This window comes from Lysinibacillus sp. FW301-JW8 (assembly GCF_058788755.1).
Genome location: NZ_JBYTBB010000032.1, coordinates 1 through 56,501 on the forward strand (window position 1 = coordinate 1; position 56,501 = coordinate 56,501).

General features: G+C 37.1%; 57 protein-coding genes, 3 tRNA genes and 1 rRNA gene. 5 read left to right on the forward strand and 56 right to left on the reverse strand.

Going from position 1 to position 56,501, the window contains the following annotated elements; genetic code table 11:
* Positions 1–705: 705 nt before the first annotated feature.
* From lysS to AC3WOM_RS13960, 17 genes are all read right to left on the reverse strand, one after another.
* Complete coding sequence (gene lysS / locus AC3WOM_RS13880) at positions 706–2,199, reverse strand: lysine--tRNA ligase (RefSeq protein WP_427545224.1); 1,494 nt, start codon at positions 2,197–2,199, stop codon at positions 706–708.
* A gap of 185 nt (positions 2,200–2,384) precedes the next feature.
* On the reverse strand, positions 2,385–3,425 hold the full coding sequence (dusB, locus tag AC3WOM_RS13885; protein ID WP_492447294.1) for a tRNA dihydrouridine synthase DusB: 1,041 nt from the start codon (positions 3,423–3,425) through the stop codon (positions 2,385–2,387).
* 108 nt (positions 3,426–3,533) lie between these two features.
* Positions 3,534–4,028: a 2-amino-4-hydroxy-6-hydroxymethyldihydropteridine diphosphokinase gene (gene folK / locus AC3WOM_RS13890; RefSeq protein ID WP_492447295.1), complete on the reverse strand. Its 495-nt coding sequence runs from the start codon at positions 4,026–4,028 to the stop codon at positions 3,534–3,536.
* A complete protein-coding gene (gene folB / locus AC3WOM_RS13895; RefSeq protein WP_427545230.1) occupies positions 4,028–4,393 on the reverse strand; it encodes a dihydroneopterin aldolase in 366 nt (121 codons plus the stop codon). Before folB ends, folK begins: the two co-directional genes overlap by 1 nt.
* Entirely contained in the window at positions 4,393–5,247 is an 855-nt protein-coding gene (gene folP / locus AC3WOM_RS13900; protein ID WP_427545232.1) for a dihydropteroate synthase, read from the reverse strand. The genes folB and folP overlap by 1 nt, the downstream gene beginning before the upstream one ends.
* A gap of 13 nt (positions 5,248–5,260) precedes the next feature.
* Positions 5,261–6,100 (reverse strand): aminodeoxychorismate lyase, encoded by an 840-nt coding sequence (pabC, locus tag AC3WOM_RS13905; protein WP_427545234.1) that lies wholly within the window; start codon positions 6,098–6,100, stop codon positions 5,261–5,263.
* On the reverse strand, positions 6,101–6,682 hold the full coding sequence (gene pabA / locus AC3WOM_RS13910) for an aminodeoxychorismate/anthranilate synthase component II (RefSeq protein WP_427545236.1): 582 nt from the start codon (positions 6,680–6,682) through the stop codon (positions 6,101–6,103).
* Complete coding sequence (locus AC3WOM_RS13915; protein ID WP_427545238.1) at positions 6,679–8,088, reverse strand: anthranilate synthase component I family protein; 1,410 nt, start codon at positions 8,086–8,088, stop codon at positions 6,679–6,681. Before AC3WOM_RS13915 ends, pabA begins: the two co-directional genes overlap by 4 nt.
* A gap of 254 nt (positions 8,089–8,342) precedes the next feature.
* Positions 8,343–9,272: a cysteine synthase A gene (cysK, locus tag AC3WOM_RS13920; protein ID WP_492447296.1), complete on the reverse strand. Its 930-nt coding sequence runs from the start codon at positions 9,270–9,272 to the stop codon at positions 8,343–8,345.
* Positions 9,273–9,552: 280 nt separating this feature from the next.
* Complete coding sequence (locus AC3WOM_RS13925) at positions 9,553–10,524, reverse strand: peptidyl-prolyl cis-trans isomerase (protein WP_427545242.1); 972 nt, start codon at positions 10,522–10,524, stop codon at positions 9,553–9,555.
* Positions 10,508–11,389, reverse strand: coding sequence for an Hsp33 family molecular chaperone HslO (gene hslO, locus AC3WOM_RS13930; protein ID WP_427545244.1), 882 nt, complete (start codon positions 11,387–11,389; stop codon positions 10,508–10,510). The genes AC3WOM_RS13925 and hslO overlap by 17 nt, the downstream gene beginning before the upstream one ends.
* Before the next feature lie 21 nt (positions 11,390–11,410).
* Positions 11,411–12,178 carry a type III pantothenate kinase gene (locus AC3WOM_RS13935; RefSeq protein WP_427545246.1) on the reverse strand — a complete coding sequence of 256 codons (768 nt, stop codon included), beginning with the start codon at positions 12,176–12,178 and terminating at the stop codon, positions 11,411–11,413.
* Positions 12,179–12,370: 192 nt separating this feature from the next.
* The gene (locus tag AC3WOM_RS13940) at positions 12,371–13,204 is read right to left on the reverse strand and encodes an aldo/keto reductase (protein WP_492447297.1); all 834 of its coding nucleotides are present in this window, start codon (positions 13,202–13,204) and stop codon (positions 12,371–12,373) included.
* 239 nt (positions 13,205–13,443) lie between these two features.
* Positions 13,444–15,474: an ATP-dependent zinc metalloprotease FtsH gene (gene ftsH, locus AC3WOM_RS13945; protein WP_427545250.1), complete on the reverse strand. Its 2,031-nt coding sequence runs from the start codon at positions 15,472–15,474 to the stop codon at positions 13,444–13,446.
* Positions 15,475–15,757: 283 nt separating this feature from the next.
* The gene (gene hpt, locus AC3WOM_RS13950) at positions 15,758–16,300 is read right to left on the reverse strand and encodes a hypoxanthine phosphoribosyltransferase (RefSeq protein WP_283870272.1); all 543 of its coding nucleotides are present in this window, start codon (positions 16,298–16,300) and stop codon (positions 15,758–15,760) included.
* A gap of 65 nt (positions 16,301–16,365) precedes the next feature.
* Entirely contained in the window at positions 16,366–17,772 is a 1,407-nt protein-coding gene (tilS, locus tag AC3WOM_RS13955) for a tRNA lysidine(34) synthetase TilS (protein ID WP_427545252.1), read from the reverse strand.
* Positions 17,773–17,812: 40 nt separating this feature from the next.
* Positions 17,813–20,197, reverse strand: coding sequence for a SpoIIE family protein phosphatase (locus AC3WOM_RS13960; protein ID WP_427545254.1), 2,385 nt, complete (start codon positions 20,195–20,197; stop codon positions 17,813–17,815).
* 456 nt (positions 20,198–20,653) lie between these two features.
* On the opposite strand from AC3WOM_RS13960, the gene AC3WOM_RS13965 reads away from it, so the two are divergent.
* From AC3WOM_RS13965 to AC3WOM_RS13980, 4 genes are all read left to right on the forward strand, one after another.
* Positions 20,654–20,728: transfer RNA gene (locus AC3WOM_RS13965), tRNA-Gly, on the forward strand.
* 9 nt (positions 20,729–20,737) lie between these two features.
* Positions 20,738–20,814 (forward strand) — tRNA-Met (locus AC3WOM_RS13970).
* A 6-nt stretch (positions 20,815–20,820) separates the two neighbouring features.
* A tRNA-Glu gene (locus AC3WOM_RS13975) sits at positions 20,821–20,892 on the forward strand.
* 178 nt (positions 20,893–21,070) lie between these two features.
* Entirely contained in the window at positions 21,071–21,322 is a 252-nt protein-coding gene (locus AC3WOM_RS13980) for a hypothetical protein (protein WP_427545256.1), read from the forward strand.
* 215 nt (positions 21,323–21,537) lie between these two features.
* Here AC3WOM_RS13980 and AC3WOM_RS13985 read toward each other — a convergent pair whose 3' ends face one another.
* The 25 genes from AC3WOM_RS13985 to metG form a co-directional block, all read right to left on the reverse strand.
* Positions 21,538–21,966 carry a S1 domain-containing RNA-binding protein gene (locus tag AC3WOM_RS13985; RefSeq protein ID WP_219363866.1) on the reverse strand — a complete coding sequence of 143 codons (429 nt, stop codon included), beginning with the start codon at positions 21,964–21,966 and terminating at the stop codon, positions 21,538–21,540.
* 134 nt (positions 21,967–22,100) lie between these two features.
* Positions 22,101–22,505: an FtsB family cell division protein gene (locus AC3WOM_RS13990; RefSeq protein WP_427545258.1), complete on the reverse strand. Its 405-nt coding sequence runs from the start codon at positions 22,503–22,505 to the stop codon at positions 22,101–22,103.
* A gap of 17 nt (positions 22,506–22,522) precedes the next feature.
* On the reverse strand, positions 22,523–23,014 hold the full coding sequence (yabQ, locus tag AC3WOM_RS13995; protein WP_427545260.1) for a spore cortex biosynthesis protein YabQ: 492 nt from the start codon (positions 23,012–23,014) through the stop codon (positions 22,523–22,525).
* Positions 23,011–23,310 carry a sporulation protein YabP gene (yabP, locus tag AC3WOM_RS14000; protein ID WP_004229167.1) on the reverse strand — a complete coding sequence of 100 codons (300 nt, stop codon included), beginning with the start codon at positions 23,308–23,310 and terminating at the stop codon, positions 23,011–23,013. The genes yabQ and yabP overlap by 4 nt, the downstream gene beginning before the upstream one ends.
* A 141-nt stretch (positions 23,311–23,451) precedes the next feature.
* Positions 23,452–23,742, reverse strand: a complete 291-nt coding sequence (locus AC3WOM_RS14005) for an RNA-binding S4 domain-containing protein (RefSeq protein ID WP_492447298.1) — start codon at positions 23,740–23,742, stop codon at positions 23,452–23,454.
* A 3-nt stretch (positions 23,743–23,745) separates the two neighbouring features.
* A complete protein-coding gene (yabN, locus tag AC3WOM_RS14010; RefSeq protein WP_492447299.1) occupies positions 23,746–25,206 on the reverse strand; it encodes a bifunctional methyltransferase/pyrophosphohydrolase YabN in 1,461 nt (486 codons plus the stop codon).
* Positions 25,207–25,215: 9 nt separating this feature from the next.
* Positions 25,216–26,838 carry a putative polysaccharide biosynthesis protein gene (locus AC3WOM_RS14015; protein WP_492447300.1) on the reverse strand — a complete coding sequence of 541 codons (1,623 nt, stop codon included), beginning with the start codon at positions 26,836–26,838 and terminating at the stop codon, positions 25,216–25,218.
* Positions 26,839–26,995: 157 nt separating this feature from the next.
* Positions 26,996–27,532: a stage V sporulation protein T gene (spoVT, locus tag AC3WOM_RS14020; protein ID WP_427545268.1), complete on the reverse strand. Its 537-nt coding sequence runs from the start codon at positions 27,530–27,532 to the stop codon at positions 26,996–26,998.
* Positions 27,533–27,845: 313 nt separating this feature from the next.
* On the reverse strand, positions 27,846–31,358 hold the full coding sequence (mfd, locus tag AC3WOM_RS14025) for a transcription-repair coupling factor (RefSeq protein WP_492447301.1): 3,513 nt from the start codon (positions 31,356–31,358) through the stop codon (positions 27,846–27,848).
* A gap of 137 nt (positions 31,359–31,495) precedes the next feature.
* Entirely contained in the window at positions 31,496–31,723 is a 228-nt protein-coding gene (locus AC3WOM_RS14030) for an anti-sigma-F factor Fin (RefSeq protein WP_427545272.1), read from the reverse strand.
* Positions 31,724–31,935: 212 nt separating this feature from the next.
* A complete protein-coding gene (pth, locus tag AC3WOM_RS14035) occupies positions 31,936–32,496 on the reverse strand; it encodes an aminoacyl-tRNA hydrolase (protein ID WP_427545274.1) in 561 nt (186 codons plus the stop codon).
* 152 nt (positions 32,497–32,648) lie between these two features.
* On the reverse strand, positions 32,649–33,224 hold the full coding sequence (locus tag AC3WOM_RS14040; protein WP_492447302.1) for a 50S ribosomal protein L25/general stress protein Ctc: 576 nt from the start codon (positions 33,222–33,224) through the stop codon (positions 32,649–32,651).
* Positions 33,225–33,473: 249 nt separating this feature from the next.
* Positions 33,474–34,433, reverse strand: coding sequence for a ribose-phosphate diphosphokinase (locus AC3WOM_RS14045; protein WP_054772172.1), 960 nt, complete (start codon positions 34,431–34,433; stop codon positions 33,474–33,476).
* A 24-nt stretch (positions 34,434–34,457) separates the two neighbouring features.
* The gene (gene glmU / locus AC3WOM_RS14050; RefSeq protein ID WP_492447303.1) at positions 34,458–35,828 is read right to left on the reverse strand and encodes a bifunctional UDP-N-acetylglucosamine diphosphorylase/glucosamine-1-phosphate N-acetyltransferase GlmU; all 1,371 of its coding nucleotides are present in this window, start codon (positions 35,826–35,828) and stop codon (positions 34,458–34,460) included.
* A 326-nt stretch (positions 35,829–36,154) separates the two neighbouring features.
* Positions 36,155–36,457, reverse strand: a complete 303-nt coding sequence (gene spoVG, locus AC3WOM_RS14055; RefSeq protein ID WP_054772170.1) for a septation regulator SpoVG — start codon at positions 36,455–36,457, stop codon at positions 36,155–36,157.
* Positions 36,458–36,664: 207 nt separating this feature from the next.
* A complete protein-coding gene (locus AC3WOM_RS14060; RefSeq protein WP_492447304.1) occupies positions 36,665–37,039 on the reverse strand; it encodes a RidA family protein in 375 nt (124 codons plus the stop codon).
* Positions 37,036–37,869, reverse strand: coding sequence for a pur operon repressor (gene purR, locus AC3WOM_RS14065; RefSeq protein WP_004229190.1), 834 nt, complete (start codon positions 37,867–37,869; stop codon positions 37,036–37,038). Before purR ends, AC3WOM_RS14060 begins: the two co-directional genes overlap by 4 nt.
* A gap of 56 nt (positions 37,870–37,925) precedes the next feature.
* Positions 37,926–38,792, reverse strand: coding sequence for a 4-(cytidine 5'-diphospho)-2-C-methyl-D-erythritol kinase (gene ispE, locus AC3WOM_RS14070; RefSeq protein WP_492447305.1), 867 nt, complete (start codon positions 38,790–38,792; stop codon positions 37,926–37,928).
* A 284-nt stretch (positions 38,793–39,076) separates the two neighbouring features.
* Positions 39,077–39,259, reverse strand: a complete 183-nt coding sequence (locus AC3WOM_RS14075; RefSeq protein ID WP_054772167.1) for a small, acid-soluble spore protein, alpha/beta type — start codon at positions 39,257–39,259, stop codon at positions 39,077–39,079.
* Between the two features lie 113 nt (positions 39,260–39,372).
* Positions 39,373–39,633, reverse strand: coding sequence for a biofilm formation stimulator Veg (gene veg / locus AC3WOM_RS14080; RefSeq protein WP_283870258.1), 261 nt, complete (start codon positions 39,631–39,633; stop codon positions 39,373–39,375).
* A gap of 156 nt (positions 39,634–39,789) precedes the next feature.
* Entirely contained in the window at positions 39,790–40,671 is an 882-nt protein-coding gene (rsmA, locus tag AC3WOM_RS14085; RefSeq protein ID WP_427545290.1) for a 16S rRNA (adenine(1518)-N(6)/adenine(1519)-N(6))-dimethyltransferase RsmA, read from the reverse strand.
* Positions 40,664–41,230, reverse strand: a complete 567-nt coding sequence (rnmV, locus tag AC3WOM_RS14090) for a ribonuclease M5 (protein ID WP_492447306.1) — start codon at positions 41,228–41,230, stop codon at positions 40,664–40,666. Before rnmV ends, rsmA begins: the two co-directional genes overlap by 8 nt.
* Positions 41,231–41,474: 244 nt before the next feature.
* A complete protein-coding gene (locus AC3WOM_RS14095) occupies positions 41,475–42,686 on the reverse strand; it encodes a resuscitation-promoting factor (protein WP_492447307.1) in 1,212 nt (403 codons plus the stop codon).
* A gap of 135 nt (positions 42,687–42,821) precedes the next feature.
* On the reverse strand, positions 42,822–43,592 hold the full coding sequence (locus AC3WOM_RS14100) for a TatD family hydrolase (protein WP_492447308.1): 771 nt from the start codon (positions 43,590–43,592) through the stop codon (positions 42,822–42,824).
* A gap of 253 nt (positions 43,593–43,845) precedes the next feature.
* Positions 43,846–45,837, reverse strand: a complete 1,992-nt coding sequence (metG, locus tag AC3WOM_RS14105; RefSeq protein WP_492447309.1) for a methionine--tRNA ligase — start codon at positions 45,835–45,837, stop codon at positions 43,846–43,848.
* 335 nt (positions 45,838–46,172) lie between these two features.
* Here metG and abrB point away from each other — a divergent pair, with 335 nt between their 5' ends.
* The gene (gene abrB, locus AC3WOM_RS14110) at positions 46,173–46,451 is read left to right on the forward strand and encodes a transition state genes transcriptional regulator AbrB (protein WP_427545299.1); all 279 of its coding nucleotides are present in this window, start codon (positions 46,173–46,175) and stop codon (positions 46,449–46,451) included.
* A 231-nt stretch (positions 46,452–46,682) separates the two neighbouring features.
* On the opposite strand, the gene rsmI is transcribed toward abrB, so the two are convergent.
* From rsmI to rrf, 14 genes are all read right to left on the reverse strand, one after another.
* A complete protein-coding gene (rsmI, locus tag AC3WOM_RS14115) occupies positions 46,683–47,558 on the reverse strand; it encodes a 16S rRNA (cytidine(1402)-2'-O)-methyltransferase (protein ID WP_492447310.1) in 876 nt (291 codons plus the stop codon).
* Positions 47,555–47,818, reverse strand: coding sequence for a GIY-YIG nuclease family protein (locus AC3WOM_RS14120; RefSeq protein WP_427545303.1), 264 nt, complete (start codon positions 47,816–47,818; stop codon positions 47,555–47,557). Before AC3WOM_RS14120 ends, rsmI begins: the two co-directional genes overlap by 4 nt.
* Positions 47,802–48,551, reverse strand: coding sequence for a tRNA1(Val) (adenine(37)-N6)-methyltransferase (locus tag AC3WOM_RS14125; protein ID WP_492447311.1), 750 nt, complete (start codon positions 48,549–48,551; stop codon positions 47,802–47,804). The genes AC3WOM_RS14120 and AC3WOM_RS14125 overlap by 17 nt, the downstream gene beginning before the upstream one ends.
* A 65-nt stretch (positions 48,552–48,616) precedes the next feature.
* Positions 48,617–48,973, reverse strand: a complete 357-nt coding sequence (gene yabA / locus AC3WOM_RS14130) for a DNA replication initiation control protein YabA (RefSeq protein WP_427545307.1) — start codon at positions 48,971–48,973, stop codon at positions 48,617–48,619.
* 27 nt (positions 48,974–49,000) lie between these two features.
* A complete protein-coding gene (locus AC3WOM_RS14135; protein WP_427545309.1) occupies positions 49,001–49,816 on the reverse strand; it encodes a PSP1 domain-containing protein in 816 nt (271 codons plus the stop codon).
* Positions 49,809–50,813: a DNA polymerase III subunit delta' gene (gene holB, locus AC3WOM_RS14140; protein WP_492447312.1), complete on the reverse strand. Its 1,005-nt coding sequence runs from the start codon at positions 50,811–50,813 to the stop codon at positions 49,809–49,811. Before holB ends, AC3WOM_RS14135 begins: the two co-directional genes overlap by 8 nt.
* 170 nt (positions 50,814–50,983) lie before the next feature.
* Entirely contained in the window at positions 50,984–51,424 is a 441-nt protein-coding gene (locus AC3WOM_RS14145) for a YaaR family protein (RefSeq protein WP_283870247.1), read from the reverse strand.
* A gap of 65 nt (positions 51,425–51,489) precedes the next feature.
* Entirely contained in the window at positions 51,490–51,819 is a 330-nt protein-coding gene (gene darA / locus AC3WOM_RS14150) for a cyclic di-AMP receptor DarA (RefSeq protein WP_010857007.1), read from the reverse strand.
* Between the two features lie 150 nt (positions 51,820–51,969).
* Positions 51,970–52,599: a dTMP kinase gene (gene tmk, locus AC3WOM_RS14155; protein WP_492447313.1), complete on the reverse strand. Its 630-nt coding sequence runs from the start codon at positions 52,597–52,599 to the stop codon at positions 51,970–51,972.
* An 18-nt stretch (positions 52,600–52,617) separates the two neighbouring features.
* Positions 52,618–54,042 carry an aminotransferase class I/II-fold pyridoxal phosphate-dependent enzyme gene (locus AC3WOM_RS14160; RefSeq protein ID WP_492447314.1) on the reverse strand — a complete coding sequence of 475 codons (1,425 nt, stop codon included), beginning with the start codon at positions 54,040–54,042 and terminating at the stop codon, positions 52,618–52,620.
* Positions 54,043–54,149: 107 nt separating this feature from the next.
* Positions 54,150–54,686: an HXXEE domain-containing protein gene (locus AC3WOM_RS14165; protein ID WP_427545317.1), complete on the reverse strand. Its 537-nt coding sequence runs from the start codon at positions 54,684–54,686 to the stop codon at positions 54,150–54,152.
* A 60-nt stretch (positions 54,687–54,746) separates the two neighbouring features.
* Positions 54,747–55,319, reverse strand: coding sequence for a TetR/AcrR family transcriptional regulator (locus AC3WOM_RS14170; protein WP_492447315.1), 573 nt, complete (start codon positions 55,317–55,319; stop codon positions 54,747–54,749).
* A 296-nt stretch (positions 55,320–55,615) separates the two neighbouring features.
* On the reverse strand, positions 55,616–56,050 hold the full coding sequence (locus tag AC3WOM_RS14175) for an SRPBCC family protein (protein WP_492447316.1): 435 nt from the start codon (positions 56,048–56,050) through the stop codon (positions 55,616–55,618).
* Positions 56,051–56,425: 375 nt separating this feature from the next.
* Positions 56,426–56,501, reverse strand: a 5S ribosomal RNA gene (gene rrf / locus AC3WOM_RS14180); the annotation flags it as partial.

Here is a 56,501-nt window from a genome sequence, read left to right on the forward strand (position 1 = left end):
AAAAGAAATTTGATTAGCTCAAATTGTTTTGCTGGCATCAATTTTGATGTCCAAAATTTTTGTTTTGTTCACCAGCAGAAGCTAGCTACTAAAAACTTGATTGATTACGTTTTGCTTGTTCAGTTTTCAAGGTTCATTGTGATTGCATCAACAGCAACCATTGTATTATAACATCTTTCTTTTTGTTGTCAAGCACTAAATTATTTTAATTTAGTTGTTCAAGAGACAACTCTCAAAATATATCATAATTAAATTCTAATGTCAACATTTATTTGGAATTTGCATTCTCAATGTCAACTCTTGCGTCGTCTTAGCGACAAGTAATAATTTATCATGATTCAAACAACTATGCAAGCATTTTTGAAATATTAATTCATATTTTTAAAATCTTTGATTTTACGAGCTATTTTACGTATTTTCTAGAGAGATGAACTAATGTACGCTCGTGTTATACATGATTATTTGTTTAAATATACATTTCTTTTATATAAATCTCAACAAATAAAAATTAGAACTGGGCATATTTTAAATCAACTGTACATAAGGTTGAGCCTTATTTTTTAAAGTTCTGCATGATTATTTTAATCGGTTTAGAAACAAAAACAGGAGCCACGGTACTTATTAAACCCCTTGACTCCTGCTATTTATGCGTGTCCTTTCTAATGAAGTCTATCATTTTAAAGGATAACGCCTTCTTATATATAATTATTTTGTAATATGACGCATAGTTGGGAATAATAGTACATCCCGAATTGAAGGTGAGTTTGTAAGGAGCATGATTAAACGATCGATACCAATACCTAAACCACCTGTTGGAGGCATGCCAAATTCTAATGCTTCAATGAAGTCATTATCCATCTCATGCGCCTCATCATTTCCTGCTGCCTTTTCAGCCATTTGTGCCTCGAAGCGCTCTCGTTGATCGATTGGATCGTTTAGCTCTGTAAAGGCATTCGCATGCTCACGTCGCACGATAAAGAGCTCAAAACGGTCTGTAAAACGCTCGTCCTCTGGGTTTTTCTTCGCTAGAGGAGAAATTTCTACCGGATGACCATAAACAAATGTTGGTTGTACAAGAGTTTCTTCAACCTTTTGCTCAAAGAACTCATTAATAATATGACCTACTTCATGAGCTTCTTTAACCTCAACTCCATGCTCTTTAGCAAGTGCTTGAGCTTGTTCTACAGTCATTGGTTGCCAGAAATCCACACCTGTCATTTCTTTTACGGCATCTACCATATGAACTCGTTTCCAACCCACAGTAAGGTTAATTTCATCTTCCCCATATTGAACTGTCGTTGTACCAAGAACTTCTTGTGCAACATGAGCAATCAGGTTTTCTGTTAAAGACATTATATCCTTATAATCAGCGTATGCTTCATATAACTCTATCATCGTAAATTCGGGATTATGACGAGTTGAAATTCCTTCATTACGGAAAACACGGCCAATTTCATATACTTTTTCTAGCCCACCAACAATTAAACGTTTTAAATGCAATTCAATTGCAATACGCATATATAATTCCATATCAAGCGCATTGTGGTGTGTAATAAACGGACGAGCCGCAGCACCACCAGCAATTGTATGAAGCATTGGTGTTTCTACTTCCAAGTATCCAGCATTATCTAAGTAATTGCGAATTGAACGAATGATTTTAGAACGAGCAATAAACGTTTTTTTACTATCTTCATTTGTCATTAAATCTAAATAACGTTGACGATAACGTTGCTCCACATCCTGTAAGCCATGAAATTTCTCTGGCATAGGGCGTAGGGCTTTTGTTAGAAATGTAAACTCCTCAGCCTTTACTGAAAGCTCTCCAACTTGCGTGCGGAATACATTTCCTCGAACTCCAACAATATCTCCGAGGTCAGCTTGTTTAAATAATTCATATGCTTCTTCGCCAACATGGTCTTGACGAACGTAAATTTGAATTTGACCACTTAAATCTTGAATATGTGCAAAGCCAGCTTTGCCTTTACCCCGTTTAGTCATAATGCGACCTGCAATAATTACTTCTTGTAGATGTTCTTCTAGCTGCTCTTTTGTTTGATCTGCAAATTGCTCACGTACTTCCGTTGATAAATGTGTACGCTCAAAACGACTTCCAAATGGATCTTGGCCGTTCTCTTGGATAGCCGTCATTTTTTGGCGTCTCACCAAAAGCTGATCATTTAACTCTTCTATATTTGACACTTATTTCACTCCTTATTAAATTGTCCGCTTTTACGTCCATAATATTTCTATTGTACACAATTTTATTGCTGTAATCATCTGTTTCAGTTTTTTTTCGAGATCAGCAAAAATGATTAATGATTCTGAAAATTAAAGTCTACAACAAAAAAAGCGTCTCTTTTAAGCATCGAGACGCCTTCTGGTAATTACATAATTAATTCTTTTGCTACTGGTACAATTAACTTAGACTCACTTTCTTCATAGTCTTGCACAAGACCATTTAACAAGGCGCGGAACTCAGAAGCTGTTTCTGTTTGATTAATAGCATTACGAGCTTTCCCGTTCCCTCTTACACCTTTTAAATACCATGAGGCATGTTTACGCATCTCACGTACTGCCACAATCTCACCTTTTAATTGAATAAGGCGCTCGAAATGAAGTAAACACACATCCATTTTTTCACGAACACTTGGCTCTTCCTTTAACTCACCTGTTTCAAGGTATTGAACTGTACGATAAATCATCCAAGGGTTGCCTAGGGCAGCACGGCCAATCATCACAGCATCAACACCAGTTGTATCTAACATCCGTTTAGCATCTTGAGGTGTCTCAACATCACCGTTACCTAGTACAGGGATCTTTACATTTTCCTTTACTTGACGAATGATATCCCAATTCGCTTTTCCTTCATACATTTGCACACGAGTTCGTCCATGAACCGCTACTGCAGATGCACCTGCACGTTCTGCTGCCTGTGCATTCTCAACCGCAAAGATATGCTCGTCATCCCAGCCAATACGCATCTTTACGCTGACAGGTTTTTTTACAGCATCTACAACAGCCGCTACCATCTCATATATTTTATTTGGATCTAAAAGTAAACGAGCACCAGCTTCACATTTAATAATTTTATTAACCGGGCAACCCATATTAATATCAATAATATCTGCAGTTGTATTTACATCTACATACTTTGCAGCCTCTACTAATGTTGCCTTATCTCCACCAAAAATTTGTAGTGAAAGCGGATTTTCACGCTCATCTATATAAAGCATTCCTAAAGTTTTTTCGTTCTTATAGACGATCCCTTTATCACTAATCATTTCCGCATATACAAGCCCTGCTCCAAATTCTTTTACAGTTAGTCGGAAGGCAGAGTTACAAATTCCAGCCATTGGCGCTAATACGACACGGTTGTCCATAACAATATCGCCAATCTGAAACGGCTTCTCAGTTGCTTGATTCAATGTTGATTTCCTCCTTCGTTGGGTTTTATATATCCTACCTACAATGCGATGAAATGATTGATCATCCATACACACAATTGTTAATTTATGATTGCAACATAACTAACTCTACTTAGACTTCAGCCATAGGGTTACACCTTCGTCTGCACAATTTAACTGTTGGCATAGGTTATGTGCTCGTTGTAATTGTTCTCCAGCAGGTACAGGTGTAATTTCTACCAACGGAACTAACACGAAAGCTCGCTCATACATTCTTGGATGTGGAATAATCAAGCGCTCCGTTTCAATATTTTCTTGATTGTAAAGCAAAATGTCAAGGTCTATGATACGAGGGCCCCATCTAAATTCACGTACACGCCCAAGTTCTTGTTCAACTGATTGGCATATGTTCAACATTTCAGAAGAAGATAGGGCAGTTTTAATATGAACTACAATGTTTAAAAAATCAGCTTGATCAGTATAGCCAACAGCAGATGTTTCATAAACGGAGGAAATACGATCAACCTCAATCCCTTCGGTATCTTTTAAAAGTTCTACAGCGTGTTGGAGATTTTCTAAGCGCTCTCCCATATTCGTGCCGATAGATAAATAAACATCATTCATTAAAACTCACCCCTCGTTACTTCAACCGAAACTTCTTTATAGTAACCATGTATGGGTGGGTCTGGTTTAATAAGCTCTACACGAACACCCTTCACTTTATCTACGTATGTCTCTAATATACTATTTGCTATTTTCGTAACAAGTGCTTCAATTAGCTTTAAAGGCTCACCTTCAACAATATCACGGCAAAGCGCATAAACTTCAGCATAGTTTACCGTATAGTTTAGATCATCTGTTTCCCCAGCATCTGTCATATCTACCGCAAGTGAAACATTCGCCCGGAAGCGCTGACCAAGTGTTGTTTCTGCTGACAATACACCATGATAACCATAAAACTGCATATCCTTTAAATGAATATAGTCCATTACGCTTCCTCCTTATAAATGCGTTTACCAATTAATACATCAGTCATATGGGTAGCTCGTGCCATTTCCTGTACATCATGAACTCGAATAATATGACACCCCTTTTCTATGCCATAAACAACTGTTGCACTTGTACCTTCTATACGTTCCTCAACAGGCAACTGCAAAACATTACCAATCATTGATTTACGTGATGTTGCTAGCAAAACGGGATAGCCCATTTCCACTAAATCGTTTAAATGTTGCATCATTTTTATATTTTGCTCTGTAGTTTTAGCAAATCCAATGCCTGGATCTAAAATTATATGGCTATCAGGGACACCAGCATTATGAGCAATGGCAATACTATTCTCTAAATCCATTCTTGCTGTTGTCCAAAAGTCTGAACTATAATCTGTATTTTTACGATTATGCATTAGAATAATTGGAACATCTAACTCTGCAGCGACTTGAGCAATCTCAGGCTCAGCCTTTGCACCCCAAATATCATTAATTATATGTGCACCAGCTTCTATTGCAGCACGAGCTACATTAGCCTTATACGTATCAATCGATATAATGGCTGGCACTTCAGCCACTAGCGCATGAATCACTGGAACAATGCGGGCTATTTCATCTTCATCCGAAATACGTGTATAGCCTGGGCGAGTTGATTCTCCGCCAACATCAATGATTTTAGCTCCTTCAGCTACCATTTTTTTCGCTTGTGCAACAGCGGATTCTACGTTATTGTATTTGCCACCATCCGAAAAAGAGTCTGGTGTAACATTTAAAATGCCCATCACAAACGTTTCTTTTGTATAGTCTAAAGTAATACCATTAATCGTTAATGGTGTTATATATTTTTCTAGCATGATAACGCTCCTTCTATCCTTGCTCTACTTCTTTAATAAACGCTTCATGTATACTCGAATAAATAGGTCCTTCCTTGCCTAGCAACAGTTTGTTTGCTAGTTTACGAATTGGCACAAGTTCTTGAATTGAATTTGTAATAAAGCATTCAGAACTATTCTCAACATCATTCTTCGTAAAGAATCCTTCCTTTACTTCAATGCCTAGAGATAACGCTTGTCTGATTACCCATCCTCGTATAATACCTGGTAAAATGCCTGTGTCCAAGGAAGGCGTATATAGTATATCATTTTTTACCCAAAAAACATTTGATGTTACACCTTCAGCCACAAAGCCATCTCTTGTTAAAAATAAGCCTTCCTGTTGTGCTAAGGATGGCATTTCAAAGCGACCAAGAACATTATTCCCGTAATGATGTGACTTAACGCGGATTCCCTTTTCAGGGGTATTACGAGGCGTCTCCAGCCACTGCGCATTTTTTTCTGTACCCCTAGGTGTAGACGGTAATTCTTTACGAAAAACAATCACATTGGGTTGCTTGTATTCCATTGGCTGCAACCCAATACCATGCTCCCCAGCCGATACATTTAGACGGAAATAACCATCCTGTCCATTAGACTGTTTATTTAATTGCCGAACAGCCTCTAGTAATGTATCTGAAGAATATGTCAAATGAATATGATATTGTGAGAGTGCAGTATGTAACCTTTCCATATGCATGTCCCACTCAAATACTTTATCTCCATATGTCCGAAACGTTTCAAAAAAGCCTAAGCCATATAAAAATCCATGATCATATGGTGAAATACGTAAATCTTGAGCTTCTATATATTCTCCGTTCATCCAACAATACATTTACTTCGCTCCCTCTACATACAATTCTATAAATTGACGCAGAAGCTTTTTTCCTTGCTCTGTCATTATGGATTCTGGATGATACTGTACACCTTCAATAGGATAATCCTTGTGGCGAATGCCCATAATTTCACCTTCATCTGTCCAGGCAGTTACTTCAAAGCATTCTGGCAATGTTTCCTTTTCTACAATGAGAGAATGATAACGAGTAGCCTGAAACGGATTTGGCATGTCCTTATGCAGACCTATGTTAGCATGCAATACAGGTGAGACTTTTCCATGCATCAAACGTTCTGCTCGAATAACATTTCCTCCAAATATTTGCGCTATCGCCTGATGCCCTAGACAAACACCTAAAATCGGAATATTTCCCGCGAAATAGTTAATAATGTTCAAGCTTTCACCCGCTTCATTTGGGCTACACGGTCCAGGTGAAATAACGATCATATCAGGTGCAAGTTGCTCAATATCCTTCACTGTTAACGTGTCATTTCTTTTCACAACTAGCTCATGTCCAAATTCCCCAAAATATTGAACAAGATTATACGTAAAAGAATCATAGTTATCTATCATTAAAATCATTTTGCTCGCCCCTCTGCCATTGCCTTTGCCTGCCACATTGCCTTCGCTTTATTCAAAGACTCTTGATATTCTCGCTGTGGAACAGAATCAATGACAATTCCTGCTCCTGCTTGAATATGTGCTACACAATCTTTTACAAAGGCCGTACGAATAACAATATTGAATTCCATATCACCTGTATAGCCAAGCCAGCCAATTGAGCCTGTATAAAGCCCACGTCTTACAGGTTCTAATTCTTCAATTATTTCCATCGTACGAATTTTTGGGGCACCTGTAATTGTGCCGCCTGGGAACATAGCACGGATAACATCTGCATTTGATCTACCTTCAGCGATTTCTCCCCGCACGTTAGACACTATATGCATTACATGTGAATAGCGTTCAATAACCATAAACTCATCCACCTCGACTGTTCCATATGTGGACACTCTGCCTAAATCATTGCGCTCCAAATCAACGAGCATTACATGTTCTGCTCGTTCCTTGTCGTTGTCGATTAATTCCTGCGCTAATACTATATCCTCTTCCTCAGATTTACCTCTTGGTCGTGTACCGGCGATTGGTCGTGTAGACAATTCATTACCATGGCGCTTCACTAAAAGCTCTGGTGATCCAGAAACAACCGCAAAATCAGGTGCTTCAATGTAAGCCATATAAGGGGATGGGTTGAAAGCACGTAATGCCTCATATACATCCATCGCTGATGCGGTTAATTTTTTAGATTGACGGACAGATAGGTTCACTTGAAATACGTCGCCTTGCGCTATATATGATTGAATTTTACCTACTGCTTCTTCAAAGTCAGTTCCCGCAAATGATACTAGCAATTCATTTTCATCATTTACTATTTCTACAGCACTTGTTTTTTCAAATTTACGGTCATTTAAACCTTCTTGAGCCGCTACATACCATGCATTAGCCCACTCTTCCAAATCAACATCGCTTTTTTCTAACTTCATAAGCGTGACTTTATTTGTATTCACATCATGCACAGCCCAGCAGTCGAAAATATAAAAGTATATATCAGGAATATGTAAATCGTCCTCTGCGGAATCTGGCAACTCTTCAATTTTTCGCGCATAATCATATGCTACAAACCCAATTGCACCGCCTTGGAATACTGGCAATGCAGCATTGTATGAAATTTGGTATTTCGCTACCAAATCCTCTAATAATGAAAGGGATTCACCGAGTAGAATTTCACTATCCCCATTTCGCCAATTCACAAGCAGACCATCCTTAACTGATTGCGCAGTGGCTAATGGATTCCATGCCCCTATTGTAAAATGCCCTCCACGTCCACTTTCTAAAAATACATGTGCTCGTTCTGCTTCTACTTGCTTTTTATAGCTATAAAAAAACGAATCTACATCCATCGTTATTGTTTTAGTTTTTATTGTCTTCAAGCTGCCATTCCCCTTTAAATCATTTGATGTGATTCCATCTTAACTTGAATATTGCTGAGAAGCGAATATTTTTAAATCGTTCCAATCAATTTCATACATAACAAATGCTCTAAAATGTTTACATGGTCTGGTCGTTGAGAGACTAGCTATCTATAGCCATAAAACTCATCACACGCCCTAAGACTTCCTTTTTAAAATTCTTTAACAGAAAAAAGACTCCTCGTTAAAGGAGCCTTTGTCAGCAAATCATTAGATTAGTCTTCAAATTGGTATAAAGGTGTTGATAAATAACGTTCACCATTAGATGGAACAATTGCAAGGACATTTGAGCCTTTGCCTAAACGTTTTGCTGTTTCAATTGCTGCATAGATAGCTGCACCTGATGAAATACCACATAAAATTCCTTCTTCAAGCGCTACTTTACGTGCTATTTCGAAAGCAATCTCATTTTCAACAGGGAATACTGAAGAATAGATTTCTGTATTTAACACTTCAGGTACGAATCCAGCGCCAATACCTTGAATCTTATGCGGTCCTGGCTGGCCGCCTGAAAGTACTGGTGAATCCTTTGGCTCAACTGCAATAATTTCGATCTCTGGATATTTTTCTTTTAGTACAGCACCTGCACCTGTAATTGTACCTCCTGTACCTACTCCAGAGACAAATGCATCTAGTGTTAAACCATCAAACGCTTCAACAATCTCTGGACCTGTTGTCAAACGGTGAATAACAGCATTAGCAGGGTTTGTGAATTGTTGTGGTAAGAAGTAACCTTTTTCAGCCGCTAATTCTTCCGCTTTAGCAATTGCCCCTTTCATGCCTGATGGCCCCGGTGTTAAAACAAGCTCTGCTCCGTATGCACGTAATAAGTTACGACGCTCTAAGCTCATTGTTTCTGGCATTACTAAAATAGCTTTATAGCCTTTAGCTGCTGCAATCATTGCTAGACCAATACCTGTATTACCAGAAGTAGGTTCAATAATAGTACCTCCCGGCTTTAACGTACCGTCTTTTTCAGCTGCTTCAATCATCGCTAATGCTAGACGATCTTTTACTGAACTGCCTGGATTAAAATATTCTAATTTTACATAAACCGTTCCTTCGTTTTCACCTGTTGCTTGATTTAACTTTACAATTGGTGTTTTACCAACTAATTCAGCTACTGAGTTCGCTAATCTACTCATTTATTAATCCACTCCTAATTCCTACTATTTTTATAGGTTTTACTTATTTTGTATTTTATCAATTTTTCCATTCGATTGTCAATAAATAAAACATATATTTTCAGAATATTTATTGAAACTTAGAATTTATTTATCAAGCTTTGTGAAAACATGAAAAAAATCCGCCGAACTATCGAGAATATACCAATATGCTGATGACGCAAATCGTCTGCAGTTTTTTTGGCTCACCTATTCCGCAGATTTCTTGCAGATTCTTTCTTAAACGCATTGGAGCTACCTATTATTTATCTTTTTTCTCTTCTCCATAATACCAAGTTGCCTTGAATTCAGACCAAAATGCTTCTGGTGTAACAGATTGTGGTAATTGATCTAGCGCAAGCTCACGTTCAATATGCTCTTTCACATCTTCGTATGTAAAGGATTGTCCTTCTATGATCTCTTGGACTTTTACAATCCCATAATGACCGTTATTAAGCTTAAATGCTTTACTTACCTCATTTGCTTTTAATGCCATCGTTGCCTTTATAATTGCTGGATCGACATTTTCCTGTTTTTCTGTGAGAAAACCAATATCTCCACCCAAACTAGCTGAGGCACTATCTAAAGAAATTTCTCGTGCTAGCACGGAAAAATCAGAGTTATTTTTTAGCTCTTTTAATGCTTCCTCAGCAGCTTTTTTGGAATCCACTTCTATGAAATTCGTACGATAGCTCGTTTTTGTATTGTATAGTGATTGATTTTCTTCATAATATTTTTCAATACTATCTTCTTTTATTTCTACATCTTTTGTTAGTACCTTATCTAAAATAAGCTGTGAGCGTATTTTTTGTCGCAGTTGCTCAGCAGACAGATTTTGCATTGCCGTATCAAATTTATCCTGTGCAGAGCGCATTAGAGCAAGCTCTAAATCAATTTCTTTATCTGTTACTTTAATTTTAAATTTCTTAGCTGCCTTTTCCATCACAGATTCATTTACTAAATTTTGTAGTGTCTCTTTACCATAGCGTTCTTCCATGGCAACCATCCACTCTTGACGCGTGATAAACTCCCCGTCAACGGCAGCGACTTGTTCGTCGCTACCAATTTCTTGACCTTTATTTGGGATTAACCAAGCAATCAACCATAAAATATTTCCTAATAACAAAACGGCAATAACTGTTAAAGCTGGTTTCGTTTTTAAACGTCGTTGCAATAGGGGCGTTTGGTTTGGCGTTGCAGTGTTTGAAGGTCGACGATTACGCGTTGAGCTCATCAATATAACCTTCTAGTTCTTCTTTGGAGAAATGATATGCTTCTAAACAGAAATGACACTGTGCTTCAGCACCGCCATCTTCATCAATCATTTCTCGAATTTCCGCTGTCCCTAAACCTAAGATTGCAGCCCCAAAACGCTCTTTTGAACATTGACATTTAAACTCTACTGGCATGGAATCTAAAATCTGAAGATGATTTTCTCCTAATACTGCTTCTAAAATTTGCTCAGGCGTATGGCCTTTCTCAATCATTTTGGAAACGGGCTCTAATGTTGAAAGATGCTGTTCGATTTCATTGATTGTCTCTTCATCACAGCCGGGCATTAATTGAAGGATAAACCCTCCAGCTGCAAGAATCGTATTATCAGGATTTACTAAAACACCTAACCCCACCGATGACGGTACTTGCTCAGATGTAGCAAAATAGTAAGTAAAGTCTTCAGCAATTTCACCTGAAACGATTGGCGTTTGGCCTGAGAACATATCTCTTAAACCAAGGTCTTTAACAACCGTTAGAGCTCCCTCTGTTCCAACACCTGCGCGAACATCCAGCTTACCCTGTTCGTTTAAATCGAAATGAACGTGAGGATTTGTGACAAAACCTCGTACATCACCTTTAGCATTACTATCGATAACCATTGGACCAATTGGACCGTTGCCCTCAATTTTAATAGTGATTTTTTCTTCGCCTTTCAGCATGGCACCCATCATCACAGCAGCGGTCATAGATCGACCAAGGGCTGCCGACACTACTGGCCACGTATTATGACGGCGCTGAGCCTCCCCTACAGTTGCTGTTGTACAAGTTGCAAAAACACGAACTTGTCCGTTGAACCCTAAGCCTCGTACTAAATAGTCTTTCATAAATGAAATGTCCCTCATTTCCTATTGGTTGCGTTTATATAGCTTATATAAACCTTTTAATGTTAAAAACGGATCAACTACATCAATGACCTGCGTCTCTCCGGCGATTAAATTGGCTAAGCCGCCAGTCGCAATCACGAATGGCTCTTCCTTACTTTGTGCTTTCATGCGATTAACAATTCCCTCAACTTGTCCAACAAAACCATAAAAAATTCCGGCCTGCATCGCAGAAACTGTTGTTTTTCCTACAATATGGGTAGATCTCAATATTTCGATACGTGGTAGCCTAGCAGCTTGTGTATAAAGTGCCTCCGTAGAAATTGTTATACCTGGGGCAATTGCACCTCCCATGTAATCACCCTTTTCATTTAAGTAACAAAATGTTGTAGCAGTACCAAAATCAACAATAATTATTGGTGCTTTATAAGCATCTAGAGCCGCAATAGCATTTACAATACGATCAGAGCCAACCTCACGTGGGGTTTCATACTTTATATTCAAACCTGTTTTCACACCAGGTCCTACAACAAGCGGTTTTTTACGGAAATATTTTTGACACATCGCTTCTAACGAAAACATTATCGGTGGTACAACCGAGGATATAATAATACCGGTTATTTGTTCGAATGAGATGCCTGCATGATTGAAGAAAGCTGAAACTTGCATTGCATATTCATCTTCAGTCTTGTGAAGGTCTGTCACCATACGCCAATGAAAGGCTAAATGATCGTTTTCATCATAGACCCCTAAAACGATATTTGAATTTCCTGCATCTAAAACTAATATCATAGTGACGCCCCCAATTTCTTGCACCTCATTGTCATTGTAACTGGCTCTATACATTTGATACAACTATACAAAGTGTAGTTGAAATAAAGTTAAAATACTTTTAAAAATGATACCATACTTTACACCCTACGAAATAGCATTCATACTCATTTTAAAAAGGAGCCACCCTCCTATTAAGTAGCTCCTTACAGTTTATTTAAAATTAAACTTTTCTGGATCTGGACCACAGCGTAGTCCATCATGCAATGCGTCTAACTGAGACATTTCTTTTTCTGTTAGTGCAAAATCAAAGACATTTAAATTCTCTGACATGCGTGTAGGAGTCATAGTTTTCGGAATAGTTACTACCTCATGCTGAACATCATAACGTAACACAATTTGAGCTGGTGTTTTGCTATATTTTGACGCCAGCTGCTGAATCAAGGCTTCTTCTAATAAAGCACCGTTCATCAGTGGGGACCATGCTTCTACTTGGATTCCTTTTTCCTTGCAGTATGCACGTACTTCCTCTTGTGTTAAATGTGGATGAAATTCAATTTGGTTAATGACAGGAATAACCGTTGCTTCCTTCAATAAATTTTCTAAATGATGCACATGAAAATTACTAACACCTATTGAGCGTACTCGTCCATCCTGATAAATTTTTTCAAGCGCTTTATAAATATTCATGTAATTATCATCGATTCCTGGCCAATGAACTAAATACAAATCTAAATATTCTAAGCCTAATTTTTCTAAACTGTTATCATATGCTGCAAGTGTTTCTTCATAGGAAAGTCCAGCATTCCAAACTTTTGATGTGACAAATAGCTCTTCACGTGTTACGAGCCCTTCCTCAATTGCTGTGCGGATTCCTTGCCCCACGCTTTCCTCATTGCGATATACTTGCGCTGTATCAATGCTACGGTAACCTTTTTTAATAGCTGTTTTTACGGCCTCAGCCAGGTCATCTCCTTCAGGTACTCGGAAGACACCATAGCCTACTAACGGCATTACTAAGCCATTATTCAATGTCACATTCTCCATATTTCCATACACTCCAATCTCGTTTGTTATACAGACTAATGTCCAAATAAAGCACCATAAGTAACTTCCTCAAAATCCTTTGACAACCAGACTATTCTAGAATCTTCTTAGTTAGAAATAGCAAGTTGTAAAAACGCTTATCTTGAAATTACGTTAGATAATATCTATATCCTAATACCTGTTAACGAAAAAAGGCAAAGAAAAAGACTGTTCACTTATTGTAAACAGTCTTTCTCAAATTAATCACGTTTTTCATCGATACCTTTTGGTGTATTATGATTGAGCTCTGAGCCCTCTTTTGGTAAATCAGCCGTTGTTGGATTTGGTTCTTTGCTAAGCAATTCCTTTTTAACAGTTGGCTCACCAACGATATCTAATGTTGGTTTAGTTTCAGCTTTAGGAGCTTTTTCTTCAACCACCTCAACAGCCTCTGGTTCTGGTAAGACGCCGTGATCACGTAAATGTTCGATTTCTTGCGCATTCAATGTTTCTTTTTTCATCAAAGTATTGGCAATTAAATCGAGTAAATGACGTTTTTCCGTTAGGATTCTCTTAGTACGCTGATATTGAGAGTCGATAATTTTTTGCATTTCTTTATCAATCTCATAAGCAATTGAATCAGAGTAGTTTTGATCCGAATTAAAGTCACGACCAAGGAATACATTACCACCTTGACTTGAACCAAATTGCATCGCACCAAGATTTTCACTCATACCATATTCAGTTACCATAGCACGAGCAATACTTGTTACCTTTTGGAAGTCATTATGTGCTCCAGTAGAAACTTCGCCAAGTACAATTTCCTCAGCGACACGACCACCCAAAAGCCCTGCAATACGGTCTAACAATTCTTGTTTTGTTGTAAAGAAGCGTTCTTCCTTAGGTAACATAATCGCGTAGCCTCCTGCTTGACCACGAGGAACGATTGTTACTTTGTGCACTGTATCCGCTTCATCTAGCTCTAAACCAACGACTACGTGACCAGCTTCATGGAAGGATACGAGCTTCTTCTCTTTTGCAGAATATACACGACTAGCTTTAGCTGGACCAGCGATTACTCGGTCAGATGCTTCATCGATATCTGTCATATTAATTGTACGTTTGCTTTTACGCGCAGCTACAAGTGCAGCTTCATTTAATAGGTTTTCTAAGTCAGCCCCTGAGAAACCTGGTGTACGTTGAGCAACAGCTGCTAAATCAACTGAATCTGCTAAAGGCTTATTGCGTGCATGTACCTTAAGAATTGCTTCACGTCCTTTTACATCAGGATGACCTACTGTAATTTGACGGTCAAAACGACCTGGACGTAATAACGCTTTATCTAAAATATCTGGTCGGTTTGTTGCGGCAATAATAATAATACCTTCATTCGCACCAAAGCCATCCATCTCAACCAATAATTGGTTAAGCGTTTGTTCACGCTCATCATGGCCACCACCAAGACCTGCACCACGCTGACGACCTACTGCATCAATCTCATCGATAAAGATAATACACGGAGCGTTTTTCTTTGCATTTTCAAATAAATCACGAACACGGGATGCACCGACACCGACAAACATTTCTACGAAGTCAGAACCTGAAATCGAGAAGAACGGTACGCCTGCCTCACCTGCTACTGCTCGTGCAAGCAATGTTTTACCTGTACCTGGAGGACCTACAAGTAAGATACCTTTTGGAATACGTGCACCGATTTCAGTGAATTTGCGGTGGTCTTTTAGAAAATCTACCACTTCTACAAGTTCTGCTTTCTCTTCATCAGCACCCGCTACATCTGTAAAACGAACTTTTTTCTTTTGATCATCGTAAAGTTTTGCTTTGCTTTTACCAAAGCTCATTACTTTATTGCCGCCACCCTGTGATTGACTCATCAGGAAGAAGAATAAGAAAATGATAATGATGAAAGGAATAATCCCTGTAAAGAATTGAATCCATCCACTTGTTTCTGGTGCTGTTAAATAGCTAATATTACTATTCTTATCCTTAGCAGCCTCATCGATGCGCTCCATTAAAAATGGGTTATCACGTGGGATATTTGCAGTAAAGCTTTCCCCTTTTTCATACCCCTTTAGTGTACCTTCAACGATGTATACTGATTTATCAGGTTGAATTGTAGCTTTTGTTATTTCTTTCTTATCTAGAGCTTCTTGAAACTCTGCATAAGTTAACTCTTTCGTTGGTGCATTACTACCATTGAAAGTACCAAAAATACCGATAATCACTAGGAAAATCAGTAAATAAAATATGGTATATCGAAATATTCGATTCATCTCCAGCCTCCTCATTACAAACAGAAAAATTATAAGTAAAATCTTAACATATCATGATTTCATCATACAACGAAAAGCCCTACTTAAAAAAAGTTTGGTTCGCTTTTTGTCGAAATAGAAACATATTTATGTCATAATCACTGCATCCCAGCGTAATTGTACCTGTTCCTCGTTCTCAGCACAGCTAAACAATGTGTCAAGATTTCGAATTATTATTAATTCATTAAAAATCTGACCTTCGCTGAAGGCTTACTTTTCATAGCTGGGGGTATTTCGTTAACTCTTAGAAAGAATATACTTCTGGTTTTAAAATACCGATATATGGTAAATTACGATACTTTTCTGCGTAATCTAAGCCATATCCAACAACAAAGCCATCTGGTACTTCAAACCCAACATAATCAGCTGCTAAATTTACCTTACGACCTGATGGTTTATCTAACAATGTAACGATCTTGATGGATTTTGCTTTGCGGTATTTAAATAAGTCTACTAAATAACTTAATGTTAAACCACTATCGATGATGTCCTCGATAATTAATACATCACGTCCTTCAACGCTTGTATTTAAATCCTTAAGAATTTTTACTTCTCCTGACGACACTGTGGCATTTCCATAGCTGGAAACATCCATAAAGTCTAGCTCAATGAAAGAATCGAAACGCTTCATCAAATCCGTCATAAACGGCATTGCTCCTTTAAGAACACCAACTGCTAACGGGAATGAATCTTTGTATTCTGCAGTCAATTGCGCTCCTAGCTCAGCAATTCTTTCTTGCAATTGTTCCTCTGTAATCATAATTTTTTCGATGTCATTTTGTAACATGTCGATTCCTCCTCGTGTGTATCAAAAAATCTTCAACCTTTATGGTGAAATGTTTTACAAAGACCTTAGTCTACGATGAGCACTGTATCATCGTTTGGTTGCGGAGTGGTTGAAAAAAACATTCCCATACGCACACCAATTACCGCTACGACCTCATTAGATGGAGAAATCAGTAACGGCCAGCTATTTCGCTCATTTAAAGGAATCTTTTCATCTATAAAAAGGCGAGATAAGCGTTTTGGCTGATCCATTCCTTTTAACAGCATTCTATCCCCCTCCTTGCGAGCTCTAACATAGAGAGGAAGTTTGAGTCTGCTAGCGTTAAAATAAAAAAGTTGTGCAGTATCCGTCAGCAATTCAGACGATAAATCAGGCAACTTGACTACGCATAAACGTTCACCATTTGTCAGTGTTGTCCACCCATTAGCAGTCGAAATAATTTTTTTCTCAGGAGAAGTTTGACCTTCTAATGGTTCTTTCTTCTGAATCGATAATTTTCCGTAACGGCGAACTGCTAGAAATTCTTCTGGCAAGTGAACTTCAGCATACCCTGCTGTCGTATCACAAAGCTTTAAAATTGAAGTCAATAAAGCATAACTTTGTATCGTATTTGAATCTTTGTAAAGATAGTTTAATAGTATTAAAATGAGCCTCCTTTGTAAAGCAAGTGGTACCAATTGAAAAGCCTCAATTTCCATGCTATATGTATTTTCGTCTATTATTTTAATTATTCTAGAAAATACATCCTCCGCTAAAGTCATTAAATAGGCATCATCTTCTTGTAATTGTTCTGTAAAATGGGTCACTTGCTCGGTTACTCGTGGGTTTTCTGCCTCCAATAATGGCACCACATGATGTCTAAAACGATTACGTACATAGGTGTCCTTAAAGTTGCTAGCATCTTCACGGTAATCTAAACCTTGTCTAAGTAAATATTCCCTTATTTCAGACTTTGTAACCGTTAAAAACGGACGAATTAATGATTTTCCTGCAAAAAAACGCTGTGGCCGAATACCTTGCATACTGTTAATCGTTGCATTTTTAGTCAGGGCCATTAATACTGACTCCAGTTGGTCGTCCGCATGATGTGCAGTTACAAGCTTGCTAGCATTAGTTTCTTGCATGATCTCTTTAAAATACCGATACCTTTCTCTACGACAAATCAGCTGTGTATTCCCATTTTCTAAAGCCATAATCTCTGGTATTGGAATTGCTTTTGCATGTAAATATATTTCATGATTATCACAATATCTTTGGACGAAGACCCTATCCTCAGCAGACGCTTCTCCTCTTAACATGTGATCAACATGAATAGCCTCTACCTTAATTCCCCATCTTTCTTTTGTTTGAACAAAATAATGAAGCAAAGCCATGGAATCTACACCACCCGAAACGGCGATGAGAAGATGGTCGTCTTGCTGTATTAATTGCTCTTCTTCGATAAGTAATTTGACCCTTAATTCAAATGACAAACGCTTCTCCTCCCCTTTTCGCTGTCTATACTTTAATCATTTAACTCATAGAATATTGAACCGGTCTAAACACCGCCCAAGTCGGTACAACATGTGTAACCTCTAACATCAAAACTGTACAATCATCCTCTATATCATAGTGCTTTTGGAAAGACTGCATGATAGTCGTTAATTTTTCCTGTATAGATTTGGTAGTGCTCGCAACCTGCTGAGCATAAGCCAAAAACGATTCTTCTTGTTCATCCCAATCAGCAATACTTGAAAATAACCCATCGGAATGCATTAGAATAACATCCCCTGCTTTCAGTTTTCTTTTTTCTGCCTCAATTGCTGAAATGGATAAAAATCCAACAGGTGCTGCATTACTTTCAACTTTTAGTACCTCTTTCCCACGTAAGATATACGTAGACATTCCTCCTGCCTTCCATGACCATAAATCACCGTGCTGTAAATCGACAAGGGCAAAATCCAGTGTTGCATACATATCATCTTGTTGTTTTAAGGACATGACATAATGTAATGTGTGCATCGCAGTCTCTGGATTCATATTGTAATTTAAGCATTCCCGCATTAAATGTATTAATTTTCTACTTTCATGCTGTGCTTCTTTACTCTGTCCCATACCATCTGACAATAAAATAGCAAATAATCCTGGGTGCAATTGAAATAACGCATGGGAATCACCAGAATATAATGTTGCATCTTTTGACATACTATATATATCATACTCTACTTCAAAACTAATAGCTGACCTAAAGCTTACTTGAATATGGCGAAATGGTACATCTGATGTTACTACCTTTTCAATTTCAAACGGTTCTTCAAAAATATCATATAAAATCGGCAGTATCATCCTTTCTGCCAATGTTGTATCCTCTTCCCAATCGACTCTAGCTGGTGTGAGTGCACAGACAATTTTCCTTGCTCCAGGTTTATTACTCAGCACATCTAGCTGGAAGCATTCAATATTTGCCTCCTTTAGTTTTTGGATAATATCCTTTTCCACACTAACAAATGATATAGTGTCCTCCTTCATCTCTGCAATTAGTTGATTTAGATGATTGCTCATATCACGTAATTGAAGAGCAATCATTTTCTTTCCGTGGAAATATTGTCCATTAATACGCTCTCTGTATAGCTCCGTTTCTAACTCCTCGAAAATTTTTGTAGACTTCACACATTTATAACGAATTTGTTCCTCTGCTCGATGTATAGCAGATTCCTTCCCCACTCCCTTCATATGAAACCAATCTGTCATCAGCTTGTCCATACCGTTATTTTGAGCACCCCAGCAGCGATCATAACGGAAACAACTTAAGCATGTATTCATCGGTGACACTTCCTTTGCAGCCTCAACAGGAGTTGTCATAAAGCGTTCAAACACAAGTTCCTTCATGAATTGTACAAAATGCTGAAAATGCTCTAGTTTATAGGTGACATGCTCAGTCAACCAATTTTGACGGGCGAGCAGTATCTCCTCGCGTTGTGGAAACAGCTTGTCCCTCACCTTATCAGAATACTTTTTGGGAATGGTTAGAAAAGCTATACTCCCTACAGTAATGGATGTAAAATAAACGCTATCTAATGGTAATGTTGCGTCGTAAAATAGAAAAAATACACTAGGCAAGATGCTACCAGCCGCCACTCCAAATCTTCCTGCCCGAGCCCCCATTCCTGCACACAATCCAGTTAATGTTGCTACCGAAAGCATACCCGTAAAAGACAGCTTTGCAACGCCAATGAGCGTTCCAAGCACTGCTCCAATTACAGTTGCTAACGGTACACTTCCCACTAATGCACCAAAGCATATAAAGAGCTGCAATAAGAAAATGGGCAGAGAAAAATAACTAATAACAACTGTTTGCATCCCTGTAAGCATGGCGGCAAAAACTACTAGCCCAGAACCAAGCTTTTCGTATGTCCAATGACTCGTAAACCATTCATAGGAATTAACAAAAAGGACTTGCATAAAAAGAGTCATAATAAGCGCTAATGCAACTTCACAGCCAACATAAAATTGTACAAGCACAGGAGGCAAGCCCTGATACATAACCCCTTGCCATATCATTTGAACAAGCAATATAGCTAATGCAACTGCAATACTTTTGGGGAGCTTCCAGTACCGAAAACGCATGATACATTCATACATGGCAATTTGAAAGGCTAATATAACAACTTGTCCAAACCCAAGAAAGAATCCACCAATTAAACCACCAATTAAAACATATTTAGCATATTCCTTATACTTCGTTCGTATAATTGCCCAAAAAGGAACCGAGAAAGGTACAGCTGCTTCAAATACAACAGACTGAGCTAAAAAAAAGGATGTTATAAAAAATAAAGAGCCAATAAGCAACTGCCTTTTTTTCACTCCTAGTTTATGGTCAGCTACGTTCGCTGTGTCAAACCACTCAATACTTGTCATTTCACTATCCCCTTTCCACACTTTCGGCTATTATAAGAAATTATGCTTGGAAAGATTGTCTGACGGTGACAGGAAATATTTTAAAAATTTCGACGAATACATATGCATAAATACGAGAATTGGCAGCAATCTCTACAAAAATTTCAGCTACTTAAATATTAATTTGTTTTTTTATAAAATTAAATCGTCATCACAAATTGTTTTTAGATCTGTAAATATTAGCAACCATAGGATTAGATACCTCAATTGTTTTTTATCTTTAATGTATTTCCACTTTTCGTCATAAAAATAATGGTCAAAGCTTGCGCTGATAAGTTTCTACTTAAGAACAAAATATTTGCTAAATTTCCCACTTTTAAAATTACATTGGATGTATTTTTATTAATATTTTTTATAAAGCTACTTGACACTAGTGACAAAGGCTTGTATTATTTAACTTGTCGCTTAGAGCAGTTTGCGGAAGTAGTTCAGTGGTAGAACACCACCTTGCCAAGGTGGGGGTCGCGAGTTCGAACCTCGTCTTCCGCTCCATATATTTTTGGCGGCCTAGCTCAGCTGGCTAGAGCGTACGGTTCATACCCGTAAGGTCGGGGGTTCGATCCCCTCGGCCGCCACCATAGAGAGGCCCCTTGGTCAAGTGGTTAAGACACCGCCCTTTCACGGCGGTAACACGGGTTCGAATCCCGTAGGGGTCATCATAAAAAGGCGTCTCAGAAAATAATCTGAGACGCCTTTTTGGGACTTGAAAAACTGGAATCTAAAAGCCATGTATTTACATCGGAATTACAGAGATTGCTTTTTTCTCTATCCTTGCCTACTAATAATATGGCATACTATATAGAAAAAAGAACATGTTATTAGGAGGTTAATCCTTTGGGATCATTAACAAAAGCCGCCTTGATTTGTGGTAGCGGCTCTATGATTATTCTCATATCCATCCTTATTAATTTACCATTTGTCGTACAGATATTTTTACTCCTCACTGGACTAGCCATAAGTGTTTACGGTGTACTGTTACTTATAAAAATGATAGTAAGGCCAACTGTTAAATCCTCTGAGACTACTGTAGAAGAAACAACCGTATCAACACTTAAAAAGAAAAAAAGACCAACTTCAACGTTATAAAAAATCAGTAACTAATCGTTATAGAGGAATAGATGCGGGTGTAGCTTATTTATTCTTGTAGTTTGCACTAATTTTTTTCGTAGAGGAAGTAATCCATCATTTTTATAAGATAATGGATTCTTTTTTAAAACTAATAAAAAAAGGATTAGCTCTTTCAGAAAGCTAATCCCAACTCTATTTCATACACTTTTTCTACGATTAAAACAGTCAGCAAACTACCCTCTTCTAGCTCCGCGACCACCGCGTTTTGACTCTGTAGCACGTTTAAGCGTTGCTAGACGCTCATCACTATCTTTTAAGAAACGTGCCATTTTTTGCTCAAAATTCTCTTTTGGCTGGTGGCGCTCGTTACGATCGTTAGAACGATTGTCACGACGTGGGCGTTGAGGGCGCTCTGGTCTCTCAACTTGAGGCTTTGCTTTACGAATTGAAAGACCAATCTTTCCGTCCGCTTCAACATTCATCACTTTTACTTCAACTTCATCTCCAACTTTTAGATGCTCATTGATATCTTTTACATAATTGTCAGCAACTTCACTGATGTGAACTAAGCCTGTTTTGCCATCTGGCAGCTCAACGAATGCTCCAAAATTTGTGATTCCTGTTACTTTACCTTGTACCTTGCTGCCTACTTCAATTGACATAAAAAAAATGCTCCTCCTTAAAAATTAAGCGACTCTTTTGAGCCATGTAATCAATTTAATCAAACTTTTTACTACAATAAGTTTCTCTTTTCATTATATATAACAATAAAAGAGTGTCAACAATACATAGCTCTTCAGTCGTCTTTTTTATCCTTCTTTTCTGGAATAATGAAAATTATTTCTCCTTTTTCGGATAAGAAATACTCTTTACGTAACATCTTTGCGATATATTCATCATCTTCTAATTGCTTAATTTTAAGATTTAATGAATCCCGTTCATTTTTTATTTCTGTAAGATGCTGATTCGCTTCGTCCCTTTTCTTCTCTTTTTCAGCCAAAACTTCATTTTGATGGAAAAGTATATTAACGAGAAAAGCAATAATAACGACTGGTACAATCGCAAAAAAGACAATTCGGCGTATTTTTCGTTTACGAGCTTGTTTTTTACGATTAATAGCTTTATCCGTGTTACGGACATAGTCATTATCAAGTTTAGTAAAGTTTTGTTGGTCATCATTTGATGAATGACGTTTAGTCATGCCCGCACCTCCGAAAATTATTGTTGTTTCTTATTATACTTGATAAAACTAAATTTTTTTAAAAAAGTGTTGGACAAATACGAATAAATTTTGACAAAAGGTCTTAAAACAAACACAAAAATGTTTATAATTATTTTCAAAATTTGTCGAATAATGGTGATAATTAATCGTAAGATGAACCAGAAGGGTCTCCATGTTATATTTACCAAAATCCTTGCAATGAAACGTAAAAAAGTTTGAAAAAACGTTTGATACAAAAAGATTCCGGCAATCTGCGCCAGCGGGTCATAAGCCCGCCAAGCGCCATCTTTTAGCCAAAATAATAAATAATACGTCAGCCCTCCTAGTAGAATCCAAGTGAGTAATTCAAATACCATCATCCACTTTCGAAAGCTTGACCTTTTTGGAGTTGAAAAAACAATGAGCCTAACACTATCAATTATAAACCCAACTGCTATACCGCTCAATACCATGACTAATAGCTGAACAAATTGTTCACTAACAATCATCCAAACAATTTATGAAGGAAACCTTTCGAGAAGCCACTTTCTTCCTCGTCATACTGTAAGGTCTTTACAGTTCCTTCAAGTGTCAATAGTCCTTTATCAACATCTAAATGAACGATATGCAGTTCCTCTCCACGGATTAACAAATGCCCTTGGGACGTCTTAATGAAAAATTCTTCCTGATCAAAGCGTTCAATTGATTTTACAGAAGTCATGTCCATTCTTTTACGATTACGAATCGTTAAAATATGTTCTCCAGATGGAATTGTGTAACGATTACTTTCTTGATGTAGCGTCATTTTCTTCCTCCTTTAGTCGTCCTAGCTTCTGTTCACTTTATGCGGACAACCTCCAAAGCATGACAACTTTATTAAAGTTATCTACTCCTTTTGCTTTGATTGCTAAGAAGGAATTCAGAAAAAGTAACTGCTTATATTCAATTAATCTTCCTCATCAATGAACTCTGGCTCTATTTTATCCAAACGCTCCTCTTTTAAAATCGTAAACATTTTTGCAGCGTCTTCTTTTTTCACAGTGTCCCGCAATTCATCTACACGTGCAGTGACAACTTTTTGCCCAAAACGAATAGCTAGCTCATCACCAGCTTTTACTGTACTACTTGCTTTTGCGATCTTTCCATTTATCGTAATACGACCTTGGTCCGCCACTTCTTTCGCTAGTGTACGGCGCTTAATTAAACGGGATACTTTTAAAAATTTATCTAATCTCATATTTTACTCCTTTTCTTTTCGCTTAGCTTCATTCCAGAAAGCATCTAATTGTTCTAAAGTATAATCAGAAAAAGGCTTTCCACTTTCTTTTACCCTTTTTTCAACATAACCAAATCGTCTCGCAAACTTCTCATTTGCATGTAACATTGCCTCTTCAGGAGATAGTTTATAAAAACGTGCTAAATTTACAAGTGTGAATAATACATCTCCAAACTCATCAAGACGTGACGCATTTGTACCTTTTGTTACTTCATGACGAAATTCCTGCCATTCCTCTGAAAACTTATCCCATGCACCATCCACATCGGGCCAGTCGAAACCTACTTTTGCTGCTCTTTTTTGATAATTTAAAGCTGTTTGAAGGGCAGACGATGACCTATATTCTTCTTCCAATAGTGGCTTATCGCTCACACCCTTCTCCTGTGCTTTTATAGCTTCCCAATTGGCTACGACATCTTCCGCATCTTCTACTGAAACATCTCCAAAAACATGTGGATGGCGACGAATCATCTTTTCACTAATGGAAGCTAAAACGTCTTCCAATGTAAAGTAACCCTGATCTTCTCCTATTTGCGCATGTAAAAATACTTGTAATAGTACATCTCCAAGCTCCTCAATCATAGCAAAGTCATCCTCTGCATCCACAGCCGCCAAATATTCATGAGCTTCTTCTAGTAAATATTTTTTCAGGGACTCATGTGTTTGCTTTTGATCCCAAGGACAGCCGTTTGGACCTCTTAGAACAGCGATAATTTGCCTGAATGTTGACCAATCTCGCAATGCCTCTTCCTGTGATTTTACAGGTGGTACATAAACCGTTGTTAAATTATTCACCTCTACACTTTGATCAAGCTCATAAAGTGGTACTGTTATCAATTTTTCCTGTGATGATCCTGCGGCTGTAACCACCGTAACAGGGTATTCATCATCATATTTTTCCATTAATGTAAGCTTTACTTCAGAGGCGCTGAATGTGTCATATACTTGGGCAATTAAAATATGCTGACGCATGTTAATGTCATGCATAGTAAAGCTAGTACCATCAAGCAATTGAAAACCCTCAATTGGGTCAATTTTTAACGCTCCAAAGATTGGGTCTAAAAAGCTTTGTCCGCCCTCAATGACTAAATTTATTCTTCCTTCATCTGAAGCAGCAATCAGTAATTGAACCGTCTGCTCAGCAACAAGTGGGTGCCCTGGAACAGCGTACATAACATCAGCAAATGCTGTTGCTTGGACAAGCTTTTCTACAATTTCCTCATACACAGGCTGGAATGAACTATGTTTTTCATACACAGCATCAAAGCTTTCAAACTGTAAGCCCTCTGCTGACAATGCCTCGAGTACGGGATGATCCACCGTGCGAACAAATAATTTTTGTGCCGCCTTTAATTTTTTATAAACACCCATTTGCAGCTGATCAAAATCCCCTGCACCTAAGCCAATCACTGTTAAAGTTTTCAATTAATCCACCTACTTTTTCCGATTTAACCATAATTGATAAACAGCCATTCTACGTCCAAACGGTAGTAAATACCATTCTTTTTCTGCTAATACTCGTAGCTTAGCAATCACTGTCATCATCACAAATGCACCGATACTCACTGCTGAGAAACCTGCTATCACCGCCACCATTCGAGGCGATAAATAAGGATGTAGCAGTTCTGGTACAAGTTGTAGCCAAAGTATTACTACAGCCGTCATAGAGATTGCTGCAATGCCAAATTTTTTATAAAAGCTACTAGGTGCTAATTGCACTGCTGTCATTTTCTTCAAATAGAAAACTAGCATTAGGGCTGTGAACAATAACCCTGTATTGTTAGCAATGGCTGCACCTAAAACGCCAAACAAACGAATAGTCAGCACATTCAATATTATTTTTAGGATAAAACCAACCAATAAAAATATAGCTGGCCTTTTTAATTTTCCATAGCCTTGCAAAATAGCTGTGAACGTCAAAATAATTGACAAAGGGACGATTTGTAACACATATACCATGAGTACTTCTGACAGTACATCCGTTTTAAAGAGCATTTCATTAATATAAGGCATAACTAGTACTAAACCTAAAGATGCTGCTCCTCCAAATAGCACAGATGCTCTATATGTTAGCTGTATAAACGGAATGGCATTACGACCTTCATGCTTTTTAGACATATGTGCGACAAGTGGCACGATTGCCAATGAAAGTGAAGATGCAATGACGACGCCTAACTGTACCAAAGGCTGACCTCGATCATAAATACCTTTTGTTTCCTTCGCCATTGTTTGGTCCATGCCACTATCTAATAACAACGAATAAATTGTAAAGGAATCAACTAACTGATAGCCAAGCAATAACAAGCCACTCATACTAACACTTAAACTGAGTAGTGTGACCTCTTTAATAATTGGATAGCCTGCATAATGCTGCTGTAATTTCTTATTTTTCACTAGTCCAAATCTTTTTTTAAAGATAAATGCTAACACAATAAAACCAACAACTTCACCAACGACTGTACCTATAATAGCCATCTGTCCAGCACCGTATAGCGATTTTGTCGTTGCCATTATCATAAATGTACCTGCTAAAATAACAGATACTCTGACAGTTTGCTCAAGCACCTGTGCATAAGCTATTGGCTCCATAATCCCTCTTGATTGGAAGCCTCCTTTAATAACGGCAAGAGCTGGCATAACAAGTACTATAAATGAACCTGTCCGTATTAAAGGTGCTAGCTGGGCATCACCCATAAACTGTGCAATCATATCTGCTTCACCAAACAAAGCTGCAAAGAACAGCAATGATAATACAGTTAGATATCTAAAAACAATACGTATAATACTGTTTCGTTTTTTATTTCGCTCCAGTGGATCTACTATACAATCATTATCTGCAAGCATCTTAGAAATGGCTACTGCAAAGCCACTAGATGTCCATACGACAAAAATAGAAATGACTGGATATACTTGCTGGTAAATATAAAAGCCTTCATCCCCAACAAGATTTTGAAAAGGCACACGATAAATTGCACTAAGAACCTTAACTATAAGTGCTGCAATTGTAAGCAGGGCCGCACCCTTCATGTAGCTTTTCATGCCAAAACGTTCCGACATAAATTGCCCTCTTTCCTTCTTTAACAATGCCAATAGTATAGCATATCTCAAAAGTTTGACGCGCCCTATAGCATCTCTTTTTATTATCGACATAAGGACTATGTAAAAAAGTTATTGTACAGCCTCAAAAAGGCAGCACAATAACTTTTAATTTCAACTAAGTATTCATTTGTTTAGCTAAGAAGTTTGCAGCCGTTTCGACAACTTTTACTTCTACTTCACCTACAAAGTGTACCTTTGATAAAACGATAATACAGCCAATAGGATCACCATTTACCATTATAGGCGTTGCACAATATGACTTTACTTGCTCATATTGTCCAGGGACAATCTCGATAGTTGTTTCCATTTTCTCTATTTTTGTTGAACGCTCGTCCATAAATCCTTCTGCAAAGGAAGTAATACGACGATTAATGTACTCTTTTTTACCGATACCTGAGACAGCAATTACTTCATCTCGATCGGTTACAAACGCTGGAGTACCTAACGTTTCATACAATGTTTCCACATACTCTCTTGCAAATTCCCCCAAATCATTAATAGGAGAATATTTCTTTAAAATGACTTCGCCTTCACGATCTGTATAAATTTCTAGCGGGTCACCCTCACGAATACGTAGCGTCCTACGAATTTCTTTTGGAATAACCACACGCCCTAAATCATCAATACGACGAACAATTCCTGTTGCCTTCATTCTTAATGCCTCGCTTTCGCTACAATGAAATTTTTATTCAAATATAGTATGGTTTTTTATGAAACAATCTATGCAAAAACTGAAGAAAAAGGATTTCACAACCAACAATATTTTTCAAAAACCTTAAAAATCATGCTATAAAGGCTATTTGTGTGTAGAATTTAACCTTAATCAACTTAAATTTAGAATAACCAATTGAATAAATTTCTATTAGTGATTACTGAAAAAATTTATTGAGTAATTAAATTTTGATCTCAAAATATAAAAAGAAAAGCTGATCGTTATCCTATGTAAGATACAATCAGCCTTTCTTTTAAGGTTGTTTTTTTGCATTAGAGATCATTTGCATCATCTCTTCTAAAATATCAAAAGGCTGATATTTTCCACACTTTCGTTCATCAATTGTTAATTTCAATTGCATATTATCCATGCCGAAGCCAACAGCACGTTCAAATTTCATGGATTGCTCTACAATTTTACCACCATCGACATTTGCCGTACCTTCTTCTGATAATAAAATCGTAATAATTTTTTGCTTTTCCTTTACTGATAATACACCGGCATTTAAGCCCCATACCTTCATACGTGCAATTTTTAGTAACCGCTCCGTTTCAATCGGAAGATCTCCAAATCGGTCTTCTAATTCCTCAATGATTTCATGATATTCTTCCACCTGATCCATTGCTTTAATACGTTTATACATTTGAATTTTTTGATAGCCATCTGGAATGTATACATCTGGGATATATGCATCAACGCTTAATAAAATTTCAATATCAGGTCTTTCTTCTTTTTTCACACCTGTTTGACGCTCTGCAATTGCTTCTTCCAGCATTTGTGAATATAAATCAAAGCCTACTGAATCGATAAAGCCGTGCTGCTGAGCCCCCAATAAGTTCCCAGCACCTCGAATAGATAAATCTCGCATCGCAATTTTAAAGCCTGATCCAAGCTCTGTAAACTCTTTAATTGCCTGTAATCGCTGCTCCGCCACGTCTGTTAAAACCTTATCACGTTGATACATAAAATATGCATATGCTACTCTATTGGAACGACCTACACGTCCTCGCAATTGATAGAGCTGTGCCAAGCCCATTCGGTCAGCATCATGCACAATCAATGTATTCACATTTGGTATATCAACGCCCGTCTCAATGATAGTCGTTGTTACAAGGACATCATAGTCACCTTCTAAAAAGGCTAATATCACCGATTCTAGCTCTGATTCTGTCATCTTACCATGTGCGTGTCCTACGCGTGCTTCTGGAACAAGGACTTGAATTTCTTCAACCTTTCGAGCCATATCCTCTACTCGATTGTATAAATAGAATACTTGCCCTCCACGCGCCATTTCTCGTTCAATGGCTTCACGTACTAACGCACCACTATGTTCCATTACATACGTTTGTACAGGGAAACGATTAGCTGGTGGTGTTTCAATGACAGATAAATCACGGACACCTACCATCGACATATGAAGTGTTCTTGGAATTGGGGTAGCCGTAAGTGTTAAGACATCTACATTTGTTTTTAACTGTTTAATCTTTTCCTTATGTGTGACACCAAAACGCTGCTCCTCATCGACAATAAGCAGTCCAAGGTCTTGGAACGTTAAATCTTTCGATAAAATTCGGTGTGTACCTATAACAATATCAATTTGCCCTTCCTTTAATCCCTTTAACGTAGCTGTTTGCTCCTTTTTTGTACGGAAGCGTGATAGGAGACCGACATTCATCGCAAAGTCCTGGAAACGCTCACGAATTGTTTCGTAATGTTGCTGAGCCAAAATAGTTGTTGGCACAAGAAAGGCCACTTGTTTTCCATCCTGTATCGCTTTAAATGCAGCTCGAATAGCTACCTCTGTTTTACCATAGCCCACGTCGCCACAAACAAGACGATCCATAGGGCGTTCACGCTCCATATCACGCTTTACTTCAATAATGGAACGTAATTGATCCTCCGTTTCCTCATAAGGGAAGGAAGCTTCAAAATTACGTTGATCATCGTTGTCTGGAGCAAATGGATGTCCCTTCTCAGCTTCACGCTTCGCGTAGAGCTTAATCAAATCATCAGCAATATCTTGCACAGCTGAGGATACCTTAGCTTTGGTCTTTTTCCATTCTGCCCCACCAAGTTTATGTAGCTTCGGTTCACGGTCTTCAGATGCCACATATTTTTGAATCAAGTCAATTTGCTCTACCGGAACATATAATTTATCATCAGCTCGGTAGCGAACGTGTAAATAATCTTTATGTGTACCATTTACCTCTAAGGTTTCTACACCTATATATTTCCCAATACCATGATGAACATGGACAACGTAGTCACCAGGTTTAATTTCTGTATAGCTTTTAATACGTTCTGCATTGGTCATCTTTTGAGAGCGTGCTTTTTTCTTGACCTGCTGCTTAAAAAGCTCATCCTCTGTCACAATTGTTAAGCGTTGCAGAGGGAGCTCAAAACCGCTAGAAAGTGTACCGTCTACAATATAAATACCCGGTTCTGTAGGCTTACCACTTACTGCATAAATATCATATTCCTCTAGCATTTGCTGAACGCGTTTAACACGCTCTTTATCTCGGGCAACGATGAGTACTGTAAATTTACCAAGTAACCAACGTTCAACTTCGCTTTGTAACAATGACATTTGCCCATGAAACTGTTGCATTGGTTTACAAGAAAAATTCGTTGTCTTATTAAATGTTACACCTGCAAATGTTCGAGAAAATAATGAGAAATACAATTTTTGTTGAGACAGCATTGCCAAAATTTCTTTTAAGGAGAAAGCTGGCTTTACATCGTGAACCATTTTACCTTCTTCAATTAACGATAAAAACCATTCATCCTCTTCTCGTTCCCAAGCATCCATAACTTCTTGAATACGACCAAGCTCATCAAATAACACGATTCCATTATGAGCAAAATAGTCACCGAGATAGGCTGTTTTCTCATACAACAACGAACCATACTTATTTACATAATCAGGTAAATTACCCTGCTGTAACAATTCAATATCATATTGAATATGCTGAAACAGTAGCTCTTTTGTCTCCTGTTTTTTAACCTTCTTTAAGCTTGTTGCTAAAGCGGCTTCTAAGCGATCAGCCAATGCCACCCTTTCTTCCTTCGTTAAAATCACTTCTGACGCAGGAAGGATTCGAATTTTTTGTAATTTATCAATGGATCGCTGATCATCTGCTGAAAATGTTCGAATCGAATCCACCTCTGTATCGAATAACTCAATACGAATTGGGGACTCTAAATAAGGAGGATAAATATCTAAAATTCCGCCACGTAATGCAAATTCTCCAGGTGTTGTTACCATTGAATTACGGACATATCCCATTCCCACTAATGTTTGTAGCCATTCATCAATTTGAATATCTTCACCTACTGCAGTTTGTAAAAAGTATTGTAGCCAATGTTCTTTTGGCTGCATCATTTTGCGTAAGCCTGCAACTGGTATTACATAAACAGCCTTTTCACCTCTAGCTAGACAATCGAGTGTAGCAATACGTTCTGCACGTAATTCAGGTGATGCTACAGACAAATCTGCAGCAATAAACTCATCAGCAGGATAATAATGAACATATTTTTCTCCTAAAATACCAGCAAGCTCATCAACCATCTTTTGTGCCTGCAATAAATTAGGAGAAATTATATAGATCGGTTTTTGTACATATTCGAATAACGCATCGACCATTACTGGGCGTGCGCTTCCTGTTAGTCCTGTAATAAGCTGTGATACAGTTTGACCGATCTGAATCTCCTGTAAAAATGATGTGATATGTTTGTCCTGCGACACTAACTGTCGTAAAACTTCCACAGTCAAAAGCTCCTTTCAGCGCGTATTTCTATCGCTATATACTATGAATCTAGTACGATAATACGTATCAATTTTTGTCATTTGTTAAACGGAAAAAGCTTTGAACGCACACAATGTGCGCCAAAGCATCTCTCCAATTATTGAATCCATTTATTGAGTGCATGATAATCTGGATATTGTCTCAGCGAATCCTCACATTGCTCACATATGCAGTGCACAGTTGTATGTCCATGTTGATCTTTCTCAACATAATCATCTGCTTCTCCCATTTCGAAAATATGCAGCTTTCGAATTGTATCATCTGCATCAAATGGGAGTGTCCCTATTTCTACTTCACAATGCCGACATCGATAGCGAACTGACATCTCCAAATCATCCTCCTTTAAGCAGCTTACTACTTAAAGTATAGACATTTCTAAAAAGGATTATGCACTACTCAATAATCACTAAGCATGAATGTTTTATTTCTTTGACTTAAAAAATGAATAATCTTAGCATTGTGTTGGAGACTATCAAGAATACTGCCTATGACACTTACATCCACAAAAAATTGAAACTTATAGCCGTTTTTATTTGGCTATCCGTTAAAATGATTCATGACATCAAGAAATGGCTTTGAAAGAGATGCTTCAACTGCATTTACACACTTCTCAACAGTGTTTTCAATGGCAGCTTGGTCTTCTTTCGAAAATTTTGACAACACATAATCTGCGACCTTCATACCAGCGGGAGGGCGACTCACACCAACACGGATACGATTAAACTCTTGCGTGCCTAAATGTTGAATCAATGATTTAATTCCGTTATGTCCACCCGCACTTCCTTTTTGACGAAGGCGTAATTTACCTGTTTCTAAATCTAAATCATCATAGATGACAATTAAGTTTTCCACATCAATATCAAAGTAATTCATAAGAGGCCCAACACATTCCCCTGATAAATTCATATATGTTAAAGGCTTAACAAGTAGAACCTTTCCTTCTGGACGATGTACAGTTGCATACATACCATTAAACTTTGAATTTGTTAAAGGTGTACCCCATTTTTCAGCTATCGCATCAATAATATCAAAGCCAATATTATGTCTTGTATGCTCATAAGGTTTACCTGGGTTCCCTAAACCAACGATAATTTTCATAAGTACCTCTCTTCTTTTCCATCTAATAGTCATTATTTTACCATATCGTACACTAAGAAAGCATTTCGTACATTCTTGCATAAAAATTATTTAAACCAAAAAGGCTATTAAAGAGATGTAGCCTCTTTAATAGCCTTTGCAATATATTGTTATTATTGTTCTTCTTCGGTAGTTTCAATAGCAACTGGAGCCATAAGTGTGACCAAGATATGATCATCTTCACTAACAACATCAAAACTAATAGTCTCACGAATATCAGCTACCGTGATGGTTTCGCCAATTTTAAGATTCGTAATATCAATTTCAATTGCTTCAGGCAAGTCAGCCGGTTTCACTTTAATTTTTATCTCTAAGTTAGGCTGCATCAAAATGCCACCTTCACTGACACCAATTGACTCACCAACTAGTTTAATAGGGACATCCGCTTCTAACGCTTCAGACATATTAATGGCTAAAAAGTCTACATGGTTCACTTCATCTCTTAAAGAGCACTGCTGGATCTCTGACACCACAACATTTACCTTTTTCCCTTCTAACTCCATCGAGAACACACTGTTTTGTCCATTTTTTTGAATAGATTTTTTAAATTCTTTCGCTGAAATAGAAATTGGGGTTGAAACTAAATTATAGCCGTAAATAACCGCAGGAATGGCTCCCCCTTTTCTAAGTTGGGTTAAAGTCGAACGATGCCCAGCTTCGCGCTTTGTAACACTTAATACTGTACTCATATCTATATCTTCCCCTTCTAAGAAAAATTATTTACGCCTTACTACAAATGTCACTACACCTCAAAAGGATACGCATGACAATTGTTGAAGGCTATAATAATATTCACTTCTATCTTTATAAGTCGTGAAATATTATTAAGTCACAATTACCATTATACCCTTTTATAAGAAAATTCACACAAAAGAGACCTATAAAAAAACAAATCTACCTGTAAAGATAGATTTGTTCTTTATTTAGCCATATATTTATTAATCGAATAGAGTACTTACAGATTTGTTTTCATAAACACGAGAAATTGCATCAGCCATTAATTTAGCTACTGAAAGCTCTGTAATTTTTGGTGATTTTTTCTCTTCAGCCAGCTGAATTGTATTTGTTACAACTAATTCTTTGATTGCAGAATTTTCGATACGTTCGATAGCTGGACCAGACAGTACTGGGTGAGAGCAGCAAGCATAAACTTCCTTTGCGCCAGCAGCACGTAATGCATCTGCACCAATCGTAATCGTACCCGCAGTGTCAATAATATCATCAATCAAGATTGCCACTTTACCATCAACATTACCAACAATGTTCATTACTTCTGCAACGTTTGGTTTTGGACGACGTTTGTCAATAATTGCAATCGGTGCTTTTAAACGTTCTGCCATTTTACGAGCACGTGTTACACCACCGTGGTCTGGAGAAACTACTACAATTTCATCCGCTGGAATACCTTTTGATTTGAAGTAATCAGATAATAAAGGTACCGCCATTAAGTGGTCAATCAAGATATCAAAGAATCCTTGAATTTGAGGTGCGTGTAGATCCAATACGATAACACGTGTTGCACCAGCAGTTTCAAGTAAGTTAGCCACTAATTTAGCTGTAATTGGCTCACGTGCCTTTGCTTTACGGTCTTGACGTGCATATCCATAATAAGGCATTACAACGTTTACTGTACGAGCAGATGCGCGTTTAACTGCATCCACCATAATTAAAAGCTCCATTAAATGTTCGTTTACAGGTGCAGAAGTAGACTGCACGATAAACACATCACAACCACGAATACTTTCTTCAATGCTAATTTGAATCTCTCCATCGCTGAAGTGCTTAACAGAAGATTTCCCTAATTCAACACCCATTTCTTGCGCGATTTCTTGAGCAAGTGGATTATTAGAATTAAGTGAAAATATTTTTAATTGTGAGTTTGCATAATGATACGGCATGATGGCCTCCTGTTTAGTTGATAATTATTTTGAATTTAATTTGCTTACATAATTCGGTTTGTTTTCTTGTCTTGCACGTGCAATAGCAAGTGCGTCTTCAGGAACTTCTTTTGTAATTGTAGAACCTGCTGCAATAAATGAACCTTTTCCAACTTTCACTGGTGCTACTAAGTTGGTATTACATCCTACAAATACATCATCTTCAATAATTGTTTGGAACTTGTTTTTTCCGTCATAGTTGACAGTAATGGAACCACAACCAATATTAACATTGTTGCCAATTTCCGCATCGCCAATATAGCTTAAATGCGATACTTTTGTGTCATCCCCAAGCTTACTTTTCTTCACTTCTACAAAGTTACCAATTTTCACATGGCTACCAATATCAGAAAGTGGTCGAATATTTGCGAATGGTCCAATCGCTGTGTCTTCTGCTACAGCGCTTTCACGCACAACAGAAGAATGCACTGTTGTACGATTACCAATGCGGCTATCTATAATTTGTGAGTTAGGACCAATTAGACAATCCTCTCCAATAATTGTCTTCCCTTCAATCATAGAGCCTGGTTGAATAATAGTATCACGGCCAATCACAGCATCTGCACTAATATACGTTGCCTCTGGATTAATGATAGATACACCATTACGCATATGCTGCTCATTAATTCTTGTACGCATTAATGTCTCTGCTTGTGATAGAGCAACACGATCATTGACACCGAGTGTTTCCTCGAAATCTTCCGTTACATACGCTTCAACAATCTCGCCTTGCTTTTGTAATATTTCAATAACATCAGGTAAATAATATTCACCTTGAGCATTGTCATTTTTCACAAGCTTTAACGTCTCAAATAACGCTTTGTTATCAAAACAGTATGTGCCTGTATTTATTTCTTTTACTAATTGCTGCTCTGTAGAAGCATCCTTTTGCTCAACAATTTGCTCCACTTGTCCATTGTCGCCGCGTAAAATACGACCATAACCTGTTGGATTATCTGCAAGTGCAGTTAAAATTGTTGCCTTGGCACCCTTTGTTTGATGATGCTCAAATAAAGCTTGCATTGTTTCAGGGCGAATAAGCGGTGTATCACCACAGACAACTAATGTTGTCCCTTCTTCACTACCTAAAATAGCCTCTGCCTGCTGAACAGCGTGTGCAGTACCTAGTTGTTCAGCTTGTAAAACATACTCACTTTTATCGCCAAGCTGTTGTTGTACTTTTTCTGCACCATGTCCTACAACTGTTACGATGCGATTTACATCTAACGTTTGAATATGATCCACCACATGTTGAACCATAGGTTTCCCACATACTGGATGGAGCACTTTATATAATTTGGACTTCATACGTGTACCTTGACCTGCAGCCAAAATGACAGCAAAAACGTTGCTCATCTGTAAGTCCTCCAATACGCTCATTTTCTCTTATGACTATATAGCAAAATTCATCTATTTTCAAGGTGTGTAGACTTGACAAAAAGATGAATTCCGAAATGAAATGCACCTTATGCTCGATTGTTTGTATGTATGTCCATAAACTACTATTTTTCTCTTACTTCCAAAATAAAAAGAACTCTCCGAATAAGAAGAGCTCTTAATATTTATTTTTGTCAAAAGTACCTTAAATTTGAAAATTTTTAGAAATTTAACAAATCATTTGACTTTTAGATTGCTCTAAACTTTTCACAGCCTGTACTTTGATAACAATAATATTTTTCTTGCTAAACGCCAATTCCTTCTAATTCTTCAGCTTTATCGGCCTCTTCTGATTCGCTTGAATTGTGATACTCGTTTAAAATAATTTCCTGAATTTTATTACGAGTAGTCGAATTAATCGGATGCGCAATATCTCTAAATTCACCGTCTGGCGTTCGTTTACTTGGCATAGCCACAAATAATCCAGTATTTCCATCAATTACTCGAATATCGTGAACTACAAACTCATTGTCGAGTGTAATGGAAGCAATCGCACGCATGCGACCATCCGTCTGAACACGACGTAATCTTACATCAGTAACTTCCATTTTCTCACCACCTCTCTTCTTAGATGCCTAAATGAAAATATAATATTCTTAATTACCGAATATTTTCCTTTTCATAGTCTATCAAATTTTCTAAAAAATTTGAATACTTATTAATATAATATTTTCTCTAATTTACGTAAATTTTGACAATTGTTTGTCAGCCCTAAAAAAAACTCGCTAAAAGATTGTTCTTTTAGCGAGTTTTACTTATTTAACAATGGCAATAACTTCAATTTCCACTTTTACATCCTTTGGAAGGCGTGCAACCTCTACAGCAGAGCGAGCAGGTTTATGATTACCGAAGTGACTTGCGTATACCTCATTCATTGCCACGAAATCATTCATGTCCTTCATAAAAACTGTTGTTTTCACAACATGATCTAAAGATGTTCCAGCAGCTTCTAAAACTGCTTTTAAATTAGCAAACACTTGGTTTGTTTGAACTGTAATATCACCCTCTACCAATTCACCAGCTGCCATTAACGGGATTTGACCAGAGCTGTAAAACATACCGTTTATTATAATTCCTTGCGAATATGGTCCGATTGCTGCTGGTGCATTTGTTGTTGCTACTACTTTCATTTATCATGTCCCCTTTTAGAAAAATAGTTACCTTCACTTAATGCAATTGTACGATCTTTTTCATTGACCTCATGAAGCTTAACGAGCGAATAATAATCATCTACTAAAGTTTCATCTGCATGCTCAGCTTCTACAAGTACGGCGATACCTGCTAGCTGACAATCAAATTCCTCTAATAAATTTTTCATGCCGTTCATTGTACCACCGACTTTCATAAAGTCATCAGTAATTAGCACACGTTGTCCACTCTTCATACTTCTTTTTGATAATACCATTGTCTGAATTCTTCTGGAAGAACCAGAAACATAGTTGATGCTGACTGTAGAACCCTCTGTTACTTTACTATCTCTTCTAACTACTACAACAGGTACATTTAAATGTCTTGCTATAGCATGTGCAATAGAAATTCCTTTTGTAGCAACAGTCATAATAACGTCAATTTGTTGATCAGCAAATGCCGATGCAAAGACTTTTCCAACTCGATTAATTAAATCTGGATTGCCGAGTAAGTCAGTCATAAATAAATAACCGCCTGGTAACAAACGATCTGAATGTTCAAGCTCTGCCTTTAAATCTTGAATCACTAAACGTACCTCAGCCTCGGACATTTTAGGAATATACTTCACTCCACCTGCAGCGCCCGGTACTGTCATCAATAACCCGATTCCTTTTTCTTCGAAAGTTTCTTTTACAATCGTTAAATCTTCACTAATGGAGGACTTTGCAGATTGATATAATTCAGAAAAATAAGTTAGCGGGATCAGCTGATGTGGATGTTCTAGTAAATAATATGTCATATCCACTAGTCGTTCACTACGCTTCCATTTCATGCGACCCTCTCCTAAACACGAATATTTATAGGTAAAATTAACACAAATTTGCGGTTTTAAGCAAGCGTATTTCGTTCACCTAAAATACGCACAGCATATACTTCTTCACAAAAACCACGTAAACCATTATAAATGCGGCTTACTCGAGCCTCGCTGTCTACTAGACCAAATACCGTAGGACCGCTTCCGCTCATCAATGTTGCATCCGCACCAAAGCGCCTCATTTGCTCTTTTAACATGACTACCTCTGGGTGCAGCTTAAATGTTACAGTTTCTAAAACATTTCCTAATGATGAACACAGAAGCTCATAATTCTCTGTTTCTATAGCATGAATCATTTGCATGGTATTTGGATGCTCTAACCCTTCTACTCTGAGTCCCCCATACACCTCAGCAGTTGAAACACCGATTTTTGGTTTTGCTAAGACTACCCAACAGTTTGGGGGTGGTGGTAATTCCTGGATCCTTTCTCCACGCCCTGTTGCTAATGCTGTGCCGCCATAGACACAAAACGAAACATCTGATCCAATTTTTGCTCCAAGTTCAGCTAATTCATCAATCGATAACCCTAAATTCCATAGCTCATTTAAACCCTTCAATGTAGCAGCTGCATCACTACTGCCCCCTGCAAGACCTGCTGCAATTGGTATTTCTTTTTCTATAGTAATGGATACACCTTGTCCAATGCCGTATGTATCTTTAATTAGACGCGCTGCCTGATAAGCAAAATTACGGTGATCATTCGGCACAAAGTTATCAGTGGAAATTATTTCTATAACGCCATCTTCTCGGGATTCCAAACTAATACGATCTGCTAAATCGACAGTTGTCATGACCATCTCTACTTCGTGATAATTATCTGGTCTTTTATAAAGTACATCTAATGTTAAATTTATTTTTGCAGGCGCCTTTACATAAAGCATCTTTCTTCCTCCCTTATAGCTACACTTATCAATTTATGCTTTGTCGTAATTATTGGCTGGCGCTCCGTTAGCTCTTCGCTTTCGCAACAACCTTTCATCTTACGTACAAGATTATTCATTTTATTTTACCATAATGGGAACCCGAAAATGGAAAAAAAGAACCGTATACCCCTAATTGGCGTAACGGTTCTCTCTCGTCAGTTGTGTTGTTGTGTTAGCAGAAAAATTTCATCCCTGCTAAACGAAATTATTTTTTATAAGTTGGCTATTTTAACAAAAATAGTCTACTTATTTTGGTCTTGCTCATTACTTGCTCGTTCAGCCATTTCTATGGCACGTTTGACCATATTACCGGCGTCACGAGCTTTAATGCCGCCCCAGCCCTCTCGTTGCACAACATCATAAAATCCAAGCTCTTTTGCGATCTCTTCTTTTAATCGAGGTGACATGATACCTTTTCTAGGCATATAAACTCCTCCTTTAACAACTGACGAATTTAGTATGTCCAGAAAAACGCAAAACACTCATGCAGTTTTTAACATACATGAGTGTTTCAGAATATAGAAATAAGTACTAGAAACTATTTTGCGACAGCAGCCTTTGCTTCGTCTAAAAAAGTAATCTCTACTGCTTCAGTTAAAATATCTGTGTAGCTATACGATACGCGCTTGCACGTATTGTCCTCTTGATCAAGCTCAACTACAAAGATAGCACGATATGTTTCACGTAATATCCCTGCACACTCGACCGTTTTCTTGCGACCTCCGTTTGCTCTTAACTGCAAACGTTTACCCAAATGACAATCCAACGACTTTTTAATGTCCGCTAAAGTTTTTGGCATTTTCGCTTACACCTCACTATTGATTAGTATAAGCGATTCGCCCAAAAATGTCAACAAAATATAATATTTTATCAGCCCTGAATAAATATTGTCAACTTATTTTTTATAAAAAATGCTGTTTTTTTTACTTACAAGAAAAAATGTTAACAAAATTTCTTACTTTACAAATGTCGGATAGAGTGCATCCGCTAATTTCCCAAACTCTTGAATGGTAAGTGTTTCTCCTCGACGAGTCGGCTCTATATTTACTGCTGTTAAAGCCTCTAAAATTTTCTCTTTATATTGCTTTCCATTAGGTAAACCCGATTGCAAATTATTGAAGATTGTTTTTCTTCGCTGCACAAAGGATGCACGTGTCACGACAAATAAAAAATCCTCATCAATCACTTTTACAGGGGGTTCATCATGCTTAATTAGACGTATTACCGCTGAATCTACATTTGGCTGCGGCATGAATACAGTCTTTGGCACGGTCATGGCAATATCAGCCTTCACATAATATTGAATTGCTATCGATAATGAACCATACTCTTTCGTTCCTGGTTTGGCTGTTATACGATCTGCAACCTCCTTTTGCATCATGACAACAAAACCTCTTATTGGTAAGCGGTCATTTAGCAATTTCATCAAAATCGGAGTTGTCACATAATATGGCAAATTAGCTACTACCATAATATCCTCAATACCCGGCATCTCTTCCTCAATTACTTTAACAACATCTGCCTTTAAAATATCCGAATGTACAATCGTTACATTATTATATGGACTTAATGTATCTTCTAATACAGGCAATAGTCGCTGATCAATTTCAAAGGATACTACCTTTTTAGCACTTCTAGCTAAGTGTTCTGTTAATGCTCCAATGCCAGGACCAACTTCAATTGCACCACTATTTTCAGTTAAATTTGCATGACTAACAATATTTCTTAAAATGTTTGGGTCTATTAAAAAGTTTTGACCTAAGCTTTTTTTAAATGAAAATCCATATTTTTTTAAAATTTCTTGCGTTCTAATTGGTGTTGCAATATCCTTATGCATTGTTTTCCTCCTGATCTAGCTGTGCGACAGCCGCACCAAATTGCTGTTCTGTAATTTGAAACATTTTCAGCCTTTTGTGAAGCTGCTTACCATTTGTTGCGCCAATATTCAACAGCTCCCCGAGACGATCCCGACGAAATTTTGCCTGAGGATGTCCAATTAAACGTGCTGTCATTAAATCCTCTAGCGTTATATCATCAATAGTTGGCTTTTCACTATTCGGCGTATAGACCTGTTGTAGTGCCTTACGTATATCCTCATCTGCTGCGTGCTCAATTCCAAGCCCTTTACCGTTTTTGGCAATCGTTTTTGCTTTTGGTAAGAAGGCATGCTTAACACCTTTCACACGTTCTTCTATAATTGCACGAATTCGACGTCCCGGATAATCAGGATCAGTAAACACAATTACACCTCTTTTATCCTGTGCATGCTGAATTCGCTTCAGCGTTTCTTCTGAAATTGCTGAACCATTTGTTTCTATAGTATCTGCCTGTACAGCTCTTTTAATGGCAGTTGTATCATCTTTCCCTTCAACCACAATGATTTCTTTTATTTGCAAAAAGGCTCCTCTTTTCTACCTTATCTTCAGACCATTTTACAACTGCACTGTATGATTGTACAGGAATACACGGTTATGTATTGTGAACACTTGACCTATGGACAAAGTATTTGCATTCTGCCTAGAGGGCACAATCTGTTTTTAGACATAAAAATTACTAAATAAAGATAAAAAAGCTTTCCCGCCAGTCAAAACAGGAAAGCTAAAGTTAGTGAAAAAACATTTGATTAATTTTACAATTTTTTTAATTTAATACTTTTATACGCACTTTCTTTACGCCCCACTTACTAGCCTGGGAATCAGATTGTACAAGTATATCGATCTTATTACCCTTAATTGCACCACCAGTATCCCCTGCTACTGCTGTTCCATAGCCTTCAACCCATACTTTTGAGCCAAGCTTAATAACAGATGGATCTACCGCAATTACTTTTAATCCAGCACCTGAACGTAAATTAATGCCAGTGGCAGATGTACCTGAGCATCCCTTACAGTACGGTGTATAGGCCGTTGCAGTAACATAAAATTCTTTACCGTTAGCTGGCTCTGCTGAACCACGTGATACAGTCGCCGCACTTGCAACAACAGTTTTAGTACCTACTGCTACCACTTGCTTCTTCGGCTCTTTTAAAACCTTTTCAGTTTTTAGATTTTTGGCTACCACTTTACCATTTTCTTTCACGACTTCAAACGTTCGAGAAATAGAACCTTTCTCGCCCGTTGTCACCACTTTTTGTTTTCCCTTCTGCAACGAAGCATCCTGCTTCTTTTCAACTGCGAAATCTAAAGAGTCTTCCACTACATCGATAACCTTTTCTACGCGAACTACTGTGATTTTACTCTTCGGAGTAAGAACGTCCTCGAGGTTATTTTCGACACGATCGAATTCATTAAGCTGAATTCCTTGTTGTTTTAAAAAGTTAGCGACCGTAGTCGAAGTGGACCATACTTGTCTTTCTTTTACACCATCGACAAGAGCTACTTGAAACGCTTTTTGAATATCAATTTTGTTCTCTGCTCCTACCTCTGTATCCAGACCTTGTACTAAAGAGTCGTGTTCAGATACTTGAATATTCGCTTCTTTCAAAATGTCTTTCACTAGTGTTTCAGTTGTCCAAACTTTTGACTGATTTCCATCAACTGAAATAGTTACTTCTTTTGCCTGTTCCCATGAAATTGCTAATCCATTAACAATTTTGGTGTTCAGAGAGGGTGATATTTTGTCATGCTCTGCTATGTCTATATTTTGATCTTGTAATAAATGTTCTACAGTTTTGGCATGTGTTGTTACTTCGATTTTTTCTCCGTTTGCTTCAAGCGTTACGGTTTGTTTAGTACCTTGATAAAGTACAAATGAAATTACAGATACAAACAGGACAAGTGAAATAATTCTTACCACTGTTTGCTTACTCCTCAATGATCCTAAGAACAAGTTTTTCATGGAATTATTTGACATGAAAAAACGCCTCCTTAATACAAGGTTGGATTATACGGACTAGATTTGGCACTGTCAACCCGAAAGTATTTCTAAGAAAATTGACTTCGCCATTTTGACCAACCACAAACCCAATATTGGAGGCATCTCAGCTAGTTAAAAGTCAATCCTAAAAAATTTTTTCGCATTGGCTGTTGTTACTTGTGCAATTTCCTCAATGGTTAACCCTTTTAAACGCGCAATTTCTTCTGCCACTAATGGCACAAAAGCTGGCTCATTACGCTTTCCTCGATATGGATGGGGCGCTAGATACGGTGCATCTGTTTCAATCATCAAATGCTCTAACGGTATTTCTGTCGCCACTTCCTTGGGCATCCGTGCATTTTTAAATGTCACCGGCCCACCAAGGCTAATCATAAAATTCATAGCAATACATTCATGTGCAGTTTCTACACTACCGCTATAGCAATGCATAACGCCTCCAACGGATGCTGCATTTTCTTCACGTAAAATACGTACAACATCCCCTGTTGCATCCCTGTTATGAATAATGATTGGTAAATTCACCTTTTGCGCTAAATGAATTTGCTTGCGGAAAAGTGCTTGTTGAATATCTTTTGGGGATTTATCCCAATAGTAGTCCAACCCAGTTTCACCAATACCAACTATTTTTGGATGTGCTGTTAATTCCTCAATCCAATTCAAATCTTCTTGTGTACAATCAATCGCATCAACGGGGTGCCAGCCAATGACACCATAAACAAAATCATATTGTTCAATCAGTTGCATTGTCTTTTCAATGGTTTTACGGTCAAATCCAACTACAACCATTGTTTCTACTTTTGCCTCAAGAGCTCTATCAATAACCTCTTGTAGGTCTTCTGTATACTGATCTGCGTTTAAGTGTACATGTGTATCGATAAACATCGTCATTCTCCTAACATAGATTTTATTAAAAATTATTATTTCATTTTTTGCGTAAGTATTACAAATATATTACAAACAATTTGGTATTGTGACATTACACATAAACCTAAACACTTCAAATGATACTAATTACTCATAAAAATACATTATTTTCCTCCATTAAATTATCTTACAATAATACTCACTGAAGATTATTAAAAGATTTTAAAAGCCTGCTGAACTTTTTATCATTCAGCAGGCCCACTAAAATTCTTTACTTTACCTTTGCTCCGTTTTCAAGTTTTGGATCAACCGATGCTAACTTTAAAATTCCATCTTTTTCACCAGCTAAAATCATACCTTGCGATAATTCACCCCGTAATTTCACTGGCTTCAAATTAGCGACTACTATCACCTTTTGACCTACTAAATCGTCTGGAGAATAGAACTTGGCAATGCCTGAAACTACTTGTCGTTGCTCGTATCCAAGATCCACATGAAGCTTTAATAATTTATCTGCTTTCGGAACCGTCTCACATGCAGTTACCGTTGCTACACGCAAATCGATTTTCATGAAATCATCAATTGTAATTTCAGGAATTTCTGGAATCTCAGGAGTTTTCGATTGATCTTTAGGTTCCTCTTCTTGCAGCGTTTTCACTGAACCACGCATTTCATCACGAATATAGGCAATCTCTATTTCACTCTCTAAGCGAGGGAATATCGGAATACCTTTTTCTACCACTTTAATGTTTGCTGGAATAGTATTGCCGAATGTTTCAATTGTATCCCATGCTAAGAATCTGTCATCCAAGCCTAACTGCTCAATTATTCGTTTAGGTGTAGTTGTCATAAACGGTTGTAACATGACAGCAATTTGGTGTAAACTTTCCGCCAAATTTCGCATAGTAGCACCTAATTTTGGCTTATCTGCTTCCTCTTTCGCTAGAACCCATGGTTGAGTTTCATCTATATACTTGTTTGTGCGTGAAACAAGTGTCCATAAGTCTGCCAATACAACACTAAATTGCATTTTTTCCATACTTTCTTCATATTTAATACGTACCGTCTCAGCCTGCTCTTTTAAAGCCGCATCAAACTCTGTTGGTAGAAGATTTTCTGTAGGAATAATACCATCAAAATATTTATTAATCATAGAAATTGTACGATTCAATAAATTTCCTAAATCATTCGCAAGATCGAAGTTAGTTCGTTCCACAAATGATTCTGGCGAAAATACACCATCAGAACCAAATGGTAGTTCGCGTAATAGGAAATAACGTGTCGCATCTAGACCATAACGGTCAATTAACATTTCTGGATAGATTACATTGCCCTTTGATTTAGACATTTTACCATCCTTCATCATAATAAAGCCATGTGCAAACACTTTTTTAGGAAGAGGTAAATCTAGTGCCATTAGGAAGATTGGCCAATATATTGTATGGAAACGAACAATGTCCTTTCCAACTACATGTACATCTGCTGGCCAATATTTGTTGAATAATGTTTCATCTTCTGATAGGTAGCCTAAAGCAGTGATATAGTTTGTTAAGGCATCTACCCAAACGTAAATAACATGTTTAGGATCTCCAGGTACTTTAATTCCCCAGTCGAATGATGTTCTTGATACAGATAAATCTTCTAGCCCTGGTTTAATAAAGTTATTAATCATCTCATTTTTTCGAGATTCAGGTTCAATGAACTCCAAGTTCTCTTCATAATAAGCTAATAGACGGTCTGCATATTTCTTCATATTAAAGAAATATGATTCCTCTTTAACTTTATGCACTGGGCGACCACAGTCAGGACAGTTACCATTCTCTAATTGTGTTTCAGTAAAGAATGATTCACAAGGGGTACAGTACCATCCCTCATACTCACCTTTATAAATATCGCCATTATCTAAAAACTTTTGGAAAATCTTTTCGACAGCTTTTTTATGTCTATCTTGAGTTGTTTGAATAAAATCATCATATGAAATATCCATTAAAGTCCATAGTCTTTTTGCAGCATCTGCAATTTCATTCACATATTCCTGTGGATGCTTGCCCGCTTCAGCTGCTTTCTCTTGAATTTTTTGTCCATGCTCATCCATTCCAGTTAAAAAACGTACATCATAACCACGTAAACGCTTATAACGTGCAATTGTATCTGATGCTACAGTTGTATACGCTGTACCAATATGAAATTTTCCACTTGGATAATAGATTGGGGTTGTTATATAGAATGTTTTATTTTGTTCGTTCACAAGAACTGCCTCCATTGTTTCACAATATACTATCTATTCTAACGAAGTACGAAATTCGTTTCAATGAAAGTTTGAATCGTACGCGAAAATTGTCGAATCATATATTCAATCCATTAAATGTCTTAAATAAGAAGCTTTTTTACTATAAATAAAAATATATAATAAAAACCTTTTAAAAAAATCGATATATCTGTTTTCTCCTCAAAAATTTTTTTGAAACCAATAATATTAGTGCATTAATTAATTGACGTTTATGGCATTACTTGGTATGATAACTATCAGACAAAGAAATTATGTCGAAATTTGACGAAATACCAATATAACTTTTAACATTAGGAGGAAAAATAATTATGAAATCAACAGGAATTGTTCGTAAAGTCGATGAGTTAGGTCGTGTAGTAATTCCTATCGAACTACGTCGTACATTAGGTATTGCTGAAAAGGACGCTTTAGAAATCTATGTGGATGATGACAAAATCATCTTAAAAAAATATATGCCTAACATGACATGTGCTGTTACTGGCGAAGTATCTGATGATAACTTCCGTCTAGTTGGAGGCAAATTAATTTTAAGTCCAGAAGGCGCAGAAATGTTAGTGAAAGAAATCCAAAATAACTTAAAAAAATAATATGATGTACGCCTAAATCGAGAATAGCGATTTAGGTGTTTTGCTTCTCTAGTTTTTAATATACCCAATTGGGGAGACCCTTATAATGTCCATGTCAGACCTTTCATATTTAAGGGTACTATTTTTTACAATTATTATCAATTTAAACATTTATAATTATTAAAAAAACATAATTCCCAACTTGGTTAAATATATAAAAGAGGTCGCCTCTCTAAAGGCAACCTCTTCTTTTTATTGGCTATGATATTTGTTGTATACATCTCGTTTAGATACTTGCCTTAGTTTCGCTACTTCTTTTATGGCTTCTTTTGATGTAACACCATCCTGAGCAATAATATAATCGACATGTTCAACAAAGGACATCTTTGCCCAATACGCTTCTTCACTATCCTCTTCCTCAATATTGCTATTTCCTTCAAGGACAATACAAAATTCTCCTCGTATTTCCTCATTTTGAGACCATTCTACCGCCTCATTGAGAGTTCCTCTTAAAAACTCCTCGAATTTCTTTGTCAACTCACGCGCCAATACAATTCGACGATTTCCAAGAATAAGTTCCATATCTTTTAAGGTTTCCTTTAAGCGATGAGGTGCCTCATAGAATAGCATTGTTTCCTGACGTTTTTTTAGCTGCTCTAATTGCTGTCGACGTTCCTTTTTTCCGCGATTTAAAAATCCATAGAAGAAAAACGGCTGAGGTGTTAATCCAGATGCAATTAAAGCGGATATTGCGGCATTCGGACCTGGTACCGGCACAACCGGAAAGTTTTGAACAATTGCTTTTTCAACAATATCTGCACCTGGATCAGAAATACAAGGTAAACCTGCATCGCTTACTAATGCTATTGTTTTACCTTCCTGTAGCAAAGTTAATAATTTTTCTCCACCCACCGCTAAATTATGTTCATGATAACTTATTAAAGGTGTTTCAATATCAAAGTAGTTACACAACTTTTTTGTATTTCTAGTATCTTCTGCTGCTATAATATCTGCCTCTTTTAAAATACGTAGTGCTCTCACGCTCATATCCTCTAGATTTCCAATAGGTGTTCCTACAAGATATAAACAGCCTGTCTGATCGTGTATTGTACTTTTTTGTGATTTCACGATTCACCCCTCCTTATATAATTAATTTTTTGTGTTCTTGTTAGTTGCTTAAAAGCATATTCTGCACGCATTGCCTCTGGCTTTGTTTTAAATTCTTCCATATAAATACATTTCACTGGTCCTCTAGCTCTTGTATATTTTGCCCCTTTACCAGCGTTATGTACAGCTACACGCTTTTCTATATTATTTGTATAACCTGCATAAAGTGATTGATCAGCGCATTCTAGCACGTAAAAGTAGTGACTATTGTTCTGTTCCATAAAGAATTTCTCTCACTTCAGGTGTATATTCATTATTTGCATTATAGACATACAGAGGTGGTAATATTTTTAAATCCGGCTTTCCATCTTTTATTCCTTCTATTAATAATGTATTGGCCTCTTTTCCTTCTTTCGGATAAATAAATTGCATTCGTTTGGGCTCTAAACGATTTTCACGCATAGCCGTAACAATGTCTAATAATCTCCCTGGACGATGTACAAATGCGGCCTTTCCACCCTGTTTTAATAATTTACTTGCTGATTGAATTGCTTCTTCTAATGTTAAATATAGTTCATGTCGTGCAATGGCATGATGCTCACTAAGATTTTTATCACTTGCCTCATGTGCTAAAAAGTATGGTGGATTGCAGGTAACAACATCATATTTTTCAACACCCAATTGTTTTGGTATTTCTTTCACATCTCCAAGTATCATTTGAATTTGATTTTCTAACTGATTGTACTGGATGCTTCTCTCTGCCATATCAAATAAACGGGGCTGAATCTCTACCCCTGTTATTTGTCCCTTAGTCCGTGCACTTAAAAAGAGAGGAATGACACCATTACCTGAGCATAAATCAACAATGTTCCCTTTATAGTAAGGAACATTGACAAATTTCGAAAGTAGCACTGCATCCAAAGAAAATGAAAAGACTGAGGGACTTTGTATAATGCGTAAGTTCTCTGCCAACAAATAATCTAGCCTTTCATCATCCTTTAACCAATCATTCATATTTTTCTTCCTCCTACTATACAAAACAAAAGACTGATACCACCGCAGTGGCAATCAGCCTTCTATTACACATTTTGTTTATTTAAAAATGATAGACAAAATAGACAGTCTTCACCTTTACGTGAACTTCCAAAATGAACATGACATACATGGAAGCCTTCTTGGTACAAACGTGCCAGGTTATCATAGCCCTCTCCAATATCTAGTGAAGTCTCTTTCTTCACATCAGCAGCCTGTACGGAGTTATCTTTAGCAAGTAGTTCTTCTAGACGTGTACGAAGGTGATGATTTTCTGTTTCAAGTGCCTTATGCTCTTCCATCATTAACGCTACAAATTGCTTCAATGCACCAAATTGCTCCTGCATTGCTTCGAGCTGTTGTTCGAACTCCATAACAGTATCTAAGAAATTACGGTCCTTCACCCAAGCCACCTCGTTAAATTCTCTATCTTATATAAGATTTTTTTCGCATGCCAGCAGTTCTTCTAGTGTATACTCAACTGTGCGTTCCTGCTCTTGTAAATATACTTGAATGAGTCTTTCTAGCACATTTAAACTTACAACTCTACCTCGTCCGTCTGGTGTCATCGTCATTTCACCAATGTCAGGCATGCCCTCTTTTGCTTCCTCATATTCATCATTTTCATACTTTAAACAGCACATTAAACGACCACATAGACCTGAAATTTTTGAAGGATTTAAAGAAAGGTTTTGATCTTTTGCCATCTTAATAGAAACTGGATCAAAATCACCTAAAAAAGTTGAGCAACAAAGCATTCGTCCACATGGACCTATGCCTCCCAACAACTTAGCCTCATCACGTACACCAATTTGGCGAAGTTCGATACGTGTTCTAAATACTGAGGCTAAATCCTTTACTAGATCCCTAAAGTCGACACGTCCCTCTGCTGTAAAATAAAAAATAATTTTATTACGATCAAATGTATATTCAACATCTACTAGCTTCATTTCTAGATTATGCTCTATAATTTTTGTACTTGCCAGTTCAAATGCCCGCTTTGACTCAGCAGCATTTTCCTCTACCTGAATACGATCACGTTCATCCGCTGGTCGTAGTACTTGTTTAAGCGGTAATACAACATCATTATCCCCAACAACCTTTTGTGGGACAACTACTTTACCATATTCTACACCACGAGCTGTCTCTACAATGACATATTGACTGTCTTCTAGTAGATATGATGCTGGATCAAAATAATATATTTTACCCGCTTTTTTAAAGCGGATTCCCACTACATTATACAAATGTGTATCCCTCCTGCAGATTTAGCATTAGCTGCTCCATCAATAACGTCCTATTCATGTTACGCTGTAAAGATGCGCGCGCCTGTAAAATAAACTCCATTTGACTAGATAGGCATTCATAAGTCGAATGTAACGCAGCTTCTTTAAAAGTCTGTAACATGTCTGGATAAGTACAAGCTGCCTCGGGATTAGCTTTTATTGACACTATATCACGGTAAGCAAATAGTAGTAAATCCAATGCTTGTTCCATCTCACTTTTTTCTTTAAAAAGTGGCAACCATTCTTCATGCACAACCAGCATTGCTTCATGTACATTTTGGCGAATTGTCTCTACTAATTTTAACACTGTTTTTCGAGCAAGTGCAAACTGCTCGTCATTTGCCAACAATATAGCTGTTTCGAGCTCATTCGTCATCATGCTCACTGTACAAGACATTGAGTAAGAAATACTACTTTCTTGCAAATGCTTTAACAATACATGTCGAGGCATTTTTTGAAACTTTATATGCTGACATCTAGAGCGGATCGTTGGTAATATTGACTGCATTTGCTCTGTTAGCAAAATGGCAGTAACCTCTCCATCAGGTTCTTCTAAAAATTTTAGAATCATATTTGCAGATGCAATATTTAATCGATCCGCATGATGAAGTACATAAATCTTTCGCCCTTCTTCAACACCCATCATCTTCATTTCAGCAACTAAATCTCGTATTTGATCAATTTTAATAAACTGCCCCTCTGGATATATTTGATGAATATTAGGATGATTGCCAGAATCAACACGTTTGCAATTTCGACATGTTTCACATGGAACATTTTGATTTGGGTGCTCACATAGCATTAATTTGACAAAAAAACGCATAATATCTACTTTGCCTGTCCCTTTTTCGCCATCAAAAATGTATGCATGTGCTAATCTATTTTTGTCAAAAATCGTTTGAAGCTGCTTCATTACGACAGGTTGTAGTGAAAATAGCTCTTCAACATTCTTGGCCATTTTTTAAAATTCCTTCCTATTAACTGTTACAAATAGTTTGCGATTGCTCTCTTCTCGATACAGAATTACCTGTAATAATTAGAAAAGATAGTTAGTCACACTATATTTGTAGCAATAAGCAAAATATATTTGAAAAAAGCCCGCGCCTACAAGAGAACGAGACACGGGTTTTACATATACAGATTAATTAATAAGCCTTTTATCTCACCGATTTTATCAAGAAGATCAATTGCTTCTTTCTCTTCATCTAAAATATCTTGTGCCAACTCCACAAGGCGAGAATCAATCGTTTCGATAATTTTCAAACGTCTTCCCTCACCAAAACGATTCCAAGTATGTGATTGCTTTAATTCCATACCATGTTCGACTGTTTCTTGTAGAAATTTTTTAACAAGCATTTTAAAACGAGCAAGCTCTCGTAAATTTCGTGATCTTGCAACTCGGTCACCCGCAGTAGAAATATCCCCTAGCAATCGTGTAAGCTGTTCAGTCTGCAATTTGGTTCCCTGCTTGACGACCATATCTCCAAATCGGTTATTTTGATTATTATTTTGTAGTGGCTCTTTGCGATTAGTATTTAACCCGACACGTATATCTTGATTGATCTTCAAGCTGTATTCGCCCCCACTTGCTTTCTTTATCAATACACAAAAGCTAATTTAAATTTCGTACTTAACTAAAAATGATGAAACTGCTCAATTGGTAAAACAAAAACTGTCGCTCCTCCTACTTCAACCTCTACAGGATAAGGTATATAGGAATCCGCATTACCGCCCAATGGTGAAACTGGTGCCACCATTTGTTCCCGAGCTCGGCAATTATCTCGAATAATATCTAAAACTTTGGGTATGAGAGAGTCTTCCGTCCCAATAAGAAACGTCGTATTTCCAGAACGTAAAAAACCTCCTGTGCTCGCTAACTTAGTTGCGCGAAACTGATTCTTCGTTAAAGCATTTGATAAGCGACTGCTATCCTGATCCTGCACTACAGCTACGACTAACTTCATTCGCACTCACCCCTTTTATAAAATTAACCTAGATTGATTTTTGTTACCATTATCTATAGGAATAATTCAATTTAATGAGCGTTTTTTTCTCATTAAATAAAATAATAGATGTTACCATTATATCACAATGTGTTAGACAACTTCATGCTTTTACTGCATTGCATCAAATAATAATGTCCATACATCTTCTACAACACGCTCAATATTTTGATCCGCATTAACTATTTGTATACGCTCTGGATAACGATCCACTAGCTGTAAATACCCTTCTCGAACCTTCTGATGGAAGGCTAAGCTTTCAACATCTAATCGATTTACTTCTCGTTCACTATGAGCATGAATACGTGCTAAACCAATCACTGGATCAAGATCAAATAAAATTGTTATATCAGGTAGTTTCTTACCGATTGCAAACTCATTAATAGATAATACTTCATCCACACCGATACCACGTGCATATCCCTGATAAGCTAATGAGGAATCAATGAAGCGATCACAAATAACCATTTTACCCGCATCCAATGCAGGTCTTACTTTCTCAAAATAATGCTGACTTCGGGCAGCTGCGTACAATAACGCCTCAGTACGCTCATCCATTGCTGTATGTGCAGGATTTAAAATAATTGTCCGAATTTTTTCAGCAATCTCAATACCACCAGGTTCTCTCGTTGCTAATACATCAATATTCTCCTGAGCTAGTCGCTCGGCTATTTTTTGAATGACTGTTGTCTTTCCGGCGCCCTCTGGACCTTCAAATGTTATAAATAAATTGCTATTCATCCTGTTTATTGCCTCCAACTATTTCATGACTTCAATCATTTTTTCTTCTAAACGGTGATTTCCTTGGAATGTTGCACCCGTAGCCAGCAATTCCTCAAGCTGACTCAATTTTGCCACTGTTATTTTTTCTCCTGGAACAAGTAATGGAATGCCTGGAGGGTAAGGGATAACCATGCTTGATGAGATTCGCCCCATTGTACGCATATATGGCAACCATTCTTTATCCGATATTTCAATTTCCTCAATAGAATAGGCAGGTTCGGTAATAGCTACAAAATTATAAGCTGTATGCGAAGCCGTTATTATATCTGTTTTTGGTGCATTTAATAATATTGTTATCGCATCCTTAATACGAACACGAATTTCTGCAAAGGGATAGTTATGTCCCTGTTTTAATAAAGGTAGTACCAGCAACACCTGATTTGCATCTGCTAGCTCTACATAGACTTGTTTTGCCTCCAGTGCCTCTTGTAGCTGGAAACCACTATAGCCCTCTACACGAAGTAATAACTTTATAGGATCATCTACCTCGATAACTTTTAAAGAACCGATAGCCCGTAATGCTTCCACCCATTGATCCTTTTTTTCTATTATATATGCACCATCACTCTCCATATATGTCTGTATATAATAGCGTGCATCATCTAAAGATGCTAATAAAAGGTAGGATGGGCTGCTAGATTGTAGCATACGTAGATAATGATTTATTTTATCGACATTTATTATATCTGAATTAACATGCATAAAGGATGCCATTGTCATTGCAGGCAGAGTTTTATGTGCAGACTGTACTACTATATCTGCGCCAAATGTTAATGCTGATGGTTGAAATAAGGAACATGCACTAAAATGGGCCCCATGTGCCTCATCCACTAAGACAGGTATTCCCTTTTCGTGACAATAGGCAATCTGCTGCTGTATTTCTTTAGACGTCATACCATAGTAAGTAGGGTATGTTAAAACAACAGCCCGAGCCTCTGGATAATAATCAACAGCTTCTTTTAAATCTTTATAGGAAACATGAGTTGCCGTTAGTGTTTGATCATCCCACATAGGTGAGACAAATACAGGTCTTGCCCCAACCAACTCAATTGCATGAAAAATAGACTTATGAGCATTACGTTGAACAATAATCGTATCATCTTTTTTACAGGTAGCATATATCATTGCTAAATTCCCTACCGTAGATCCACCTACTAAAAAGAAACTTTTCATTGTCCCATATGTATCTGCCAATAAATTTTCTGCTTCTAATATCATTTCCTCAGGATGATGTAAGTCATCAAGACCTGATAACTCCGTTACATCATACCTCATAACATCTTTAAAGGCCTGGGGAAGACGAGATAGCTCTCCGTGCTTATGCCCTGGGACATGAAAGGAAATATTTTGTTGTTGTCGAAAGCGCTCTAACCCTTCTACAATCGGCTTTTTCTTTTGCAAAACAAAACACCCATTTCCGTTATATTCTTCTTTAATTATAACACGAGTAAAAAGCTATCCCACTAAGCAGGATAGCTTTTACACCAGATTGACATAAAAACTATTTATCATATAATCTTTCTCCCAACCCAGTGGGCAAATAACGCAAGGGGTATTATTAATAGACAAAAAGGTAAGCAAATTAAAATGTTGTTCCATGTTATCACATTATTCATCAATAGTGAGTGATACAGAATTAAGCTATATGGAATAATGATAATTAATGATGTGACTGCACCAGGTGTTATAGAACGAAGAAATATTGACTGCCCTAGATGGGTAAAAGCATGGAGGAAAAAAGTTAATGTAACAATAGTGAATATATAAATATCCCCTAATTGCCCTTGATTCACAAATTGACTGGCACTAAAAGTCGAACTACTTACAAAGAAGAATATGACCACTACAGCTACCGCAAACTGTGCTGTTGACATAGAAAATTGCTTAATCACTCTATCAGCAGCTTTTTTTGGTAATTTTGCATACAAAATTGGAGATTTACTATTTAACCACTTTTCAACCATAATAATTTCTTCAAAATCATGGAGGATAAACATAATAGGAAATAACCAAATAAGTGTCTGAATATCAATCCACTGAAGCATAGACATACCTACTTTCATCAAAAAATACTGAGTAATTACTCAATTTTTTCTAAAAAATTTTTATGTATTTTGAATGCCTTTTAATATGACTGTAACTATCTCCTCAATATATTGATTTATTATTAGACTGTCGCCCATTGTTCTTTCTTCAACTAATAAGTGCGTTAATATTGACGAAAGGAACATTGAGGCTGCTATATCAATAGCCCTCTTCTCAACAGAACATGGAACGACTCTTGATAAAAGTACACTAGCATGTTCACGCATAATAAAAATAAAATCTACAATATCATCACCAACATCCGAGTTTTGTACGATTTCTGGAGACCAAATAAAAACTAAAAAACTTTTATTTTGTGACAAAAAATTAGCATATAATTGTCCGAATTGAAGTAAAGCGGGATATGGTTCCATCTTGGCAATCTCCATTATTTCCTTTTGAAGAGAACCTATAAATGAAAATTCTCGAATGAGTTTATGGAGAAGATCATTTTTATCTTTAAAATAATAAAAGATTAGCCCCTCTGCTACACCGCTTGTCAATGCTATTTCTTTAGTAGTCGTTGCATTAAAGCCCTTTTTAGTAAATAAATCTAATGCTGCCTCTAAAATTTTATCTTTTTTTGTTGCCAAATACTTTCACCACTATTTCCTTAGAATTTGAGTATTTACTCAAATATAAATTTTTTGAAAAAATTTGTCAAGTTGTTCCATAATTTTTGAATGTATACCTGAAACATTTTATGCTTAATACCACACAAGCTTCTTTAGGTATCGCCGGAAATTTACATATAAGAGTCCACTATTGTTATGACTGACATTTGGTAATCAACATAAAAAGACCATTACCTCCTAAGAGCAACGATCTTTTCAACTTATAGTTATAATCATTTTTGCATAAACTTAATTGCTCTAATAGTTACTCACTTTTATAAGCTTGCTTTAACTGCCATTTTTTGTACTAGTTGCTCTACTAATTGTGGAACAAATTTTTCTAATATCGGATTCATCATTCCAGCTAAAAAGCCACTAGCTTTCATTGTTAAGTTCCCAACAAGCTGACATGTATCGCCATGCCCTTGCTTAATTTCAAAAAAACCATCACCATTTATAGGGTCTGATAAACCTATTAAATCAAACATAACTTGATTTGTAGGAGATTCCTTATATTTAAGTTCCACTTTTACAGCCTTTTGAATAATGCCAAAATCACCTTGAAACACCCAAATCATATCTTGTTCATTTGGAAACTCGTGATGTAAGTAACCTGGTATAAGTTCAGCCCATTCTTCTTTATTTTGAATAAATGCTTGTAATTTTTCCTTCTCAATTTGTATTTCTTCACTATATAACCCAGTTGCCATTTTAAGCACCCCTTTATTTATAAATGAAAGCTACTTAAATTTTAACATTTTGTGGTATATGTTTGAACAGTAAAGCATGCCTTTAGTTCAACCTCAAATATTATGAGTATGCTAAAGCAAGTCAATTCTTTAAAAATCCCAAGTCTAAGTTATTAATTTATTTCTTATGAATTCAAAGTTACTTTTAAAATGGCTAAGTATATTTTTATTTCTTCTATCTAATAGTGAAAATCATATAATCAGTATTACTTCCACGATAATTACTCCAAGTTCTCATCACCCAGCTAAAATCTCTGTATAATACCGTGTATCCCTCTTTGTATATCAAGTTTAATTCAAATAAAAAAACCACTGATTTCTCAGTGGTCGCTGTGTGCCTAGCAATGTCCTACTCTCACAGGGGGAAGCCCCCAACTACCATCGGCGCTAAAGAGCTTAACTTCCGTGTTCG

Bases quoted from the DNA above. Each gene is read 5' to 3' on its own strand.
- AC3WOM_RS14015 (WP_492447300.1), bottom strand. From the start codon at position 26,838: ATGTCGGAACGTTTTGGCATGAAAAGCTACATGAAGGGTGCGGCCCTG.
- AC3WOM_RS14045 (WP_054772172.1), bottom strand. From the start codon at position 34,433: ATGCCGTATCATTATGCAAACTCACAATTAAAAATATTTTCACTTAAT.
- AC3WOM_RS13960 (WP_427545254.1), bottom strand. From the start codon at position 20,197: ATGACAAGTATTGAGTGGTTTGACACAGCGAACGTAGCTGACCATAAA.
- AC3WOM_RS14175 (WP_492447316.1), bottom strand. From the start codon at position 56,050: ATGGCAACTGGGTTATATAGTGAAGAAATACAAATTGAGAAGGAAAAA.
- AC3WOM_RS13935 (WP_427545246.1), bottom strand. From the start codon at position 12,178: ATGATATTAGTTTTAGATGCAGGAAATTCAAATATCGTTTTAGGGGTC.
- AC3WOM_RS13990 (WP_427545258.1), bottom strand. From the start codon at position 22,505: ATGACTAAACGTCATTCATCAAATGATGACCAACAAAACTTTACTAAA.
- folB (WP_427545230.1), bottom strand. From the start codon at position 4,393: ATGGACTATATTCATTTAAAGGATATGCAGTTTTATGGTTATCATGGT.
- AC3WOM_RS14040 (WP_492447302.1), bottom strand. From the start codon at position 33,224: ATGAGTACAGTATTAAGTGTTACAAAGCGCGAAGCTGGGCATCGTTCG.
- AC3WOM_RS13925 (WP_427545242.1), bottom strand. From the start codon at position 10,524: ATGAGCTCAACGCGTAATCGTCGACCTTCAAACACTGCAACGCCAAAC.
- pth (WP_427545274.1), bottom strand. From the start codon at position 32,496: ATGAAAATTATCGTTGGTTTAGGGAACCCAGGTAAACCTTATGAGCAT.
- AC3WOM_RS14095 (WP_492447307.1), bottom strand. From the start codon at position 42,686: ATGTCAAATAATTCCATGAAAAACTTGTTCTTAGGATCATTGAGGAGT.
- AC3WOM_RS14005 (WP_492447298.1), bottom strand. From the start codon at position 23,742: ATGAGATTAGATAAATTTTTAAAAGTATCCCGTTTAATTAAGCGCCGT.
- pabC (WP_427545234.1), bottom strand. From the start codon at position 6,100: ATGTATTGTTGGATGAACGGAGAATATATAGAAGCTCAAGATTTACGT.
- hpt (WP_283870272.1), bottom strand. From the start codon at position 16,300: ATGTTACAAAATGACATCGAAAAAATTATGATTACAGAGGAACAATTG.
- AC3WOM_RS14030 (WP_427545272.1), bottom strand. From the start codon at position 31,723: ATGTCAGTTCGCTATCGATGTCGGCATTGTGAAGTAGAAATAGGGACA.
- AC3WOM_RS14120 (WP_427545303.1), bottom strand. From the start codon at position 47,818: ATGGAACAGAACAATAGTCACTACTTTTACGTGCTAGAATGCGCTGAT.
- spoVT (WP_427545268.1), bottom strand. From the start codon at position 27,532: ATGAAGGCAACAGGAATTGTTCGTCGTATTGATGATTTAGGGCGTGTG.
- AC3WOM_RS14100 (WP_492447308.1), bottom strand. From the start codon at position 43,592: ATGTTTATCGATACACATGTACACTTAAACGCAGATCAGTATACAGAA.
- abrB (WP_427545299.1), top strand. From the start codon at position 46,173: ATGAAATCAACAGGAATTGTTCGTAAAGTCGATGAGTTAGGTCGTGTA.
- AC3WOM_RS13940 (WP_492447297.1), bottom strand. From the start codon at position 13,204: ATGGAGAATGTGACATTGAATAATGGCTTAGTAATGCCGTTAGTAGGC.
- holB (WP_492447312.1), bottom strand. From the start codon at position 50,813: ATGGCCAAGAATGTTGAAGAGCTATTTTCACTACAACCTGTCGTAATG.
- pabA (WP_427545236.1), bottom strand. From the start codon at position 6,682: ATGATTTTAATGATAGATAACTATGATTCTTTTACGTATAATCTTGTT.
- darA (WP_010857007.1), bottom strand. From the start codon at position 51,819: ATGAAGTTAGTCGTAGCTGTAGTGCAGGATCAGGATAGCAGTCGCTTA.
- AC3WOM_RS13985 (WP_219363866.1), bottom strand. From the start codon at position 21,966: ATGTCAATTGAAGTAGGCAGCAAGGTACAAGGTAAAGTAACAGGAATC.
- rsmA (WP_427545290.1), bottom strand. From the start codon at position 40,671: ATGCATAAGGATATTGCAACACCAATTAGAACGCAAGAAATTTTAAAA.
- yabQ (WP_427545260.1), bottom strand. From the start codon at position 23,014: ATGATTGTTAGTGAACAATTTGTTCAGCTATTAGTCATGGTATTGAGC.
- spoVG (WP_054772170.1), bottom strand. From the start codon at position 36,457: ATGGAAGTTACTGATGTAAGATTACGTCGTGTTCAGACGGATGGTCGC.
- AC3WOM_RS14165 (WP_427545317.1), bottom strand. From the start codon at position 54,686: ATGCTTCAGTGGATTGATATTCAGACACTTATTTGGTTATTTCCTATT.
- ftsH (WP_427545250.1), bottom strand. From the start codon at position 15,474: ATGAATCGAATATTTCGATATACCATATTTTATTTACTGATTTTCCTA.
- yabP (WP_004229167.1), bottom strand. From the start codon at position 23,310: ATGACGCTACATCAAGAAAGTAATCGTTACACAATTCCATCTGGAGAA.
- folK (WP_492447295.1), bottom strand. From the start codon at position 4,028: ATGAATGATGTTTATTTATCTATCGGCACGAATATGGGAGAGCGCTTA.
- AC3WOM_RS14075 (WP_054772167.1), bottom strand. From the start codon at position 39,259: ATGCCTAGAAAAGGTATCATGTCACCTCGATTAAAAGAAGAGATCGCA.
- metG (WP_492447309.1), bottom strand. From the start codon at position 45,837: ATGGAGGCAGTTCTTGTGAACGAACAAAATAAAACATTCTATATAACA.
- veg (WP_283870258.1), bottom strand. From the start codon at position 39,633: ATGCCAAAAACTTTAGCGGACATTAAAAAGTCGTTGGATTGTCATTTG.
- glmU (WP_492447303.1), bottom strand. From the start codon at position 35,828: ATGAGCAACGTTTTTGCTGTCATTTTGGCTGCAGGTCAAGGTACACGT.
- tmk (WP_492447313.1), bottom strand. From the start codon at position 52,599: ATGAATAGCAATTTATTTATAACATTTGAAGGTCCAGAGGGCGCCGGA.
- purR (WP_004229190.1), bottom strand. From the start codon at position 37,869: ATGAAATGGAAGCGTAGTGAACGACTAGTGGATATGACATATTATTTA.
- AC3WOM_RS14060 (WP_492447304.1), bottom strand. From the start codon at position 37,039: ATGAAAGTAGTAGCAACAACAAATGCACCAGCAGCAATCGGACCATAT.
- AC3WOM_RS14125 (WP_492447311.1), bottom strand. From the start codon at position 48,551: ATGAATGATTGGTTAAAGGATGATGAAAGGCTAGATTATTTGTTGGCA.
- ispE (WP_492447305.1), bottom strand. From the start codon at position 38,792: ATGCTTTATGTAAAGGCGCCTGCAAAAATAAATTTAACATTAGATGTA.
- hslO (WP_427545244.1), bottom strand. From the start codon at position 11,389: ATGAAAGACTATTTAGTACGAGGCTTAGGGTTCAACGGACAAGTTCGT.
- folP (WP_427545232.1), bottom strand. From the start codon at position 5,247: ATGCTAGAAAAATATATAACACCATTAACGATTAATGGTATTACTTTA.
- cysK (WP_492447296.1), bottom strand. From the start codon at position 9,272: ATGAGTAGATTAGCGAACTCAGTAGCTGAATTAGTTGGTAAAACACCA.